The following is a 48663-nucleotide window of genomic DNA, read 5'->3' as shown; positions in this document are numbered from 1 at the left end:
GGACCAAGAGACATCAACCTGTTCCAGGTAGAGCCAACCGTCATCGACGAAAGACACTACACATCGGGAAGATCGGAAAGACATCAGAAGACGTCACCAACGTTGCCTGAAGGTTCACCAATTCCAGATAACCAATAAGAACGAATCAACAAACGAAAAGGGCAGTTCGCAAGAACTGCCCTTTTTTTGCTTTAGTTGGTTGTTCGTTCAAACTCTTGTTGAGGTTCAATCGCTTGTTGGGATTGGTTGCTCGTTCAATCTCGTTGTGATTGTTGCTCAAAGTGCTTCCAATCAACAATTGGAGTTGAACCCTAATCGATTTGTATTGCATGTCTCAGGCGTGCGTCACCAGTGCGAGCGAATGCATCAAGACATTCCCAGATCGCCTGGTACTATCTGTAACCAGATATGGTGGCATCAGTCAGCGCTTGCGCGATGGTTGCTTCTTGGCACGGTTGGCGTATTCATCGAGGAAGTGATTGGCTTCCTCTGGAAAATCTTTGATGAAGATATCCAGGACACGGGAGACTGCGTTTTGAAGAAACTCTTCTCTCGACTCCGCAGGCGCATAGCAATTAGCCAATCCTGCCTTGTCTACGATGCGCAGCATGCCCTTTTCAGCCAGCCGGACCATTGTTGTCATCACTGTCGTGTAGGCGATTTGGCGCTCGTGGCGCAAAACGTCGTAAATTTCGCGAACAGTTACAGTTGGCGCCGCTTTTTTCCAAACCAGTTCCATAATCTCGCACTCAAGGTCGCCGAGAAATTTACGAAGCCCAGCTTGATTGAAGCGGAACGAGGCATTATCGTCGTGTAGTCTCATTCACAGCTCACTACTAGATAGAAATTCGATAGCTCATCCTAACATAGGCGCGTTTCTAATACGACCATGTTTTCTGCCCGCTCTTCTCCTAAAGTCAGAGCCAGCAAGCGTTTCCATTATCTCCTATTGACTGTAGCAAATAGTAATAATTTCGCTGCCAGTGCTATAAATGTATCGATAGAACTGACGGCGCTGTCATTAGTATGACAAGCACCAGGGACAACGCAATGAACAAGCAGCCTGTTGTATTTCTAGATCGCGATGGCACTCTCAATGTTGAAGTTGGTTACATTCGCAATTTGGACGACCTTGTCCTCATTGATGGCGCCGCCGAGGCTGTTCGCAAGCTCAATCAAGCAGGCATTGCCGCTATTTTGGTTACCAATCAAACCGGCGCTGCGCGCGGATACTATGCTGAGTCTCATATTCATGCACTGAACGCGCGCCTCTTGAGATTGCTTGAAGAGAATAATGCCCATCTCGACCACGTTTATTACTGCCCGCATTTAGAAGAAGGTACGGTCGAACCGTTCAATCGTGCCTGTGACTGCAGAAAGCCCGCTGTCGGCATGGTCGAACAGGCTTACGCTGAACATCCGGAGCTGGATAAAACCAGATCTTTTGTGATCGGAGACAAGGCGACAGATGTTGAACTTGCTCAAAACTGCGGCGCCAGGGGCATCCTCGTTACAACAGGATATGGAGAAGCCGTACTGAAGGGCGAGTATCAGCATGTCGTCAAACCCGATTATCAGGCTCCATCAATTGTCGAGGCTGTTGACTGGATTTTGAACCAGGTAAAAGTTGTGCACTAGATATGGTGGCACATTTGGGTTGACTGAAATTACAGCGACTCTACCTGGCTCAGCTCAGCTTAGCTTGGCTCGACTCGGCTTAAGCGCTGATGCCCGAGCGCAGCAGGTAGCTCACTTCAGACAACAAAGCCGGCATATCGAAAGGTTTGGGCAAATAAAGGTCAGCTCCCGCTTCCAGCGCGGCTGACTGATCTGGGTGAGAGGTTGCCATTACTATCCATATATTGCACAGGTCGCGGTCTTCTTTGAGGACACGACATAGCTCCCAACCGTCCATCTGTCGGTCCGACAGATGTGATTCGAGCAGCACCAGGTCGGGATGCCGTTCTCTGGCGATTTCGAGAGCGTCGTCTGCGGAACTCGTTACCTCGACTGCGTAACCTTCCAGCGACAGGGTCTCCTGGAGTAAACAGGCCATGGCGCCGTCTGGTTCTACAACCAGAATGCTCGGCAGTTTGTCTGAGTCGGGATGGTGTTGGGAGCGCTTTACGTTCGGTGCCGGCTCTATAACTTCCTTATCACTCACCCAGGCTGAGCCTGTTTTTCGCTTGGCGGCATAACGATAGTCTCGTGAGGTCGTAAGCACGTCGACGTAGCTCTGGAATCTCCGCTTGGTACTGGATACGATACCAATAGCAATGGATATAAGGGGTACGCGTCTGCGAATACCGCCGCGCCCCGTCGAAATCAAATAGCCTCGCTCGATGTCGCCGCGAGGGTAGAAACGGCGGCTGATTTCGTCGAACTGGTCGCAAATTTTCTTTGCTTTGCGCTCCAGATGCTCCCCGTGACTGACCATGAGGAAATCATCCGCTTCAATGTGCCCAACAAAATCATTGTCATCGGCGACGTGAGAGAGAATGGCGCCCAGCGCCTTAATCAGCTGGTCACCAGCCAGGTCACCGTATGTTTCGTTATAAACACGAATCTTGTTCAAGTCGCAAGACATTGCCGACCACGGTCTGTCTGAGACCAGGCTCTGTTCCAGCATGCGTCTGATCAGGTTCTGTCCGGGCAGTTGCGTCAATGGATTGAGGAATTCTTCCTGGCGGCGGCGCAAGTGCGCCAGCACCCGGATCGCCAGTTCATTCTTGTCGATCGGATCACCGAGCACGTCGTCGGCACCGTAGCGGAAGGCGCTGATACGCTCGTTGACGTCAGTGGATTCATGCAGCAAAACAAGCACGGGTCTCGGGTGAACCAGCGTGGCACGAATTTGCTGACAGTAGAGTCGCCCGTCCCCTTCCGGCATGTGCGCCGCCAGGATAATCAAATCGGGGTGAAGAAATGACAGCAACTCGTTTGCTTCTTCAAACGAAGTGACGGCGCTGACGCGGGCGCCCGTCTTTTCCAGAACCGATGCGTAATCTGCAGCCTGGCGAGGCTGATGAATGACCAGAATCTGGGGCGTGGGCAACATCATCAGTCGCGCCCTCTGGCAGCCTGCTCTTCTAATGTCGCAGCTGGAAGTAGTACGGTGAAAACGGTGCCGGTGCCGGAACTGGCGACTTTGATTTGACCGCCCAGTGCGAGCACCAGTGAGCGAGTTATATAGAGTCCCAATCCCGTGCCTTCAGTTTGCCTTACCAGTGGATTGTCCAGGCGACTGAATTTCGTGAAGATCTGTCCCAGATGTTCCTGTGGTATGCCCACTCCCTGGTCGCTTACCGAAAATTCCACCATCTCTGAATTGTCCAGAGCCGTCACGGTTACAGTCGTTTTGGGAGGCGAGTACTTAATTGCGTTATCAATCAAATTTGTGAGAATCTGCTCCAGACGATCTGCATCGGCCCAAACCGGAGGCAGACCTGCCGGTACTTTGATGACGATGCGATGATCTTTTGCTTTGTCGGAGAGATTGCGATAGACGCGTTGAATGGCGCCGTTCAAGTCGATAGCTCTGATGGTGAGCTGCATTCTTTTTGATTCTAATCTTGAAACTGCCAGCAGGTCTTCCACTAATCTGGTCAGTCGATCGGCCTGATCTTTGATGATGCCCACATAGCGGCGTTGCTGGCTCAAGTCGAGCCTGTCGCCGGCACGCAAAATGGTATCTGCGAAGCCCTTGATACTTGTTAAAGGCGTACGCAATTCATGGCTTACAGTGCTCACGAATTCCGTTTGAGCTTGTTGGACGGTGTTAGCCTGGATGATGTAGACGATTGTCAGGGTACTTTCCGTCTTGCCGTCTTTGGGTTTGATTGGAATGTGGCTGACCGGCAGCGTCAAATTGCCGTTTTTGCACACGACTGTTTTGGTGTGTGGTGCGAAGGGATCGTTTTCACTGCTGTTCGCTTTGCCACCACCCGCGGTGTCGGACATGGGGTGGGCATGATCGTGTCGTTCGACATTTTCGTCGATGATAGATGTGAGCTTGCGCCCGACAATTTCCTTTTCGCCTCTACCGAGCAGCTTAACAAATGCCGGATTGCAGGCTGTAATAATGCCCGCTGCATCGCTCACGACCATGCCGTCTGCGGAATGTTCCACGAGGCAACTGTAGATGTCTTCCGACTTTGTGCCTAATGCTTGCAATGTTCTCTTTGTACTCGACGGTAAACGGCGGAGAGACCTCTCCTAAGCCTAAGTTAACACTAGAACCAGGCAAGAAAAGCCATCAGCAACTTATCCTTAAGGATCTGGCTGTCAAAGGCGTAATCCTAATTAAATTTGCGGTTCTGCAGTAATCTGCAATATTTCTTTGAGACGGGCGAAATCGGTCAGATAAAGGTAGCCGAGCAGCGCTTCGAAGGCGGTAGCGTGTCGATATGAATTCTGGTCGACTTTTCTGAAGCCGGTGGCTTTCAGATTTCTTGCCCGACGTACCAGGTCTGATTCAGTTTCGGTCAGAGAAGGCAGCAAGAGCTGAAGAAGTTCGGCTTGCTGAGTGGCTTTCACACGAGCGCGTTTATGCATCTGGCGGGCTGAACTCGTGCGAGTTACTTCTCGCTCCCGCTCATAAAGGTGAAAAACCGCATCTCCGAGGTGTGCAAGAGAACGCAGCGAAACATCTTTGATGTGAGATGGTTCGAGTGCCTGACCGGAAAGCCAGAGTAGCTGCTGCTCTATTTGTCCTTCGATCGTTCTTTCGACTTGTCGTGGGGTTTCGGTTGCCGCTCGGAGCGGACTTTCTCACCATGCTTCTTCTCAGTAAGCTTGTTTTGCGCCAGTTCTTGCAAGACTTGCATGGCAAATGACGGTAACGCCGCACTCATGCGCTTAAAGCGCCATGGTTCAGCCATCAAACGATAGAACCATTCCAGATGCATTTTTCGAAATGCTGCGGGAGCTCGTTTGACGTTCCCCGCCCAGACATCGAAACTGCCGCCCACACCAATCATGACGGTGTTTGGAAATGCATGGCTCCAGCGGTCGATGAAGTATTCCTGCTTGGGAACACCGAGTGCCACCAGCATCAAGTCAGGCTTCGCATCTGCGAATTGATCGACGAGCTGGTCTTCATCATCAAGCGAGAAGTAACCGTTGTGACTGGCGACTATGTTCAAACCAGGGTGCATTGTCGGCAGCGTCGCTTTGATTTTTTCCAGAACTTCTGTCTTGCCGCCCAGAAGCGCTACTCTAGAGCCTTTTCTTGCTGCCAGTCCAAGCGCTGCATTAGCCAGTTCGATGCCTGGAAGACGGTCAGCGCCATGACCTTGTAGTCTGAGAGCCCAGACCACGCCTGAACCGTCCGGCACAATCAAATGGGCATGTCTGATGATTCTGTCAAGGGCTTGATCTTGCTGCGAGGCGACCACCATCTCGGCATTGAGGGTGACGACGTGCAGCCCGCGCTTGTTATTCCAGGCTTCATCAATAATCTCGAGTGCCAGCGCCTCATCGACCGTGTCGACGGGGTAACCAAGGACTTTTTGACGTTGTTTATATGTGGCTGACAATATGGACATTATATGCGGTGCCGATGGGAATGTGAACTTCCATCCGGTCCGCACTGATCGCATCCAGAAGATCACTTTGCATGTAATAGAATTTTAGCTAAAAGCTCGAAGTTCTGGCAAGCCAATTTTTTCGCACTTTCGGCTTCCTCGCGTGCGTTCGCCGCCAGTTGCTGTCGAGTTGCCACTGCGGTCTGCATAGTGGGCAGCCACTCCTTAAATGTGCCGCTGCCATCACCGTCCTTGGTTAGATTTAAGATTGGCTGTTTGAACTGCGTCAGTACATGTCGCACTTTCGGGTCATAGGCGAGACCGACGACGGGTACGCCGCTCGACAGCGACATAATCAGTGCATGCAGTCTCATTCCGACAAGCAGGTCGAGTTGCGAAAGGATAGCGAGCCACTGACTGGGCCTTTCAATTTCGTCTGTATGCAGAAATTCAGCATACCGACCTTTAGCTTGCCACTGTTCACCAAACCTGTTGAGCGGACCGATATCCTGCTCCATTTGCAGAGGCAGGAGCAACAATTTAGTATCGAGTGCAAGTGACCGATCCATCACAGCCACCAGATCGTCCAATTGTTTGTCGCTGAAATTTGTTGCCTTGCGAAGAGAGAGCCCGACTGTTAATCCGGGTTTTGCTTTCAGCTGGGCAATCTGGTCGAGTGCTCTTCCGGGAATATCTGTTTGTTCCAGGCACCAGACGGGGTCGGCTGTGAGAAGACTGGCGATATTCCACTCTTCCAGGAGCTTTTGAGAGTCTCTGTCTCGGACAGTAATGAAGTTTGCTTGCTGCAAGCTCAGCTTTGCCAGGACCCTTGCTGCTTCACCTTTGAGCGGACCGATGCCCTGGGCGTAGACACAGACTTTTCTTCCCAGCGCCCGTACCATAAGAATTTGACAACCGTAGAAAATCGTTGATTTGATCCCTGTCGTATCTTGAAACAGCCCGCCGCCACCGCTTATGAAGAGAGCCGCACGAGAGAGCAAGGGCAGCAGATTGGCTGGTTTCCAGCGGTCTACGGCTTCTACACCGAAGGCGTCTTTAGTTTGTTGCGGATTGTTGGAAAGTACGACAATTTGCGAAGGCGATATGAGCTTTTTAAGCTCATTAGTCAACTCTTCCAGAATCGCTTCATCGCCCAGGTTGCCAAAGCCGTAGTATCCTGAAACGAGTACGAGCTTTTTATCTGAATTATCTGCCAAGTGTCGTCGATCTCAAGTGATGTGTGCCGATAGACAACCCAAGCTTACCTCAGGTAGCACCATGGTAATTATCATCAAGCGAAAAATACAATGCAATCAGGCTCGGTAGGTTTATCTCAAAAACTTTCAAAAGCCATTGATGGTGCTTCTGTGGTGGCAACTTCGGCTTCAGGTGAAGCCGGACGTTGGACTCAAATGTCCATCTCTCACGCCCGTGGACTGGCGGAGGTTCTTAAGGCATCGGCATCTACAGCTGCGGCGGTTTTAACTGGGCCAGCCCGAACCGTTCCGGCATCTCGCCTGGACGATCGAGAATTTGTCTTTGTTGATCTCAGCTCTATGAATCGCATTTTGCATCACGAGCCTCAGGATCAGGTTATTTCGGTCGAAACCGGCATCACGTTACATGAATTGAATGCGTATTTAACGCCGTTCGGTCAATGGTTTCCGGTCAGCGCGCAGCCCCAAACAAGCTTGCTCGACCTCATTAACCGCGGTGATGGTGGACCACTAGAACACGGTTTCGGTGCTGTGCGTGATCTGGTCTTAGGGCTTGATGCAATCACTGGCAGTGGCATCGAGATCAAAACCGGTGGTATCGTTGTGAAGAATGTTACCGGCTACGACACTACCAAATTGATTGTCGGGTCGCATGGAACCCTGGCGCTGCCTTATGCTGCGCACTTGCGGCTTTATGCGCGACCCGAGAAAACAGCAGCAGTTATCTTTCACGGTGCAAGCGCGCAAGATTTGCTCTTGCTGGCAGGAGATCTGATTGGCGCTGATCTTTCGCTCGTTTGCTGCGAACTGTTAGACCTTTCGATTGTCAGAGAACCAGCAGTGCTTTCGGATGGCACGGCTAAATTGGCGCAGCGATGGAACAAATTCGGACTGATTGTGCGGGTTGCCGGTCATGATGAGTTGATTAAGGAATTGATTCCTCAAATTCGCGCTTTTAAACGAGAAGGCACCACCAACTCGGAACTTTCGTTTGATGACGCGGAGGCTCTCTTGCAGATTTGTGCAGCACCAGCTTTTCCCCGACTGGAGCTTTCCGCCAGCGTCTCTGAGTTTTCTTTGCTCCTTGCCGACTGGCTGAGAGCCGCTCCCGACCAAACTTTTCAGTATCGTGTTTCAACCGGGCGAGTTCTCTTGTATGCGCGCGACCTGACCCGGCTTTACGAGTTGAACGATTCGCTCAGATCATTTCTTTTGCGAAAGTCTGCACCGCATACAGTGGCGATGGCGGCATCTGAACTCGAGTACGAAATTGAATATCTGGGGGCGGATATAAAGAAGATCTCGCAAATTAAAGCTTCACTAAAGGAGCGTTTCGACCCGAGTGGCTGTCTAAATCCACTGGCAGTTCTGTGACGATGCCGTTATGCTTTAGTCAGTATGTCCGAACCTTGCAGCCCGCAATCTCAGCCGCAGCAGCGGCTCATCGATAAAGAACTTTTGGATGCTTGCATCCATTGCGGACTGTGCTTGCCCGCTTGCCCCACATATCTGGCTACCGGTCGCGAGATGGAATCGCCGCGTGGGCGAATTTACCTGCTCAATCAGTGGAACGAGGGCACTCTGCCTTTGCAATCACGTCTTGCCGAGCATATCGATTCCTGCCTTGGTTGTCTCGGTTGCCAGACCGCTTGCCCTTCCGGAGTCAAGTACGAAAATATCCTGGATCAGGCTCGACCACATCTGGCGGCGCGAAAGCCCGGAATTCTGCGCTTCGGTATGCGTTTTGGCTTTTCCAACCTCTTGCCTGATTACCCCAGACTGCATTTTGTAGCCGGTGTAATGCGCCAGTGGCAGCGGCTCAAAGGCGGTGAGCTATTGAGAAGACTGGCCGGTGTAAAACCGAATCAGCCTATTGCCACTTCTGAACCGCTCCAGCAAAACCCCGTCCAGAAGCTTTTCTACAGGCTGTGGCAGTTGAATGCGTTGTTGCCTGAGATTCCGTCGTTCAAACCACTGCCAAAAAAGTCGTGGCAGGCAGGCGAGAAGAAAGGCACCGTTCAGTTGTTTGCCGGATGTGTGATGGATGTTTTCTATAATTCGGTCAACCATGCCTCTATAGACTTGTTGAAGGCGCAGGGTTGCATCGTGGAAGTGCCCGAACAAACCTGTTGTGGTGCGCTTGCTGCTCACGCCGGTGAGACTGATGTGATGCTTTCGCTGGCCAGGAGAAACATAAGATCTCTGGAGGTGACCGAAGGTCCAATTGTCGTGACCTCAGCCGGTTGCGGGGCGATGATGAAGCAATATGCAGAGTTTTTGCATGACGATGAAGAATATGCGGCTCGAGCCTCCGCTGTTTCGCAACGAATCGTCGATGTCACCGAGGAACTGGCGAAAAACGACTTTAAGCACAACGACCGTTGTGGAGCCGAACTGCCTGACTTGAAGATTGCTTACCATGCTGCTTGCCATCTCGCTCATGCTCAGGGCATTCGAGAAGCCCCCCAGAAACTGCTTCTGGATTTTGCCGCTGCGGTCAACTCGGTTACACCAAATAAGATTGAACTTATTCCATTGAGAGAAGCAGAACACTGCTGCGGTAGTGCCGGTATATACAATCTGCTCCACACTGAACTGAGCATGGAAGTTTTGAACCGCAAAATGGACTTAATCAAGGAGAGCGGTGCCGATACTGTGGTGACGACAAATCCCGGTTGCATGCTGCAAATCAAGGCGGGCGTCAATCAACGTCGAGTGCCTGTGCAGGTCACGCATCTGTGCGAGTTGCTGCGCGATGCCTATTGTGGTGAAGTTGAGTGATCTCGGGTTGCCAATTGCTATTCCTTGTTTAAGGTGGCTTTATAACTTGAAATGAGCCATCTGAGCGGCTTGGCAAAGCACTATAATGTGCCCTGGGTAAGCTATGCGGCTTGCTGCTAAAGCTAAACCTCGGATAAGTCCGCTCACATCTTATGTAAAGGAAATCAGGCCGGTCGGCGTTTCTTTCTGAGATTCAGAAGCGGCATCAACAAGGAGACTGACGTGTCTACAGAGGCTGTAGTGAAGCATCGAAAGCCCGAATTGTTCGAACATGATCTGCCTGAAGAGCGGCTCAATCACTATTTGAAGAAACAGTGCATTGCCGTCGATACGGAAACTCGCGGTTTGATTATTCCGCGCGATCGCTTGTGCCTGGTGCAAATTTGTGATGACGAAGGTCTGGTCACTTTTGTGAGATTCCAGCATCTGAGTGACTTGCCTCGCGATAATTCAAACTTGAAGAAGTTGATGGAAGCCGAAAATGTGATGAAGCTTTTCCACTTTGCTCGCTTCGATGTTGCCGTCATGAAGCACTACCTCAACGCTACAGTCAATCCGATCTGGTGCACGAAGATTGCTTCCAAGTTGGTGCGCACCTATACCGACAGGCACAGCTTGAAAGATTTGACTCGAGAATTGCTGGGTCTGGAGATGGATAAAACGGACCAATCGAGCGATTGGGCCAAACCTGATTTGACCGATTCGCAATTGGAATATGCAGCCAACGATGTGCGCAACTTGCATGCACTGCAATCCAAGCTGCGTTATTTGTTGGAGCGTGAAGATCGCATGCATCTGGCTGAACGCCTGTTTCAGGCTCTGCCAATCGTGTGTGAGATGGATTTGCGCGGCTGGAAAGATATATTCGAACACTAAGTAAGAGATGTCGATCAGCAGCGGATTGTTTGAAACCAAGTTCGGACTGAATGAAATTAGTTAGGCGCAATAACACTGGAGCATGAGATGGAAAAACTGATTTATGAAAAATCCCGAAAAGGAAGAAGCAGCACGATTCTTCCCCAGGTGAACGTTCCAGAGAAATCGTTGACTGACTTCTTGCCTGCCAAATACATTCGCAAAGTTCCGGCTGCCCTGCCCGAAGTCAGTGAATTGGATACGATGCGCCACTTCGTTCGACTTTCCAAACTTAACCACTGCATCGAGAGTGGCTTTTATCCGCTCGGCTCATGCACGATGAAGTACAACCCGAAAGTAAATGATGCCATGGCTGCCCTGGAAGGATTTCGCGAGTTGCATCCCTATCAGCCTGAAGATCAAATTCAAGGCGCGCTTGAATTGATCTGGAACTTGCAAGAGAAAATCGCGGCAATCGTCGGCTTGCCGGCTGTGACGCTGCAGCCTGCTGCCGGTGCTCACGGTGAGATGACCGGACTTCTGCTCATCAAAGCTTACTTCGAAGCTCAAGGTGAACATAAGCGCCGCAAGGTGATTGTTCCCGATACCGCCCATGGTACCAACCCGGCGACGGCGGCATTGTGTGGTTTTGAAGTCGTCGAGATCAAATCAAACGAGCGCGGACTGGTCGATATAGATGCTCTTAAAGCTGTGGTCGGACCTGATACAGCGGCCATCATGCTCACCAATCCGAACACGCTCGGCTTGTTTGAAGAAGAGATTCAAACCGTTCAAAAGCTGGTACACGAAGCGGGCGGACTTCTCTATTACGACGGCGCTAATCTGAACGCCATCATGGGTCTGGTCAGACCAGGCGACATGGGCTTCGACGTCTGCCACTTGAATTTGCACAAGACCTTTTCCACTCCGCACGGCGGCGGTGGTCCCGGAGGTTGCGCAGTAGCTGCTCGGGCCAAGCTGGAACCATTCTTGCCGAAGCCTGTCGTACGTCGCGAGCAGGAACGGTTCACGCTCGATTGGAACCGCCCTCAATCAATCGGTAAGGTGAAGGGCTTCTACGGTAACTTTGGCATCCTTGTGCGGGCTTACACATACATCATGGCGCACGGACGGGATGGACTCTGTCAGGTGTCGCGCGATGCGATTCTGAGCGCCAACTATCTCAAGGAAAAGTTGAAGAGAAACTTCGTCGTTGCTTACGGCCAACCTTGTATGCATGAGTTCGTGCTCTCCGGCAGTATGCAGAAGGAACGTGGCGTGGCTACCACCAACATTGCTAAACGCATGCTCGATTACGGTGTGCATGCACCGACCGTCTACTTCCCTCTGGTAGTGCCGGAAGCAATGATGATTGAGCCGACTGAGACCGAGTCGAAAGAGACTCTCGATGAGTTTGTTGAGATCATGCTCAAGATCGACGAAGAGACCAAGAATGAACCTGAACTCGTCAAATCGGCACCACATAAGACACCAGTGGGAAGATTGGACGAAGCTCTTGCTGCACGCAAACCTAACTTGAGCTGGCAGCCTGACAAAAACTGATATACGCTTGCAGCACTGTTCTGTGCTTGCACAGACCAGTGCGCAGACTGGCGCGGCTCGGTCCGGTCCATGACAGTGGCGGCGATTTGACGCAGGCCATTTCAGTAAACCGCACAGCTAGATAAGCACAGCTGGATCCCGCACAGCTAGTTACGCACAGCCGGATCCGCACAGCTAGTTATGCACAGCCGGATCTGCACAGCCGGATTACACATGAGAGATCACCACAGCTTCAGTTGTGGCAGCATCCAGATTCGTTTCAGCCGTGACTAATTGTGGCTAAAACACGTTCCGATATTCAATTTGAAACTTGACGTATGTGAGTTGTTCTTTCAACCGCGCAATCTCGCGCTTTGTGCCTTTGATAGGAGCCAGGCAGGCCAACGCAATAGCGTTTATAAAGAGAAGAGGTGTCATTGCCATCATCAGCTTGCTCATTTCATCGCCGATGAAGCCGTTGTAGCAGCGCATCGCCACATAGAATCCGAAAAGATTGGCCGTAAGAAAGATACCGCAGTGCATGTAGAGGAAAAGTCTTTCTCGGGCCAGGAGCACAATCAGCTTAGCAAGCTCGTCTTTGAGTTCCTGGGGCACATCGTTCTTCGGCTTGGCGAAATTCGGTGTTTTCTGCGGCGCTCTCTGCAATAACTGTGTCTTGACGCCGGTTGCGTGGTCCGCCGACTGCACCATCATGCCGGGGGTGCGGTGGGCTGCAAATGATTGAGCAAAGGTTCGGTGTTCGTTTTGACTGGTAGATTGGCGCTGTCTGCCGGGGGCTCCACATTCACCGCAAAATCTGGCAGTAATTTCCAGCGCTGTCGAGCAGTGAACGCAAGTTTCTGTCGCATGTCCGGTGTGGTTTGAGGTTAAGCTTAACGCCATATTTTCGTATCGTTACCTGGTCGTGCGAGATCTCTCAAGAGACCTCTTCAGTAACCTACCGAGCCCGCTGACGGCTCGAAACCTATGATATGCCTGATTCCGAAAAACTCCAGTCGATTTAATCGCTATCCGCCGCCCTTAGTGGTGATTTCACCATAGGTCGCCGATGTAGTGTCGTTTTTGACGCACTGGAATTATTACATCAGTATGAAGAGTGTGCAAGGGAATGCAACTATGTGAAACAAATTCTTGGATAAGTATTCGATCACCTAGACGATACTCGAGAGTTTCGCCGCTGCTTTGAAGAGCTTAATAGCCGCGTGGGGATTGAATTTCCCTTCAGTGAAGACTTCTTTGACGATGGCATTGCCAATGATGGCGTTATTCTTGAGCACCAGCCTCTGAGCATATGGCATAGCGGCGTCGATGAAGTTGAACTGTGGGTTGATCGACAGAGCAACGCCCTCGAGCGTCAGCAAGGCTCGCATTACATAGGTAAAGTCAGTCGGCAGGCGGAACGGATAGCGATAGCAGACTTCCGAAAAGTCGAAGAGCATCTTTCTGAACCGCACTTTGTTCATACCATCGGCAAAACGAGCTTCGACTATAGGTGACAGGTCGGCGAACAGAGCGTCTCTGTCTACATCATCGCTCAAGAAGCCCATGCCGACAAAGTCATCGATGAGACCGCGATAGTCACGTTGGATAACGTGGACCAGGGCGCTGACCAGATGCTGTTTCAGCTCTGGAGTCAGTCTGCCGACCATGCCGAAGTCGAAGATACCTATGCGACCGTCCGGCATCAGGCGCATGTTTCCAGGATGCGGATCGGCATGGAAGAACCCGTCTTCCAGCAACTGACGCAAATAGAAGTTGGCTCCGATCTTGGTGACTTCATCAGGTGTCATGCCGCTTTCACGAATCGCGTTTAGATCGGTTATGCGAGTGCCCGGGATGTATTCGATAGTGAGGACGCGTCGGCCTGTCAGTTTCCAGACGATACGTGGAATGCAGATGTGGTCGGCGTTTCGGAAGTTGTGCCTGAATCTGTCGGCGTTGCGACCCTCGCGAATGTAGTCTATTTCTTCAAAGGTGGTGCGGGCGAATTCGTCGACAACACCAGGCCAGTCCGTGTGCCGGCAGAGGCTTGGATAGTTCATGACCTCATCTGCAACGGCAGCCAAAACCTGCACGTCAGCAGCAATCAGATTGGGCAGTCCGGGTCTCTGGACTTTGACGACGACATCTCTTCCGTCTTTCAGAACGGCTTTATATGCTTGAGAAAGGCTGGCTGCCGCAATCGGGACCGAGTCAAACTCCGCGTACAGCTCTTCAGGCGCGCCGCCCAACTCGCGGGCGATAATTTCTCTGGCTTCCGCAGTCGGGAAAGACTCGACATTCTCTTGCAGTACCGCCAGTTCGAGCATAGCCGGCAGAGGCACCAGGTCGGCTCGTGTGGAGAGTGTCTGACCTATTTTTACGAAGGTCGGACCTAAATCGTTTAATTGCTTGCAAAGTTTGCGACCGAGAATACGAAGCTCGTCATATTGTTCGCTAGTCAGAGCGATCTCTTCAGGATCGCGATCGTCGGAGCGATCTTTCATGCGCTCGAACTCTTGTGTGTGATGCTTGGAAAAGCCACGCACGGCGTAGATAATCATCCACACGATTGGAAAGACTCTGAGAGCGGCTTTGTAGCCTTGAATTCTCTGGATTCGCCAGAAGACTCGCCACCAGGAGACAATGATCTTGCCCGCGGTGACGTCGCTAAACGCTTCGCTTATTGGATTGAATCCAGCACTGCCCATTTTGCTCCAGTGATTCCTGTTTCGGACCCGCTCTTGACCTCTAGTGTACGCGTACGGTAGCCGTTGTCAGAAGCGCTGAACATAAATTTTAGTTCGTAATGGATATGGGCCAAAAACACGCCAGCCGTAAGGCATGCGGCAGGCTAGTCTCAATGATGAATGAACAAAGATTGCGCGCCAAAATTAGCCGCAATTTTAAGTTACTGAAAATATCCGCTCGCTATCGTTGCCTATTTCACAGCCTGGCAGAGTTTGGAAAAACGACTCGATTCAGCGCTGTTTGAGAGCCGAATATTGCATGGCGATAATTTCTTTGACGCCCTTTTCGGCAACTGCCATCAGATCAGGCAACTTATTGTTGTCGAATGGTTTGGATTCGGCAGTGATTTGCAGTTCCAGAATCTTTCCGGATTCGGTAAGAACTATGTTGCTGTCCATTTCTGCCTGTGAGTCTTCCTGATAGTTGGGATCAAGGAGAATCTGGTTGTTGATCTGGCAGACGCTCACTGCTGCCATGTGTTCGAGCAGTGGCAAATCATCCCAGACACCTGATTTTCGCAGTTTCAGAAGGGCGTCATATAAAGCCAGAAAACCACCGCTGATTGCGGCAACTCTGGTGCCACCATCGGCTTGAAGAACATCACAATCGAGCGTAATCGTTCGTTCACCAAGGGCTCGCCGGTCGACCACGGCTCGCATACAGCGGCCGATTAGCCTTTGAATTTCGTTGGTGCGGCCTGAGGGCTGTCCGCGTGTCACTTCGCGCTGGGAGCGCTGCAAGGTGGAGCCTGGAAGAAGAGAGTACTCAGCTGTAATCCAGCCTTCGCCTTTGCCAAGCAAGAATGCGGGCACTCTTTCTTCGATCTTAGCGGTAGTGAAAACCTTGGTGTCGCCGAACTCGACGAGCACTGAGCCGTCGGCGTTTTTAGTAAAGTGCCTGGTGAATTTTATCGGTCTGAGCTGATCCCATTGCCGATTGTCGCGCCGCCGATGCATCCACACTCACTTTCTGCTGAAGTTGATTCCCATTTCAATTTCGTCAGTTTCCTGCCGAACCATCTTAGAATAACCCCCTAACATCCCTTAAGTATATGGGCCAGAATTATTCAGTCGCTGCCGGCCCTTGTTGACCGAAGCGCAAGCGACTGATCTTGGCTGTGCCTTTGAGGCTAAACTGCTTGCCTGGCACGACTTTCATGTCAGTGAAGCTGAACTGAATATCATCAGATTTGCTGCCCCATGCTGCCAGACCATTCACTTTTTTGACGAGCATTTCAGACAAAGTGGGTGAGATTTCGCTGCCGTTGGTGTTCAGGTGCGTATCGCTCACTGCGATCCAACCGTTTTCCAGACCCAATCTGGCATTCAGTTCAAGCGGCATGGGCATTGAACCTGTCCCCAGACCAATATTGGCATCGGTGGTGATTGAAACGCGATTCTGCTTTTGCAGTGTCACATTGGCGTTGCTCAAGGTGATACCAAAATTGGAGGCATTTGCGCCCAGCAAGCTGGCGATCATGCCGACCTTTTTATTGGCAGTAACTGAAAGTTTCTCCAGAGTCTGAGGGGCGCCAAGAAATGCATTCAGGCTTTGCTGACTGATTACGGCTGACACTTCCGCTTCTACTGGGGTTTTGAACTGCAAAACTTTGTCGTTCTTCATCGCCACGGGGTCAAAAGACATGTCGATAGCGGAGTTCAGGTTCAACTGGTCGAAAACGAACATTGGGAAATGCCCGCCCGTCACGGTTATGTTCAGCCCTTTCAGCGTGCCGGCCTTCATATCAAGGTCTGAGGCGATGATACGCATCTTGTCGATTGATGAATTTTGCAAACGAGCGTTGTCAATCTCCAGATCGACTTTACCGAATCCACCGTTGCTGATGTCCAGAAAGGAGAGAGGTGAAGCCGGAGTGGGCGGCACCGCAGGCTGTGCCAGGGGCGCGGGGCTCGGTACGATTGGCTGAGCTGAAGGCGCTGTCGGCATCACTTGCGTCTGAGGCATGAGACCCGGTAAAGCCTGCGCTTCCGTCTGAGCGAAACCGGGCAAGTTTACAGTTGCTCCGGTCGTCATTCCGATAATGAGAGCCAGTTTGGCTGCCAACCTGCCGTTATAGCCGGAGCGTGAGTTTTTGTCTGTTGCGTTCAAGACGAGCATCGGTACACCTGAAATTGCCATATGCTTGAAATTATAATGTGCAAAGCCACTCTCTGGTTAACCAAAGAGTGGCTAAGAAACCTGATTATTCAGATTACCAGTGCGACAAAACTACGGGGTAGTTGTTGTTGCTGTGCTGGTGCTTGTTGTTGTACCAGTTGTAGTTGCTGGTGCACCAGTGGTGGTGGTAGTTGAAGTGGAAGTCGCAGTTGCGTCAGGCGTAGCTGTCGTTGTGCTTGTCGTGGTTGTTGTAGAGGTTTCTGAAGAACCGCCACATGCCGCCAATGAAGCTACGAGTGCGAAGCTAGCCGCAGCAAGGGCGATGGTTTGGAATTTCGAAGTCATAAAGTCTGATCGTCTCCTTCTTTGCCTAATGAGATTGTTCGTTGTGTAATTCGAAAGGCAAACTAGTAACTTTTTGCCAACTCTGGAACGGCCGCAATTATACATTTAAATGAACCCGAGTCAAACCACTTGGAATGCATATCTGCTGCTAAAGTAACGTCTCCGCCTGGCATTCACGCGGCGGAACGATATCGACAAGATTGCTTACATATGTACTCATATCGATTGGCAAAATTGCCGCAAAGGCTGAATTCTCTTGACGCGCGGCGGATTGTAAAGAGAAATTCGCCGGCCGTCAATTTTTAGTGACGGCTAAGAGGCAATATTTTTAACGGTGATTATCTTTTAAAAAGAGAATTACCGGTCATTTGTCTGGGCTTTTCCATGCCCATGAGAGCAAGGACTGTCGGTGCTACGTCGGCTAAACTGCCGTCACCTAATTTGGTGCCGGTTTTCAAGCCGAGCGGGTCGGAGGCTTGAAAGTCTGCCACCACAAGTGGTACCGGGTTGGTGGTGTGAGCCGTATGCGGTTCCCCTGTGCGCAAATCGATCATTTGTTCGCAGTTGCCATGATCCGCTGTGATTACAAGTGACCCCTGAGCAGCGCTGGTCGCCTCGAGCAGCATGCCGAATGCTTCGTCGACTGATTCGATAGCGTTTACTGCGGCTTCGAGCATGCCTGTGTGACCGACCATATCAGGATTGGCGAAATTCAAAACTATAAAAGGATACTTGCCTGAGGCAATTGATTGACAAGCGACTTCGCAGACCTGAGGCGTTTGCATTTGTGGTGCCAGATCGTAGGTGGCGATTTTCAAAGAGGGAACCAACTGCCGTACTTCTTCATCGCATGCCGCCTCTTTGCCACCATTAAGGAAATAAGTGACATGGGCATATTTCTCGGTTTCTGCAGTGTGGAATTGTGCTTTGTGATGACACGACATCCACTCAGGCAGAGAGTTGTCTATATCCTGTGAAGGCAGTTGCGAAGGGTTGAAAGCCACCGGTATGTTGAGTGAACTGTCGTATTCGGTCATGCAGCCGTAGAAAACTGAGGGGACGACGGGCCGCAAAAATGGTTCGAAGTTCTCCTGAGTCAGGGCTCGGCTTATCTGCCTGACGCGATCTGGTCGGAAGTTGAAGCAAATCACTGCGTCTCCGTCCTGAATTGGTCTGGCTGTAACTATGCGAGGCAGCACAAATTCATCGTTGAGATTTTCGGCATAAGACTCTTCGACAGCTTTAGTCGCCGACTCTGCTGCCGGCGCATCACCAAGAACAAGGGCGCGCCAGTACTTTTCAATTCTCTCCCAGCGATTATCGCGGTCCATGGCATAGTATCTGCCGCAGACAACGCCGATTTTGCCTATGCCTGCAAGCTTTTCCTGCAGTTCTCTCATGAATCGCAGTGCCGAACGCGGCGGCGTGTCGCGTCCGTCCAGAATCGGATGCACCACCAGTTCATTGACGCCGTTGCGTTTCGCCAGTTCAATCAGGGCGTCGAGATGGTCCGGGCTTGAGTGAACGCATCCGTCACTGACCAATCCGATAATATGCAAAGCCTTACCCGGGGCTTTGGCAACTTCGGCTGCTTGAGCCAGAACAGGATTTCTGAAAAAAGTGCCATCTGCGATGGTGTTGCTTATTAAAGTCAGTTTTTGAATAACAACACGTCCGGAGCCTATCGTTAAATGACCGACTTCTGAGTTGCCCATCAGACCTGGAGGCAGACCGACGTGGATGCCCGATGCCTGCAATAAGCTGTTGGGAAATTTGGACAGCATATTGCTGTAGTTGGGGGTTTTCGCTGCTTTGATCGAGTTACCACGCTTTTCTTCGGTGTATCCCCAGCCGTCTAAAATCAATAAAGTTACAGGTGGCACAAGCAGTCTCCTCAATTGCAACGATTGACTGGCGATTGTATCTCTCTTTGAATCTCTTTAGATCCTGCCGTCAAGAAGTGTTGTTGGATATCTGAAAATACTCGACAGCTTTGGCTCGTACATCAGGTACTATTAGCACGCACGTCAGTCGTGGACTGGATATGCGTAATAAGCCGCCTAACGAAGCGTCCAAGAAAAACAAGCGAAGTGAGATTAAGGTTGCTGAACAGCCCAAACAAGCTCGCGTTGAAGTTTCGCTGAAAGACGACGGCGCCGTAAAACAACCGGCACAGAGCGAGCCTGTCCGAGATGCTGATTGGATTGCTGAAGCTTCTCACGAACTGCGATTACCAATAGCTAATTTGAAGTTGCTGATTGAGACTTTGCTTGATGGTGGTGCTCTGGAAGACGAGGCCACGGCAAGGCGCATGCTCTCGCGTGCCAAAACCGAAATCGATCGTCTGCAAAGTCTTGTTGTTAATTTGCTCTCTGTCGAACAAAGCGCTTCTCGGCGCGACGTTTCTAAGTTCTGGGTGCCGCTGGAAGCGCGGGCCAACTATGCCGTTGAGACGACCAGAAAGCAAGCGTCCGAAAAGAATATACGCGTTGATGTGCAGGTTGAGGGCGGATTCTATATCTATGCCAATCCTGAGCAGCTCGATCAAGTCGTTCTCAACCTGGTTGAAAATGCCATTAAATTCACGCCTGAAGGCGGTGTCGTCACCATCAAGTCAGGCGCCAAGCCAGGCATGTTTTCAGTGGAAGACACGGGTATTGGCATGCCGGCCCAGGAGATTCCCAAGATCTTTCAGCGCTTTTATAGAATCGATCGGGCTGCATCACGAGGCAGTACAGGACTGGGATTATCAATCGTGAAGCATATAGCTGATTTGCACGGTGCTAAAATTAGTGTGATCTCCGAAGAAGGGCGCGGCTCTGTCTTCCAGTTAGAATTTCCATCGCCTCGAAGCGTTGGTGCCAGTCGTTGAGAGAAAAGAAATGACCACCAGTGCACAAAAAGTGATGCTTGTTGATGATGATGAAACAATCATCGACACGCTTGAGTTCAATTTGAAGAGACACGGTTTTGCTGTCACGGCATTCAACCGGGGCGAAGTTGCGCTTGCCAAGTTTGATGAACTGTCCCCTTCGCTCGTCATTCTGGACTGGATGTTGCCCGACATGGTTGGTCCTGAAATCTGCAAATTGATTCGCTCAAGATCGTCTGATGTTCCGATTTTGATGTTGACTGGACGATCCAGCCCGGCTGATGTTGCCACCGGACTCAGTGCCGGGGCCGATGATTATCTGGCTAAACCGTTCAGCGCCATCGAACTGCTTGCCAGAGTGCAAGCGCTGTTGCGCAGGGCTGGAAAAGCAAGCGGCAAAAACGCGCGCATCCAACTTGGCGATCTTGTGCTCGATAACGAAGCCAAACTTTTACTCTGGCATAACAAGCAAATCGACTTGTCGCCTAAGGAATTTAGCCTGCTACGAACCCTCATGCAGAATGCCGGCAAGACTCTATCAACGGAAACCCTGCTCAATCAAGTCTGGGGAGCTGATTTTGCCGGCGATGTGAAAACAGTTGCCGTGCACGTTCGCTGGCTCAGGCAGAAGTTGGAAGCGGATCCTAAAAATCCGCAATTACTGGAAACTGTTCACCGCTCTGGATATAGATTGAATCCACCGGGTGAAAAATCAAAAGACCTCAGTCAATAGGAGTGGTGCTGTGAAAGTCGAAGCGATAATGCTCTTCAAAGAAGATGTACTGACTCTGGGTCGGTTGGTGGAACGCACCGTCGAACAGATGCTTCGTATGCTCAGAAAAGATCCAAGTGCGGATCTTGAGCAGATTGAGCAGCAGGAAGTGGCTATTAATCGCATGTTTACCGAGATTGAGGAAAAATGTCTGGATCTTTTGCTTGAGAAAGATATGCTGCAAGAGAAGGATATTCGCACTTTGTTTGTCAGTGCCACGATCGCCCAAAAGTTCGAGCGCATGGCAGATCATGCCAACAGAGTGGCAAGAATCGGCTCATGGGCACGCGAGGACAAATTGGACGTGCCTGCTGAACTGCCTGAGATGGCTGATGTAGTGCACAAGATGGTGCAGGAAGTGCTGCTGTGCTACATCACAGATTCAGCGCAAAAGGCACAAGAGATTTTAAAGCGAGACAGCCAGGTCGATTATCTCGATGACGTTCTGTCTAAGAAGCTGCTTTCTGACCTGGGATCGCAAGATTCCGCCAGAGCACAAATGCGCGCTCAGTTTCTGTTCGGCGGGCGCTTTCTCGAACGCATGGGAGATCTGGCTGCGTCTATCGCCAAACGCAGTTACTTCATTGCTACCGGTGAACGGTTGAAACCTGAAGCAAGCGGTATTGCATAACTTCGTGTAGGAAAGACATTTGCCAGTATTGATTGTTGCCGGTGATGAAGAGTTCGAACTTTCCAGGCGAGTTCAGGATTTGCGCGCCACTCTGGTTGATTCAAACTGGGCTTCGGTGAATTTTTTGCGCCTCGATAATCCGCCCCTGCAAGAGATTATCGAAGCAGCGGGGACCTTGCCCTTTGGTCCGGGCAATAAGCTTGTGCTCATCGATCGCTGCGAGTTGTTTACGAAAAAGCGCTCCAAAAGCGGCGATGAAGGCGGCAAATCCGAATCCGAAGGTAAGGGGAAAGAGAAAGACAGAGAACGCCTCTTAGATGATCTGGAAAAGTCACTGGCATCAGTGGCAGCGAACACGTATGTGATTTTTGCCTGCCCTTTCAATCTCGATCAGACGCTGAAAACCACTAAAGCAGCGCAGAAGCACGCCAAAATTGAAAAATTCGAGAAGGAAAAATTCTACGTTGGCAGTCCCAACGGCAAGTTGAGTTCGTGGTGTCGTACCGAAGCAAAACGGCACGGTGCGACCATTGAAGATCAAGCAATCACATACCTGCTTGACGGCACTGAAGCTAACTTGAGGCAGATCGCAGCCGAAATCGAGAAAGCGGCTATCCACGTTTTGCCTGGAAATCACATTACCTATCAGGCTGTCGTTCAACTCAGTCCATACCATTCACATGTTTTTGCCCTGGCTGATTACTGGTTGAGCGGCAAAGGCAAAGAAGCCCTTGCCAGCGCGGAAGAACTTTTGACCAGGCAGAGTGCTATGCCAATTATTGCCACCATGCAAACGATGATCTCAAAGTGGATACTGATGAAGTCGTTGTGCGAGAAGTTCAATCACGACTTGCCTACTCCTCCGGGGGTGCTGCGCCGCGAATTGCCGATGAATGAATTAGTACGTCGGGTGGCAGGCGAACTCAAGGCAAAGGAGTTTATGATAGAAAAAGATCTCAAGAGAATCTCCAAGATCCCGTTGGAAAGACTGATCGAAAAGCGCCTTGATTTGACGAGATTGGAAAATTCGATCAAAACGGGGATGATTCCTGAGAGTCATGCCTTGCAAGTTTTTCTTGCCGGTTAAACAATATCGAGTGATTCGAGGAAGTAAGTATGTCGGACACACAATTCGTCTTAGATGAAATGACTGCGCGCGATACGTGGCGCATTTTCAGAATCATGGCCGAGCTGGTCGAAGGCTTCGACGAATTGTCAAAGATAGGTCCGGCCGTATCGATGTTTGGCTCAGCTCGCTGCGGACCTGATTCTGAGGAGTATAAATTAGCGGAGGTGATCGCCCGCAAGCTGGCTGAAAGAGGTTTCGCTGTAATCACAGGCGGCGGACCGGGAATTATGGAAGCCGGTAACAAAGGTGCACTCGCCGCCGGCGGTACATCTATTGGGTTGAATATTCAACTGCCGCGCGAGCAGCAAGGCAACCGGCATCAGACTGTCTCTGTGGACTTCAAATATTTCTTTGTGCGTAAATTGATGTTTGTCAAATACGCCATGGCATTTGTGATCATGCCGGGTGGTTTTGGCTCGCTTGACGAATTATTCGAAGCCCTGACATTGATTCAAACCCGGCGTATCAAGCACTTTCCGCTCTTTCTGGTCGATTCCAAATTCTGGCAGCCGCTCCTGGATTGGCTGCGCACTGATGTTGTGCGCCGAGGCTTCCTTTCAGAAGTCGAGCTTGACCTAATAACCGTCGTTGACGACCCGGATGAGCTGGTCGAACAAATTGTCTGGTGTGACCAGGAAAAATGTTATCTGTCTGAGCACGGCATCCTTACTTATCCCAAGCGCAACGGTTCCGGTGCAATTGTAGAGTCTGGTTCGACGACCTCGGGCTCGTCGGCTGGCGTTGAAACGCCGCATAACAACAGTCTGGACGAGAAGCTCTAGAAAAGAGCGCTCCCTTTACTACCTGCTGCCAATTCCTAATTAAGGAATGTGGTAAAAATCCCGGTTTCCGCGCCGCGAAACTTATAATTTCTTTGCGTAAATTGGCAGGAGGAAAGTCCTTGAAGATTGCTGTGTGTGTGAAAGCCGTGCCTGACACGGAAGCTAAGATCGTCGTCAGCGCCGACAAGACGAATATCGACCTAAGCGGTGTGCGTTTTATCACTAGCCCATACGATGAGTTTGCGGTCGAAGAGGCTTTGAGAATCAAAGAGAAGCACGGCGGTGAGACGGTCGTGATCTCGATGGGTGGAGATGAGTGCACAGACGTGATTCGTGACTCGCTTGCCCGTGGCATCGATTCAGCGATTCACTTGAAAGATGACGATTTCAAGAATTTGGACCCTCTGAGCACCGGCAAGGTTCTCGCTGCTGCCATCAAAGATGGTGGCTATGATGTTGTTCTTTGCGGTCAGCAAGGCGTCGGCGGCGACAACAACCAGGTGCCCTCGATTCTGGCTGAATTGCTCGACTTGCCTCAAGCGACAGTGTTGATGAAGCTGGAAATCGAAGCCGGCAAATTTAAAGCCGAGCGCGAAGTCGAAGGTGCACATGACACAGTAGAAGGTTCACTGCCTGCTGTGTTCAGCGCCCAGAAAGGACTGAACGAGCCCCGCTACTCATCGATCAAAGGTGTAATGGCTGCTCGCAAAAAAGAAATTGCTGTCAAAGATGCAGCCGCTCTTGGAGTGAAAGGAAAAGTTGGTGGAGACCAGCGCAAAGTCAAATTGAAAGAGATGCTCATGCCTCCAGATCGCCCGTCGGGCAAGAAGATCGAAGGCGACCCCGATACTCAAGCAAAAACACTGGTTCAGCTGTTGCGCAGCGAAGCACGAGTTATCTAACCTTTATTCTAGGAGAAAGAAATGTCACAAGGTATTTTGGTTTTCATTGAACAGCGCAACGGTCAAATTCGCAAAGCCAGCGCTGAAGCACTGTCTGAAGCTGTGCGTCAGGCCTCCAAGATGAATGAGCCAGTCAGCGCAGTTGTTGTTGGTGAAGGTGCGAAAACCGCGGTTGCCGAGGTCAATAAGTACAAACCAGGCAAAATCTACACCGTTGAAGGCGCAGATTTCGCCAGTTATTCGACCGAAGGATATGCCGCTGCTATTGCAGATGCAGTAGCTAAAGCTGATCCTAAGTTTGTCTTTGCCGCTGTAACGGCGCTGTCTAAAGATTTGATGCCGCGAGCAGCGGCACGCCTGGATGCACCATGCGTTTCGGATGTGAGCGAATTGAGAGCAAACGGCTCAGGTCTGGAAGCAATCAAGCCGATGTACTCCGGCAAAACACTGGGTGTATTTGAATTCAACGCACCGCTCGCTTTTGTTACTTTGCGACCGAATGTGTTTCCGGCTAATGAGCAGGATGCCGCTCACCAGGCGACTGTTGAAGAGCTTTCTGTAAAGCCGGCTCAGGTGCGAGCCAAAGTGACCGCCACGCATTCTGCAGAAGGTCAGAAGGTTGAACTGAGCGAAGCCGCTATCATCGTATCTGGTGGCAGAGGCATCAAGGGACCGGAGAACTGGCCTATCTTGCAAAATCTCTGCGACGTTCTGGGAGCTGCACTTGGAGCCAGCCGCGCCGTTGTGGACGCAGGTTGGATCGATCATGGACACCAGGTCGGTCAAACAGGAAAAACTGTAAGCCCTCAGCTCTACATTGCAGTCGGCATCTCTGGCGCGATTCAGCATCTTGCCGGAATGTCTTCTTCTAAAGTGATCGTGGCGATAAACAAGGACCCTGAAGCACCAATATTCAAATACGCAAACTATGGCGTTGTTGGTGACGTTATGGAAGTTGTACCGAAAATTACTGAAGAAGTACGCAAGCTTCACGAAAACAACTAACACGGTAAGTTTGGCTGAGCCGATTGCTGGTCTCACCAGATTTGTCTTGAATAAGCTGAATCGAATGCCGCGCTTTCAAAGCGCGGCATTCTACTGTGGTGATCTTATTTCACGGGTGCGGTCAGCCCGAATTTATTTTGCACATATGAGTCGAGCATCTTAATAAATTCAGGCACGATTGTCGCGCCACTAAGTGTGGTGACATGTTGACCATCGACGAAAACAGGTGCTTTGGGATCTTCGCCTGTGCCCGGCAGTGAAATGCCGATGTTAGCGTGTTTAGACTCACCAGGTCCGTTAACAATACAACCCATTACAGCCACTTTGAGCTCTTCTGAACCGGGGTAGAGTTTTTGCCAGGTGGGTCTTTTCTCAACGAGATACTTCTGAATGTCTTGTGCCATTTCCTGAAAGAGGGTGCTTGTTGTTCGCCCACAACCAGGACAGGCTGTCACTTGCGCCGTGAAAGAGCGAAGCCCGATTGATTGCAAAATCTGCTGGCAAATTTCTACTTCTTCGGTGCGGCTTGCCCCCGGGCGCGGCGTGAGGCTGACGCGGATAGTGTCGCCGATTCCATCCATCAGAAGTACTGCCAGTGCTGCAGTCGACGCTACAGTGCCCTTCATGCCCATACCCGCTTCCGTCAGACCCAGGTGCAGAGCATGGTCGCATCTCGCTGCCAGTCGCCTGTAGACTTCTATCATGTCTGGGACTTCAGAAACTTTGGCGCTCAAGATAATTTTGTCTCGGCTCAGTCCCAGTTTTTCTGCCATTTTTGCTGACTGAATGGCACTTTCTACAATGGCTCGAATCAGCACTTCGTGCGAATCGACCGGCTCAGGAGCCTGAGCATTTTCGTCCATCATTTTGGCGAGCAAGTCTTGATCTAGCGAGCCCCAGTTGACTCCGATACGCACGGGCTTATTCCACTTTAAGGCGGCATCGATCATGCGTTGGAAGTTCTCGTCGTGCTTTTCGCCCCAGCCGACGTTGCCCGGATTGATTCGGTATTTTGCCAGCAGTCTGGCGCAATCGGGAAAGTCAGTTAGAAGCAGATGACCGTTGTAATGAAAGTCGCCGACGATAGGTATATCTAGCGATTGTTTCTCCAGTTCAGAAACAATTTTTGGCACAGCTGCCGCCGCATCGCGAGTGTTGACGGTGATGCGCACAATTTCTGAACCGGCCTGAGCAAGTTCTTTGATCTGTTGTGCTGTTGCCTTGTAGTCTTCGGTCGGTGTATTCGTCATTGATTGCACAAGCACTGGCGCGCCTCCGCCAATGACGGCATTGCCTACTTTGACCGGCACCGATTCGCGTCTCTTGACCATTGTCAAACCCCTTGGATAGCCACTAAATTTTAAATGAAAGTGCTGTTGCAATTTCGCTTTGTAATGAAGGTTTCCCTCCAATCTGACCGGCTCTTAACGATCAGCCTGTCTGCAGTTAACTTTGTCACTCGAAATCTTCAGTCTGTAACAGTTTTATTTTTGCCAGAGATGCGGCATGTTTTCGCGCAAGCTGTAAACATCATCTGATTGGAGAGGGCTGACAATCAAATGATCGATGACTGCAATGCCCATCAATTTGCCGGCATTGAGAAGTTGTTTTGTTGTGTCAATGTCTTCTTTGCTGGGAGTAATCGTCGAGCCACTGGGATGATTGTGGCAAACGATGATTGCGTAGCTGTTAGCCATCAGTGCGGCTTTGAAGACTTCTCGTGGATGCACAAGGCTGGATGAAAGTGTACCGTGAGATACCTCATGAATGCCTATCACCTCGTTTCTTGCGTTTAGATGCAGGCTGAGGAAGTATTCTTCACTTGCCTGTCTGAGCGGCTTCAAGAGCCTGCTGGCGTCCAGTGGCGATTGGATCGGATAGGGCTCGCGCGCAATTTTGTGTTCGTTGACCAGGCACAGCCGAATTTTCGGCACACCATAGTCGAACTTTTCCAGCAGGCTCTGTTTTCTTGCCATGATTCACCTCTGTAAGCGTTAATAGCTAAAGCCGCAAAGGCTGAAACGTTGTCTCTTCCGCCCTTGCTCTGACATTAGTTACTACGAAGAAATCATCGAAAAAGTTCAAAGCTCGAACAAATTTGTCCGAGCTTTGATCGGTGATCAGACCTTCTGGTTCTTCCAGATGCCTGTTTTGAAGCGCCAGATAGCGATCAAACCAATCACCATGGCTGTGGATGACATCGCTGTCCACGTACCGCTTGGTCCCCACTGCAGTGTCACCGTCAGGTAATACGCCAGCGGCAGTCTTACGGCGGTCAGGAAGAAGCAGCTCACCCACATCGGCCAGTTCGTGTAACCGGCTCCTTGCATTGCACCGAACAAGGTAATCCATGCTGCCACGAATGGTTCGCAGATGCCGATGATACGCAGGTATGACGCTGTGTGCTGTACGACAGTTTCGTCTGCACTCATTACCCGGGCGATCTGCTCTGCAAAGCAGAACATCAACACTCCGCATAACAAGTTGAAGGCGCTGCCCACAGCTGCCACCTGCCATCCTGCTTTCTCAGCTCTGTCTGGCTGTTTTGCTCCGAGATTCTGTCCGACAATGGTGGCGATGGCCATGCTCAATGCATGTATGGGCAGACCCGCTACCATCTCTTCCAGTCTCAGACCGATAGCCCATGCCGCCTGGCACGAGGTCGGGTCTTTGGTCTGGGCAAAGATGAGGAAGAGAACGAAGTTTCCTCCGACCCATGCGATGTCCTGGATACAGGCTGGGATGCCTATCTTCATCAGTCGCACAATCCACTCTTTGTTGAAACCAGTGTGCAAGATGAGCTTTGGATTCAAACAATCTCCGATGTCGGATTTGCTCAGAATGTACAGCGCCACTGCCGTTCCGATTGTTCCAGCCAGAAGCCAGGCCATTCCGAACCCGGCGATGCCGAAGTGGAACGGTCCAAGGCAGAACGTGAAGTCGAGCGCGATGACGAGCGATACCATCAAAATCCATATAGCCATAGGCGTCTTCGCGTTGCCTTTAGCTCTGAATATGGAGTTTGTGATCCACAACATCGTGAACGGAATCTGTGACCAGATATCCCACTTCATGTATTGCCAGCCCAGATCCTCCACCTTGGGTGAAGAGCCAAGCAGGTGAAAGAACGGCTTGGCGAGCAGGAAGCCGACCGTTGCGGAGCTTATGCCGAAAAGCAGTCCGAATACGAGTGACTGTCTGGCTGCCTCGATGGCGCCTTCCATGTCTTTCGCACCCCAGTAACGGCTGACGATCGCAGTTGCGCCTGCGCACAGTGCCACGGCCAGCATGATCATGAAGAACCAGACCTGCCCACCGACACCGATAGCGGCTTGCACGTCGCTGCCTAACTTGCCGGCTACCCAGACATCGACGAAGCTGGCTGCAGCAATTGTGATCATCTGCACGAGCGAAGGCCAGGACATGTGCCAGATGGCTGCCCACGTCGAGCCGGATGTGATCACGGAATCCTGACCATCCTGCACGCAAATATCTTCAAGCTCTTGAAGTGCAACCATACCTAAAGCCCGCACGAAAAATTTATGGACGAATCTCTAGCGTAACTAAAGAGATGACAATAGGAAAGGGGATATCACGAAAAATTGTCATTAAGGATGTGATGCTAGGATCTAGTGGGCACAGAACTAAAGCGTGCGCTTGCTTTTACGGATTTGGTCGAGAGTACACATTTGAAAATTGTTGGTGACAAATACAACTCGGACCTGAGTGCGTTTCCTCCGCTCTCGGCAGAAGACTTCTGGTCGATGTTGCAGAAGTATCTTTTATTCGACGAACCATCAAGTCGCTGCACTCGCTTGAAGAAGTTTATGGCCAGGCAGCTGAAGTATTCAGTTGCCAGAGAGAGAGACCTGAATAATGCCAAACAGGATAAGCAAGACGAGCTTTTTGACGCTATTTACGGGGGGCGTCCAACTCCAGATTCTTCCAGGCTTCTCAGCGTTCTGTTGGCTCTCGAGGAGATTGGTTGTTTCGAAGAGATTGCTTTTGCCAGTTGGGCTATCGAAAGCGGTGCTTCCGAGCCGAGTCAGGGACATTCCTCGCAATTCCGGCGGGGGCTTGAGACTTGGTTTCAAGATGCAAATTTATCACCAGGTCAAATTCACTGGCTTAATCATTGCTTCGTGGCGACGCCTGATTGGTCTTATCTGAAAGGTGATGGACCATGGAGCGGCAGTATGCTGGCAGCCTTTCTGCTTGCGGCGCTGAAGCAGATTGACGAGAAATTCATCGCTGAAGCCAAATTCGATGCTAAGTTTTTCGCTTCAGTGCATGCTGGATTCCTCAGACTTCTGCAAGTCTTCAGGTCTGATTTGCCTGGTGGCTTTATGCCGCGAACGATTGTCATAGTGGAAGGACCAACTGAGGAGGTACTATTGCCTCGTTTCGCAAAGGTCATGGGAGTTGATTTCCAGAGCCAGGCATTTATGATTGTCTCCGCTGGCGGTGCCAAACAAGTGGCGAAACGGTATCTATTTTTGCGTGATCTCGTCGCTTTGCCGATTGTCTGTATTCTGGACAGAGATGCAGAAGAGCAGGCGTCTCTTATCAGTGATGCAGTTCGAGATTGCGACAGGCTTTTCGTTCTCAGGTCAGGTGAGATCGAAGATACTTTTGACACGGCCACCTTCGCTCGTCACTTGAATAAATATCTGGAATCATTTCATGGTTTAGTTCGCCCGGTTGCGCCTGATGAGATTACCGGTAGAGGCAGTCGCAAAGCCGTTTTAAACAAGTTATGGAAAGAACGAAAACTTGGTGACTTCGATAAAATAGCTTTCGCTAAATCTATCGCCGATAGTCTTGATACCGCCCGTGATGTGCCCGAAGAATTTGTGCAGATAGTGAAGTTCCTGGCTGAGGTGGCGGCGGAGAATGGCTGAAACTACTGTAAAAGAGAAGAAGAAAACCGGCGGCGCCAAAATTGCAGCAATTGCCTCTACCGTATTATGGATTTTAGGTTTTGCTCTTGCGTTTGTAATACCAGCACGTTCTCCACTTGGTTGGGTACCTGATGGGATGCTTCTGGTCGGATTTTTCCCCTTGCTGTATGCCTGGAAACCAGGATGGCCCTGGGTTGTCTTCGGCGTTCTCAACACTATCATCGGATTTCTTCTACTGGTTGCCTTTTACATTCCAGATACGAATTTCACTAACGACATGATTATCGTGCGGAAGCACCTGGCCGAGCAGCATTCGCCTTTCACCTGGATGACTGTGGGCATCCTGTCTATAATTTTCGGCAGCATCCGCATGGTTCTGCACTTGTTTCAGTGGATCAAAGCGAAAACGGCAAGACCTTCGTCTGTTGAAGCAGAGAGCAAATAAGAGAAACTCGATTTCGTTGCTTAGTAGTTCTCGGCGCCCGGCGCTGTCTTGCCGTTTGCCACTTGTTGATTCTCTTCAGGCATTAGAACACGCGCCAGGAAACGATCTTCTGTCTCCAGCATGCGCGGTTTAGTACCGCAGATATTGCTCAGGTGCTTCATGCCCTGTACTTTCTGGTCCATATACTGGCCTTTCTTGGCTATATACAGCCACTGGCGCACTGCAAGATTGTGCAATTGAGGGTCTTTAGGCGTCTGGTGCGCTAACTTCTTTTCCATCGCTTCGGCGTACAAGATGCGACCGTCCATGTCTTCGGGCGACATCTCGACCGACCTGGCGAGAACCGAGATCGCTTTGTCCAGTTTATTGACGCGAATCAATTGTTCGCCTTCCATGCGCAGGGCGCTTGAACTGGATGTGCTGATATCCAGGATCTGATCTGACGAAACAGGAGCCTGTTCTGCGTGAACGATGGGGGTGGTGTCTTGCGCAAAGTCGATATCTCTTGCAAGCGCGGGCTGCAAAAGTGATCCCGCTGCAGCAAGTGCAACTATGGTGAGAGTCTGGATCTTCAGGATGTCGCTTCGCATTTGTAGCTCCCTTTCCTTACGTCTGCTCGAATTATTTCACACTGCCGGCTGGTGTCGGCGTTATATGCAAATCGGCGACCGCCTTATTGATATCGCTGGCGCCGTAAATTGCATTGCCGGCTACTAGCACGTCTGCACCAGCATCTACGACTACGCGCCCCGTGGTCGGATTGATGCCACCATCGACGGAGATACGCACTTCAGGATGACCGGCGTTCTCGAGCATCGATTTTACTGTTTTGATTTTAGGCACCACTGCTTCGATGAATTTCTGCCCTCCGAAACCAGGATTTACAGACATTATCAGAACCAGATCGAGGTCATCCAGAACATATCTTATCGTCTCAGGCGACGTGCCGGGGTTTAAGGAAACACCAGCTTTTTTGCCGAGCTTGCGTATGTGAGAGAGCGTTCTTTGCAAATGTACGCATGCTTCGACGTGCACTGTAATGTAGTCGGAGCCTGCTTCGGCGAAATCTTCCAGATATCGATCGGGCTCGACTATCATCAGATGAACATCGAGCGGCAAACTGGTCTGCTTGCGAATTGCTCGCACCACAGGTGGTCCTATTGTCAGGTTCGGTACAAATTGCCCGTCCATGACGTCAACGTGTATCCAGTCGGCGCCTGCGCTCTCTACTCGCTTGATCTCTTCGCCAAGCCTGGCGAAGTCTGCGGACAATATGGAAGGAGCTACCAGAACAGCCATGTTTTTGTGCCTGAAAATCGAACGTCGCGATGCCACTGCTCGTCAATTGAGCGGGTTGTGCATATCATGACTACCCTGCAACCTCCGGTCAAGTGGAACCTGACTGGTTTTGCGCTTTTGAGATGAACTTCTTTTTAGACGGTTCGGACCGTCTGGAGTTGGCTTGTTCTGCGTGGATCTCAAATAAACTGTTGTATGGAATATATGCAGAATGTAACGCGCCCAGGCGCGGAGGAAAGATTATGCCGGACTTAGCATTGACTGAAGAGCAGCAAGAATTTCAGAAGCTGGCGCGCGAGTTTGCTGAAAACGAACTGGCGCCAAAAGCATATGAATGCGATCAGCAGGCAAAGGCTCCCGAAGCACTGTTGAAGCAGTTGTGGGAACTGGGACTGGCGACAACGTTGATTCCGGATCAATTTGGTGGGCTTGGTTTATCTCTTTTGGAATCTTGTGTCATCGCAGAGGAGCTGGCTGCCGGATGCAGTGGCATTTATGGGGTTGTCGAGGCTAACACTCTGGCGCAGATGATTGTGCTTGCGTTGGGTACAGATGCTCACAAGAAAAAGCTTTTGCAACCTCTGACCGAGTCACCAATCTTCGCCGGTGTTGATGTTAATTTGTTTGCCTCGACCGAGAAGAAAAACGACTCTCTCAAACTCAAAGACGGAAAAGTCCTGAGCGGTGAAGCGGTCGTGGCAAATGGTGTCAATGCAGACTGGTTCGTGGTTTCCCCAGGCGGATCTCCTCGCCAATTCTTCGTTGTTTCAAAAAAAAGCGCTGGTGTTGAATGTGGTGCCACTGCTTTCTCGGTCGGCAGAAAAGCTTTGCCGCTCACGTCGATAAGGCTGAACAATGTTCAAATCGCTTCTGACGATATTTTTCAAGCCGATCAACAGATGCTCAAGCTCTTGCAAGATCAAGCCGCTTGTTTGCTTGCTTCCGGTTCGCTTGGTATCGCCTGTAGTGCAATGAAAAATGCCATTCAATATTCAAAGGAGCGAAAGACATTCGGCGTGCCGATCGCCCAGCATCAGGCTGTAGGTTTCATGATTGCCGATATGGCCAAAGATATTGAAGCGGCCAGACTTCTGATTTATCAGGCTTGCGCTATTGCCGGTGCCGAGCAAACCGGCCTGGTGTCGGCTGCAGTGGCGCGGTCGTTTGCTCTGGACATGGCGATGAGAATCACTACTGACGCGGTCCAGGTCTATGGCGGCTATGGATATTCGAAAGAGTATCCGGTCGAGAAGTTGATGCGTGATGCGAAGTCTTATCAAGTCTATCAAGGCAGTAGCGTCGATTCTAAAGTGGAAATCGGTCGTCAGCTTGTTCATCAGTAGCTTCGCAAGCCGTGTTAGATGATTTGAAAAAAGGCCAACTGCTGCTCGTTAAGGCACCACCTTATTACGAGAAGGAATACTTCTACGAAGTGACTGGTGCCGGAGGCAAGCAAATTCGCGCCAGCCTCTATCACTCGCCGAAAGTAAAAAAGTCCTGGAGTGCAGAGGAATTCAAACTGTTGGTAGAGATGGGTATGGTTCGCCTGGCTCGCGACGACGAGCGTCCCACTACATAAGGTGGATGCGTCTGGATAGCCAGGAAAAGGCTAACGAGCTAGTGCCTGTGTCTCTTCCGATGTTTCTTTGAAGCGGCTTTTGCGTTCGCGGCTTTCGCTTTGGCTTTGGCGTCGGCTTCTGCCTTGGCTTTTGCTGCAGCTGCGTCCTTATCTTCGTCAGTAGGCGCGTCAGGATCTTCCAACTCATCAGCCGGGCTGCCTGTAAGAGTCTGTTCTACTACATTTGCATTTTTGCCGAGAATGGGCGCCAGGACCGTGTGAATCTTATGGGGAAACCATGTCTGAACGGTGAATCGAACGGCACAGAAAAAGAGCGCCACTCCGATGAAAATATAAATCGCATGTTCCGACATGCTTTTAACGTGCTTGCGGAAGCGCGTCGGTTTGCGCGAGCTGTTGAAGTTGTTTGCGGAAAGATTATCGTCCAGCCGGCGAGTCATGTCCGCCTGCTTGATGCCGCTCTTTAAACCGCCGCCCATTTTGCTCATTTCGTTAGCCGAAGTGTGTCTGCCGCACACTACGCAAAATTTGAGTCCGAAATTAAGAGTGGCACCACAATACGGGCAAGAGGCTGGCATCTTTTACTTGATCATTCCCCGACTTCGTTGAAAGCGCGAGTAGTTGTATCGTCAGGTTCCACTATAGCACCTTGTTATGCCGAGTTACGCGGGTTCCGTAACTTAGACAAACCGGTCAATAAGCGGCATTCTTCTGAGAAGGGGTGGTAAAAATCTGGAGGCTCAAAAATCGGACGGCGTAGCACCGGCATCAGTGGCACAGTATCGATTAAACATCTCTGATATCGATTCTTTGTCGTGCGATAGAGTTTGCTGCTTACTATTGAGTTGGACGATGCGCTCTTTTAATTCCTGAATTTGCTGCTGAATCACATTGACTTCTTCTGTGATTTCAGATTCGGTCAGAGTAAGCGCTTCGGCAAGCGTAGCAAATGCCTTTTCTAGCTCGCTTTCAGCCATTGAGTTTCCTTTCTCCGAAAAATAGGTGGGCTACATCCAGATGTTTTTGCACTGAGTTAATCTGCGCCAACACCGTCAGGAATATATTACCCAGATTCGCAACCTGATTTGTCACTTGATTTCAAGTTCGGAGCCTCTAAATTCCAGCGCCGTGCAAGAAAACGTCGACTGGATCGGTAGAAGTGGGCGAAGTGGGGCTTTCTTCTTCTTCGTTTACAGGTGGGACCGGTGACGAAAGTTGCAAAGATTCCATGCAGGTCATGACTGATTGCAGTTGCTTCTCCAGTTTGCGAATTCGGTCTTTCAGGCTTTTGATGGCTTCAGCTTCGATATCGGGCACTTCATCTTTGACTTTTTGTCCGTCCCGATAAATTACCCGCCCTGGCACGCCGACAACGACCGAGTTGTCCGGAACGTCCTTAAGCAAAATGGAGCCCGAGGCGATGCGAACGTTGTCGCCGACCATGATGTCTCCTTGAATCTCGGCGCCACTGCCCACCACTACACCGTTTCCCAGTGTCGGGTGGCGCTTTGTGCCCCGCGTGGTTGAGCCCATGCGGGCTGCGGCACCAGCTCCCAGGGTGACGCCCTGGTAGATGGTGCAGTCGTCGCCAATGATTGTGGTCTCTCCAATCACAACTCCCATGCCGTGGTCGATAAAAACGCGACGGCCTAAAGTTGCCCCCGGATGGATTTCGATGCCTGTTGTGACGCGGCTGAAGTGTGAAACGCAACGAGCCAGAGTGTAGAACTCATGAGTCCACAGCATATGCGAGAGCTGGTGAAGGGTGACGGCGTGAAACCCTGGATAGCAGAGAACCACTTCCAGCCTGGATCTTGCTGCCGGATCCTGGTCGAAAATGGCGTCGATATTCTCTTTTATGCGTCTGAGGATCATGCGGAAATGCTCCAAATTCAGATTAGTATTGCCTCTTGACAAGTTTGAAAAGGTTTAAAAAAGCCCCTGAAAAGGGAATCTATGTAATTGAACGAAATTTTTCACATTAATAATGTTCGGAAACAGGGTGTCACGTCCGTTTAACTGCGTAGTTTCCCCATGTCTACGGGGGTTTTAAGGATTATTCTGGGTTAAAAGTTACCACTTGAGTGTCAAAAGTGTCAGGTATTCGGATACAGACGAGATGTCAGGAAGGTGGAAAACTAACCGACAAACCCCGGATGAAAGTTCATAGACTGCGAGCCCTATTGGTTTTCACGTTTTTTGTATGACAAGTAGCTGGAACAATTTCTCACTAGGCAAGCTGGATCCGAAAGAATCCACGCCCGCTCCTGCCAATCCAGCCCTGGGAAGCAACCTTAATTTAGCCAGTCTGGCGCCCAACGAGCATGCAACGGCTCCTGCCAAGCCAGCCACAACTCCAGATAACAGTCTCCTCGGAATGGGAACTGGTTTCGTTCAAGGTGTCGGCAAACAAGCCTACGGCATGGCCGATTCGATCTTCGGCGTCGATAACGTACTGCTCAAGAAAAATATTGCTGCCGGTGGCAGTGGCACGACCGCAGAGGGAATGGGCTGGGTGCCGGCAGCGGGCAAGCTGATTCATGGCGTCAGTCAGACAGTCTCTCTTGCTTATAACAATCCTGATGCTTTGCTTGCTATTCCCGGTCAGCTTTCACAGCAGTGGAACTCGGGCGATTTAAAAACCAGGGCCGATATGGCCGGACAGGCTACATTCATTATCGGTTCGCTTTTTGTCGGCGGCAGTGGCGCTGCTAAAGCCGGAAATATCGCTGGCGACTTGCGCGAAGCTTCGGTCGTCACGAAGGGGCTTAACACTCTCGGCGAGACCGGAACCACCATGCGTGCCCTGGAGACGACGGTGACCGGTTTACGCGGTTCAACTGTTTTGGGCGATGCGACCGCTTTAGGCAGAACTTCGTCCCTGATGGGCGATGCGACCGCTCTAGGCAGAACTTCGTCCCTGATGGGTGATGCTACTGCCTTGACCAGAGGCACAGCATTGGCTGGAGATGGCGCTGCTCTGACAACAGAAGCCGGATTGCTGACTCGCTCCGGTACGGTTATGGACCAGGCTGCGGCAGGACTCGTCAAAACGGGAAGCTTTGGCGAGAAGGTACTGCCCGCTACAGAGGGCGCTACCAAGTTCCTCGTTCGTGGCGGAGAGACTGCCTCGAGTTTAGGTCTTGGCGAAATGTCCATGCCAAATCGGTTCCTCGGGCTGCAGAGCACCGAACAGGGTGCCGGTGTGGTCAGTAAGTTCCTCGAGCGCTTTAGACCATCGGGCGCGACTGAACTTGAAACGACATTGAGTGGCACTGTTCAGAGCATTCCGACCTTTGGCAGAGGCGCAGTTGCAGGTGATCTGACTACGGCTCGAGTCGCTGCTGATTTGACGGGTGATGCGGGGCGCGTCGCAAATCTGACTGGCGATGCTGGAAAATTGACGACCGTCGCTGGTGACGCTGGAAAATTCACGACCGCCGCAGGCGATGCCGGAAAGTTGACGACTGCCGCAGGCGATGCTGGAAAGTTGACGACTGCCGCAGGCGATGCTGGAAAGTTGACGACCGTAACAAACGATGCCGGCAAGCTCGCCAATTTGACGGGCGACGCCACGGCGGCAGGCAGCCGACTCACAGGAGTAGAGGCTAATGCCGGACGGGTGGCTGACTCGGTTGTGCCTCAAGTGGCTCGAACTGAGCATTCTGTGCAGGCCATTGAACAGTTGACCCCGCACGTCAATCAGTTCGCTGAGCAGACAAGTGTGTTGCGCACAACCGGTAATCTAGGTTCACGTTCTGAAGCGGCCTTGACCGATCTCGAAACTGGACTGACAAAGTTCAAAGCCGCCGGCACCGGCGCCGAGCGTGTTGAAAGTCTCGGTCAGTTGAACAAAACTTTGAGCGTGCTCGAGCAGCAGGGTGTCGAAACATCTGCCTTGCGCAACACACTGACTAATTTGCAAACCCAGACGGCCGCAGTTGAGCGCGTCTCGCAGTTGCGCACCGCGACGGCGCAAATCGCTGAGCATTCCTCCACTCTCACTTCTCAGACTGCAGAATTGACCGCCAAGTTTGGTGAACGGGCTTCGGTGCGAGAGCTGGATCTGGCTACCAAACAGTTGACCCAAGCTGGAACTGCTGCTGAAAAGGCACAGGCTCTCGGTGCTGTAGAACGCGCCACCGCCAGGGTTGTCGCCGACTTACCTGCCGAATCAAGCGCTGCTTTGCGCACCACTGTTGAAGCACTTAAGGCACCGGTGCAGCTCGTTGCTAAGTCTGAAACGATGGAAGTGGTGGCAACCCAGATTGCAGATCGTTCAGCTGCTTTGACAAAACAGGTAGCCGAGCTGACTTCGTCTTCGGCCTCACCGGCAGTGCGAGAGCTTGATCTTGCCAGCAAGCAACTGGCGCAGGCCGGAAGTGCAACTGAAAGAGCACAAGCGCTGGCTGCAGTCGAGAAAGCTTCTGCGAAAGTAATGAGCGAAGTGCCGGCTGAAACAGCTGCATCGCTGCGTACTACAGTCGAATCACTGAGAGCCCCTGTACAGGCTGCGGCAAGAAGCGAAGTGGCTGAAGTCGCGGCTGCTCAAATTACTGAACGGTCATCTGCTTTAACTGAACAAGCCACAGAACTGGCTGCAAAATATGGCGCGAAGAGTTCTGTGCAGGAGCTAACCTCCGCAACAAGACAATTCAATGAAGCGGCGACCGCGACAGAAAGAGCTCAGGCTCTTGGTGCTGTCGAGAGAGCTTCAGCGAGAGTGGCCAATGAAATTCCAGAGGCCGGTGCAAGTTTACGGACCACCGTTGAGGGGCTGCGCGCTCCGGTTCAGACGGCAGCGAAAGTCGAACAAACTGAACTGGTGGCAACTCAGATAGCCGAACGCTCCAGCCAGCTCACCCAGGAGACGGCTCGGCTCTCGACGAAGTTTGCCGAAAACCCTGCTGTTCGCGAGCTCAGTACGGCAACTAGAGAATTCAATCAAGCTACAAATGCAGTTGAGCGGGCAGAAGCCTACGCCAAAATGGAGAAGGCTGCCGGCGCGGTTAAAGAACTTTCTCCTGAAGGTGCACAGGTTGCACGAACAGTCGAATCTCTCGGCGCCCCGGTCGAGACCGCTGCTCGTGCGCAGAGAATCGAAAGTGCTGTCGCGCAGGTGGACGAAAGAATCAGCTCGCTCAGTGCTCAAACCAGAACACTGGCTCAGGATGTGGCTGTCGAAGGACGAGTGCCGGCATCAGTTCGCGAATTGGAGTCGGCGACGGCTCGCATGAAGCAAGCAACAACCGCCACTGAGAAGGCGGAAGCATATGCGGCTGTGCAGAAATCGGCCACTGAGGTGGCAACCGAATTCCCAGCCCGGTCGACTCAGATCAGTAAGACTGTCGAGTCTATGGCTCCGCATGTTGAGGCAGCTGAGCGCCTCACTCAATTCGAAAATGTCTCTTCCAGAGTCGCTTATCATGCCGATGATGTCGCTAGAGAAGCGACGTTGCTCAAGGCTACATCGACTGCTCCGCTCAAATCAGAAGCTGCTCTGTCTGAATTGCAGACCAGTGCCAGCACGTTCAAAGCTGCCACCGCCAGCGAACGAACCGAGCAACTGGCCCAGATGAATAAGAATCTGCGTCTGGTCGAAGCCGAAGTCGGTGAGGCTAGAGTGGCTGGGTTGCGCACCAGCGTGGCTCGTTTGGAGAACGAAGCAGGTACGTTCGAACGTATGGCGACAGTCGACAGATCTGTCGCTCACGTGAGCGAACAGTCACAGTCTGTTGTGCGCCAGGTCTCCGCACTCGAGGCCAAAGCTACTACAGATGCAGCGCGTATCTCTCTGGAGAACATTCGTGTCGCTGCCACTGAATCTGGTGCGGCTAACGTTTTGAATCGCACCGAGCAACTTTCTCTGCGTGCTAAAGATATTGCCACCGTAGAGCGCGAGATGGGCACGTCTGCCGGTGCTCAAGTGCGTCAGGCTCTTGCTGATCTCGATCGCTCGACTGTAGCCGCCAGAACCAGCTCAATTGATTTAGTCGAGTACCAGGGCGCAAAAATTCAACAGCAACTTGGTTCACTGCAAGAAGGCAGTCTGGGTTCGCGTGTTCAAGCTCTTCGTCTGGAACAGCTTCAACACGATGTAGCTGTTATGAAGGCTATAGTCCCTGGCGACTCGGTGGTGGCACCGCACCTTCTCAAACTGGAGCAGCAAATCAGCGGTGTTGACGCTATCGCCAACATTCTCGCTCATCCGGAAGTGGCAAGAGCGCCTGGTCGCGAGCTGCTCAAGCTGGCACAGAGTGCCGATGCAGCCACTGCTACCGCGGCTGCGGATCGCATTATCTTGAGTGGCAAGTCGATCGAGAAGCTGGGTGACGGACCTGTAAGTGGCTTGATCAGCGAGCGTGCACAGTTCTGGAGCAACCAGCGTAAGCTTACCGATCTGGAAGACACTGTTAAAACAAAACTGTTCGAGTCTGGCAAACTCTTTGGATTGCCTGTCAACGAGCCGATCTTCAAGAAGACCCTGGCTGACATCGCTATGGCTACCGGTGGCATTTTGACACTCGATGGCGTGGCCGCATACAACTTGAACAAAATCGCTGCTATGGCTCGCGACAATGTGCTCAGTGCGCAAGCCGAGGCTCAAGCACGAAAAGCTGAACAAGCAGGTAAGGATGAACAAACCCGCAATAATGAGCAGTCGAAGAAAGAAGCTGAAGTCAAACCAACTGAAGTGAAAGGTGCTTCTGGAGCGGCTCAAACACAAGGAACGAATCAGACGGCAGCAGCAAGCAGCAGTACTAATGCCGCGAACCCTGCTAATGCAAATAACGCTTCTGCCGCACCGAAGGCCGCAGATTCAGCTACTGGAGATAATTATGTACGCGCTTCGCAGCAAGTCGTCTTCAAGAATGATGCTCAAGACGTGAAGATGTCTCCGGCAATGCAGGTCTACGGAACTCCCAAGTTCTTGCATGCTGACGAGACAAACAATATTCCTGCCGGAAGTTTCCCAACTGCAGGCGCCAGCTGGTGGTGGAAGCAGCAGCACGGCGGCAATCCGTGGGGCTTCAACCGTGGTCCCGGTGCACCACCGGTAGTAGCTGAAGAAGCCAGACCTTCGGTTCAGATTACTCCGCGTGCCCGTGGCATTGCCGCAACTCCTGAGCAAGATTTGACTAAGATTGCTCAAGTGCGCTTTCCGATTCCGCGCGTTATGGAAATTTCCAATCAGGCAATGCTTCTGAACAGCCCCAATCAATTCACATCTAAGGCTGGCAGACCGGGTGTTGTTGGTGGCGCAGCTGGTGCGTCTAAATCGTGGACTACGGTTGACTGGAGTCAAATCGGTAGTCATCGCGTCGCAGCAAGTGAAGGCGGCAAGGGCAATCAAGATTTGAGCAAGCTCGAAAAGGACGAAGAGCTTGGAATTGACGGATCCGGCAGCGCCGCAGCTCCAACCAATCAGGCGGGGGCGATCAATCTGGCACAAAATCTCAGCCAGAATGCAAATGATCCAAATGCAGTAGATCCCAACGATCCAAATGCAGTTGTTGCACTGAATACTCAACCAACGAAAGGTGACGACAACCTCGCCAAAGTCTAGCGACTGGTCGTCAATCTACTGCGAAAGTGGAGCCGGTTCAATCGTCGTCGATCAAGCGACGAAACGTTTCATCGCCAGCACTGTGTTGTGTCCGCCAAAGCCCAGCGCTTCGGTTAGCGCGTAATCAACCTTGGCTTCACGACAGACGTTGGGAATGAAATCCAGGTCGCATTTCGGGTCGGGATTGTGCAGGTTAATGGTCGGATGCAATTGCTGGTGATGCAACGAGAGGGCTGTGGCAGCCGCGCCGATTGCACCGGCTCCGCCGAGCAGGTGACCGACCATTGATTTCGTGCTCGAGATTGCCAGTTTGTAAGCATGTTCTTTGAACACTGATTTGATTGCCATCGTTTCGCGCTCATCGTTGAGCAAGGTCGATGTGCCGTGAGCATTGATGTAATCGATGTCTGTCGGTGACAGCTGTGCATCACGCAGGGCCTCGCGTATGGCACGTGCGGCTCCGTCTCCTGTCTCTTCTGGTGCTACTATGTGTGACGCATCACAGGTTGCACCCCCACCCACTATCTCGGCGTAGATTGTGGCGTTGCGACGCAGCGCGTGTTCCAGTTCTTCGAGAATCAAAATCACTGAACCTTCGCCGATTACGAAACCGTCCCGGTCGACTGAAAATGGGCGGCTTGCTTCTTTTGGCGCGTCATTGCGGCGGGACAAAGCCATCATGTTGTTGAAGGAGGCGACAGTGAAGGAGTTCAAGCAGGCCTCGCTGCCACCTGAAATCATTACATCGGCGCGATTGTCTCTGATATACATGAAGGCGTCGAACAGTGAGTCTAAGCCACTTGCGCAAGCAGTAGCGTCGCTCTTGGCTCGACCTTTGGCACCGTGGGCGATGGCAACCTGGCCGGAAGGAGCATTGGGCATCAATTTGATGATTGAACGAATGCCAATCTTCTTTGGCCCGCCTTGCATCAGTTTGATATGGTCTTCAGTGGTCGTAATGATGCCACCGACTCCTGTTCCAATGAATGTACCGACCCGTTCTGCATCCGTCTCACGGATATTCAAGTTTGCATCGGCAAGGGCGAGCTTGGCAGCTGCCATGCTGAACAGCGTTACTCTGTCCATCTCTTTCAACATCGAGCCGACCTGGCGAGCATCGGTGTAGAAATCCTGGATGTTGAAACCTTTGACTTCCGCGGCGATCTTGACCGTCAGGCCGACTGCTTCTGCGTCGAACTGGGTGATGTAACCGACGCCGCTGTCTCCTCGCAGCATCGCTTTCCACAGGTCTTCTCGTCCAGTACCAATCGGCGTAACAGCGCCAATTCCGGTTACGACAACTCTTCGGCTCATAGTCTAATCACACTCGGGCGCTTGGTACCACTTGGCTGGAAAGCCGCCCACTTTCCATCAGGGGGCTGTCCCCTCGAGCAGTGGACATTCTAACAAGTTATTACTATCCATGATAAGAAAAAAACAGATTCCCCTAACAATTGTTCGCGCATAAACTTCAAAGAACGAGTCTTCATATGCTTTTCCATGATTCAAAGGGTGACATTATGTTTATTGCAATCGTTTGTTTACAATAGTCGAGTTGGCTATAAACACCTCTTGAGTATTCGAGCCAGTTGCTAATCTGATCTCAATGCTTCGTGTGCCTGTGCTCCACGCCGTCTTCAGCGATCACTCCTGATCATCGTCTGAGCCACCATTTATGGTGCCGTGGTGGCTGTCGTCCCACAGGCTGAATTCGTCTTCCATACATTCGTAACTCTCGCCCGCTTCTTCTTCGCCCAAATATTCCTCAGATCGAGAGGTAAGGAGGAGCGATTCGATGGTTCTGTTGTTCATCAATCGGGCGCCGAGAATCTTCGCTGATGTCTCGAGCTGTCCGTCGACTGGATTTTTAAGGAGTTCGAGAACCCTCTTTTGTTGCTCTTCTCTGACATTCTTTGAAAAAGCCGACTGCAATGCCTTACCCACTTTTCTGTATTCAGGCTCAAAGCGTTCTACGTGTGCCCAGAATTTCGAATTGTGATTGAATTCCTTGACGTGTGCGAGTTCGTGAAGCACAAGATAGCGTCTGCCTCTTTCGGGAACATTTTCGACGGCGAAGCGTGAGAATGTGATCACTCGGCTGCGTAAATTTATTTGTGCCAATCGCGTATATTTTGCTGATCCGATCCTGACTCCACCTATGGTGACTCCGAAGGTAGCATCATTTATCCTTTTGACATAGCCGGCCATGAATGCCTGGTACATCTCCAACACGGCACGGTCGCCGATTGCTGCATACTCATTGCTGTCGGTAGCGACTTGTTTGATGGTCTTTTTTGGCATATTCTGTTTGAATTCCCCAGACTCGACTTATAGAATAGGCTTTTCATGCAGCTTAGGCAAGGTTTTGGAGTGATCAGAAAGTGGAAACTGTGAGTCCGTTGCTTGATGTCAAGAATTTGACGCTCATCACGGGCGGTGCGCGTTCCGGCAAGTCTGCATTCGCCGAGTCGCTGGCAAACGCTGATGGCGGCCCGGTTCTATACGTCGCCACTATGGAGGAAATTGCCGAAGATACTGAGGCAGTCGAGAGAATAAAACGACATCGTGCCCGTCGTCCGCAGTCCTGGAAGACAATTGAAGTGCCGTTGGCGGTTCATCGCGCTGTTTCCGAGATTCCCGAAATTACCTCGGTGTGCCTTGTCGATTGCCTGTCTCTATATGTCTCGAATATGCTTCTTTCGCTGGATGAGAAGTCAGTTGCTCTGCCCGAGTTGGAAGCGGCAATTTTTACTGCAGCCGCCGATTTGTTGGAGTCGATGAAGTCCAAACCGACGACGCATTTTATAGTTGTCACCAATGAGGTGGGTTGGGGTATAGTGCCTCAACATAAATTGGCTCGCACATATCGCGATCTTCTCGGTCTGGTAAATCAGCAGTTTGCCGCTTGTGCCGGGCAAGTATGGCTCAGTTGTGTGGGTTTGCAGATCAAGTTGAAATAATTTCGCCGCCAGTTGAGTCCAGCCCCGAGATGGTTTGGTTGAGATTGCGCTTTGCCAGAATTTGATAAAAAAACTGATAGCGAGCGAACTGTTAGTGAATCAGCGCCAGGGTCCATTGGCGAAAATTGCCGTCACTAACGGATCTTTGATATCGCTGGCGGGTGGCTTGCCCATGGCAATTTGTTCGTACAGCTGCTTGCGATCGCTTTCATTAGCGGCCAACCACATCACTTTGAACTTGGCCCAACTCAACGAAAAATTGGACATGGCCCGCTTATCTTTCTCAGTTGGTGCCTCGGAATACTTGCGGGCAATTACCGAGGCAAAAACTGTTCTGTTGTCGATAGCGTCAACTGATTTGCCAGGGTGCGACTGTTCATACATGAAGCAAGCCATGTCGCCGTATGCATCAACTGAATCTTCCGTGAGAGGTGGATCTCCGGGGACCGAAATTCTTTCGGGACCCAGTAGTTCGCTCAGGATGGTTGAATCATCTTCCGTCACATTTTTAGATTTCAGTACAAAGCGCAACAGGGCTCTGAAGAGGGAGGCAAAGGCGGTTTTCTCGTCTTCATTGTTTTTGATTCTGCCGCGCACTTCCGGCCAGAAGGTGGTTATTTGTGATACTTCCGCGCCGCGCTCGGTTGTCAGTTTGTGTGCAAGAGCTTCTCTGTATCTGGCTTTTTGCTCCGCTGTAACTTGCTCTTTCGAGACAAGCTCAAACAGTTCAATCCAATCTTCAATTGCGCCATTACTTTTCCCCGGTGAAACTGCCGCCCGGGACTTTGCTGTCGGTGTGGGCGTGCTGCCCCTGGCTGTGGACTTAGTTGAGGATGGCTTCGCTGGCGGGTGCGCGGTCGGCTTAGCTGGGGCGGTCAAAGCTGCTGGCGATGCTTTCAGTGGTACGAGTGCTTGTGCACTGCCTGCAGAAGCTCCTTCGAGAGTTTCTGGCGAGGCGCTCTCCGCCTTTGGCACCGCTTTTGGTGCGGCTGTACGAGCGAACGGGTTGCCGGAACGCGGCTGAAGTGACTTGGCGGGCGATGCTTTAAGCTCTGTCGGTTGTTTGCTTTCGTCATAGCCCCAATCGGCTGCTATTGCACAGCCGTTCGAGGAACTAAATATTAGTGCGGCAATCGCCGCCGATAAACGTCTGTTTTGCATTATTTAGACATCGCTTTGTGCAGCCATGTTGCGATTTGTTTGGCTAGTTCAGGATGGGCTGCGAACATTTGAGAGCCGTGCCCGCCCTGTGGAAGAATGTCCAGGCTCGATTTTTTGTTCATCTTACTCAACTGGGTGGCAGATTCGGCCGAATAAGTATCGTCTTTGGCGGCGACCAACAAGACTGGTTTGTGATAGCCCGCCATCGACTCGGCTGGCTTCAGCCCGTGGAAATCCACTCCCGGAGAGAGCATCACTACCGCCTCAACATTGGAGGCCAATCGGGCTTGAATAATCGAGGCATTAGCTCCGATTGAGGCGCCCACCAGAGCAAATTTTTGTACGTCGATGTTTGGTACCGTGACCATGTTTTTCAATACGACTCGCAAGTCGAACGGCAGTTGTTGCCAGTCTGCGTTAGTGAATTTGGTGTATGGAAAATTGCCGCCTGTAAGCCGGCTCTGCGATGCACCGTGCCCTCGCATGTCAAGGTTAACTACTGTGAAGCCCTCCGCTACAAGCGGTGCAACCAGTGGTTTCATGTCAGCGTTTGTTCGTCCTAGCTGGTGAACGAGGATAACGCATGGATGCGCCTTGTCGCCGGGAGCGGAGTAGATTTCCGCCATCAGGCGGGTTCTGTCGGATGCGACGAAGGCGTGTCTGCGAGGTGCCGGTAGCGAATCTGCCAGAGCAGCTGCGGACCAGGTCGTGCTCGCTGACAATCCCAGAAGCAGGCCCCAGACGAGTCTTTGAACGGTCTTGTATTTCAACATCGTTTCCTCTACTGCTTATTTCGCACAATTGCGCAACATTCCCGATCCTGTTTACCAGGTACCGGCCATAATTCTACCCGGCAGACGCTTGCCGCGCTCGAGCATTAGAGAGTGGGCAGTGTAATCTTGGCAAGTCTATGGTAATATCGGCGAAGAAGCCCATGAGATCTAGGTTCTGGGCACGAAAGGAGGAATTTCGAAATGTCCAAACTGCAGCTGAGATACTTTCCTGATGAGGTTCTCAAAACCCCGGCCAAGAAAATTAGCAGTTTTGATGCTTCGACCCGCAAGTTGGCTCAAGACATGTTGGACACGATGTACGAAAACGATGGCGTCGGACTGGCTGCTCCGCAAGTCGGCGTTTCCAAGCGGCTCATGGTTATCGACGTAGCCGGAGAAGATGAAAAGCGAAAACCAATCGTATTCATTAACCCGGTGATCGTGCACAAAGAAGGCGAGCTGGTCGGTTTGGAAGGTTGTCTGAGTTTTCCCGGTGTCTATTTTGAAGTAAAGAGAGCCAACAAGATTGTTGTTCGCTATCAAAACGTGCAGGGACGCGACCAGAAATTGGAGGCGGAGGGCGATTTGCTCTGCCGCGCTATACAACATGAGATCGACCATCTCGATGGCGAGCTGTTCATCAACAAGGCTGTGAATAACCTTGTCCGAGATCTCGAGATGACCAAACATGGATTCGCTGATGGTGACATTGAAAAGCTGCAAGACAAAATTGCCGCATCGAGCGGGCACATCATCTCAACGAAACAATCACAACAACAGCCTGTAGTCGGTTAGTCGTGTGTGCTGATAAAAGTCGAAAAGCTTTTGTGCCATTCCCATTCAATGGAAGTGACACACTCTCAGGCTTGACCCATATCATGCTGGGTTGGAAACGCAAGCTGCAGAAGCTCGAGCCGGATTTGTACGTTAATCGCTACTTCAATCAAGATTTGAAGGGGCTTTCACAAGCCCGCATCCCAGACCGCGTCTGCCATATCTGTGGTTTCTCTTTGATCAGTTTGACCGCACCAAACGGTTGGGTGATTGAAGCTTGTTCCGCGCATGACATTGAAAAATCCATCAAAGGCGGCGGCTTACTGGAATTTTTAAACGATATTGGCGCACAACATTCGTATAATTTAAGTGATGAACACTCTAAAGTCTGAATTTGCAATAGCCTGTAAGTGAGCCTATACTGCGACCATGTCATCAAAATCAACTAAAGAACTGGAAAATCGAAAAACGTCTTCCAGCAAAAGTAAGGAAGATGGTTTGCAAATCATCATTACGTCCTTCGGGTATAAGCAGGGACCACCTCCGCTCGCCAATATCGTCTTCGATGTGCGCTTCTTGAAGAATCCCTATTGGGTAGAAGAGTTGCGACCGCTGACCGGCCGAGATAATGCCGTTCAGCAGTATGTGCTCGAGCAGGAGCTGGCGCAGGACTTTCTCGAGTCGATGAAGGGTCTGCTGGCAAAAGTGCTGCCGAAAATGGCAGAGCTGAAGGTTGGCCAGTTTGTCATTGCATTTGGTTGCACAGGTGGACAGCATCGCTCCGCCACGCTTGTAGAAAAGCTTGCCGATGAGCTGGCTGCATCATATCCTGACTATAAGGTTGTAAAACAGCATCGAGAGTTGGATAAGACTGTTGATGCCGGCACTGCTGATGGTGCAAAGTAATTATGGCTAAGAAGACCCCTCTGGAACGTCGCATCAAGGCTCTCTTGCTTCCTGGCTTGAAACGATGGATTGTCTTCATCGTCTTCGGCATCGGCATCATTATTTTTGGTGTTGCTCTGCTGCTTGGGTATCACCCGATTTTCAATTCAGTCAACTTTGTCGAAGACGTCTTCAAATATGTGACAAAGGTTTTGCCGTACCGTATTTCAGGTGTGATCGCGATTGTCGCAGGCGGACTCTTCTTGTTCTGGGCGATCACTAAGATGACGCAGTCTGTGCTCGGTGCTTACTTGCCGGACGACAGAGAATCGATACCAGACGTTCTGTTCAGAAGGCGGCATCTGGCCAGCGGACCTCGTGTGGTTGTGATCGGCGGCGGCACCGGGTTGGCTAACCTGCTTAAAGGTTTGAAAGCCTTCACCAACAACATCACCGCCATAGTCACCGTCGGTGATGACGGGGGCAGTTCGGGCAGACTGCGTGAAGAACTTGGTGTTCTGCCTCCGGGCGATATTCGTAACTGTATTACTGCGCTGGCAGACGAAGAAAAATTAGTTACAGAACTGTTTCGATACAGGTTTGAAGCGGGGGAAGGTCTGGAAGGGCATAGCTTCGGAAATCTCTTTCTGACTGCATTGAGTCAGATCACTAAGGGCGATATGTTGGAGGCAGTCAGGGTTGCAAGCCGCGTTTTGAACAGTTGCGGCCAGGTATTGCCCTCGACATTGAGCAACATGACGCTTGTCGCCGACATGGCAGACGGTCAGCAAATTCGTGGTGAGTCTCGCATTCCGGCTGCAAATGGAAAGATTCTGCGCGTCAGATGCGAGCCGGAGAGCCCGGAAGCGACGCCTGAGGCGATTGAGGCAATTCTCGGAGCGGAGTTGATTGTCCTCGGTCCGGGCAGTCTCTACACATCGGTCATCCCAAATTTTTTGATTCGGGGTATTCCGGAAGCTGTGCGTGATTCGCAAGCGAGAAAAATCTACGTCTGCAACGTTATGACGCAACAGGGTGAGACCACAAACTACTCTGTCGCCGATCATGTCGAAGCCCTGCTCAAGCATGCCG

Annotated in this window: 46 protein-coding genes (1 of these 46 cut by a window edge); 22 read left to right on the top strand and 24 right to left on the bottom strand. The window is 51.3% G+C overall.

The window, feature by feature from the left end; all coding sequences use genetic code 11:
* Positions 1 to 421: 421 nt before the first annotated feature.
* Complete coding sequence (locus EKK48_07715; protein ID RTL44162.1) at positions 422 to 823, bottom strand: BlaI/MecI/CopY family transcriptional regulator; 402 nt, start codon at positions 821 to 823, stop codon at positions 422 to 424.
* Between the two features lie 227 nt (positions 824 to 1050).
* On the opposite strand from EKK48_07715, the gene EKK48_07710 reads away from it, so the two are divergent.
* Positions 1051 to 1638 (top strand): HAD family hydrolase, encoded by a 588-nt coding sequence (locus tag EKK48_07710; protein RTL44161.1) that lies wholly within the window; start codon positions 1051 to 1053, stop codon positions 1636 to 1638.
* Positions 1639 to 1717: 79 nt separating this feature from the next.
* Here the strand turns inward: EKK48_07710 and EKK48_07705 are convergent, their stop codons facing one another.
* From EKK48_07705 to csaB, 5 genes are all read right to left on the bottom strand, one after another.
* Positions 1718 to 3061 (bottom strand): response regulator, encoded by a 1344-nt coding sequence (locus EKK48_07705; GenBank protein ID RTL44160.1) that lies wholly within the window; start codon positions 3059 to 3061, stop codon positions 1718 to 1720.
* A complete protein-coding gene (locus EKK48_07700; GenBank protein ID RTL44159.1) occupies positions 3061 to 4173 on the bottom strand; it encodes a PAS domain S-box protein in 1113 nt (370 codons plus the stop codon). The genes EKK48_07705 and EKK48_07700 overlap by 1 nt, the downstream gene beginning before the upstream one ends.
* Positions 4174 to 4302: 129 nt before the next feature.
* Positions 4303 to 4719 carry a Mini-ribonuclease 3 gene (locus tag EKK48_07695; GenBank protein ID RTL44158.1) on the bottom strand — a complete coding sequence of 139 codons (417 nt, stop codon included), beginning with the start codon at positions 4717 to 4719 and terminating at the stop codon, positions 4303 to 4305.
* Positions 4704 to 5600 (bottom strand): glycosyltransferase, encoded by an 897-nt coding sequence (locus EKK48_07690; protein ID RTL44157.1) that lies wholly within the window; start codon positions 5598 to 5600, stop codon positions 4704 to 4706. The genes EKK48_07695 and EKK48_07690 overlap by 16 nt, the downstream gene beginning before the upstream one ends.
* 8 nt (positions 5601 to 5608) lie before the next feature.
* Positions 5609 to 6742 (bottom strand): polysaccharide pyruvyl transferase CsaB, encoded by a 1134-nt coding sequence (gene csaB, locus EKK48_07685; protein RTL44156.1) that lies wholly within the window; start codon positions 6740 to 6742, stop codon positions 5609 to 5611.
* Positions 6743 to 6832: 90 nt separating this feature from the next.
* Between csaB and EKK48_07680 the strand changes: the two genes are divergently transcribed.
* The 4 genes from EKK48_07680 (at position 6833) to EKK48_07665 (ending at position 11941) form a co-directional block, all read left to right on the top strand.
* The gene (locus EKK48_07680) at positions 6833 to 8116 is read left to right on the top strand and encodes an FAD-binding oxidoreductase (GenBank protein ID RTL44155.1); all 1284 of its coding nucleotides are present in this window, start codon (positions 6833 to 6835) and stop codon (positions 8114 to 8116) included.
* A gap of 24 nt (positions 8117 to 8140) precedes the next feature.
* Positions 8141 to 9523, top strand: a complete 1383-nt coding sequence (locus EKK48_07675) for a (Fe-S)-binding protein (GenBank protein ID RTL44154.1) — start codon at positions 8141 to 8143, stop codon at positions 9521 to 9523.
* 240 nt (positions 9524 to 9763) lie between these two features.
* The gene (locus EKK48_07670; GenBank protein ID RTL44171.1) at positions 9764 to 10399 is read left to right on the top strand and encodes a ribonuclease D; all 636 of its coding nucleotides are present in this window, start codon (positions 9764 to 9766) and stop codon (positions 10397 to 10399) included.
* 75 nt (positions 10400 to 10474) lie between these two features.
* On the top strand, positions 10475 to 11941 hold the full coding sequence (locus tag EKK48_07665) for a glycine dehydrogenase subunit 2 (GenBank protein ID RTL44153.1): 1467 nt from the start codon (positions 10475 to 10477) through the stop codon (positions 11939 to 11941).
* 279 nt (positions 11942 to 12220) lie between these two features.
* On the opposite strand, the gene EKK48_07660 is transcribed toward EKK48_07665, so the two are convergent.
* From EKK48_07660 to EKK48_07635, 6 genes are all read right to left on the bottom strand, one after another.
* Positions 12221 to 12823 carry a hypothetical protein gene (locus tag EKK48_07660; GenBank protein RTL44152.1) on the bottom strand — a complete coding sequence of 201 codons (603 nt, stop codon included), beginning with the start codon at positions 12821 to 12823 and terminating at the stop codon, positions 12221 to 12223.
* Between the two features lie 269 nt (positions 12824 to 13092).
* A complete protein-coding gene (locus EKK48_07655) occupies positions 13093 to 14631 on the bottom strand; it encodes an AarF/ABC1/UbiB kinase family protein (protein ID RTL44151.1) in 1539 nt (512 codons plus the stop codon).
* Positions 14632 to 14901: 270 nt separating this feature from the next.
* Positions 14902 to 15627 carry a ribonuclease PH gene (locus EKK48_07650; GenBank protein RTL44150.1) on the bottom strand — a complete coding sequence of 242 codons (726 nt, stop codon included), beginning with the start codon at positions 15625 to 15627 and terminating at the stop codon, positions 14902 to 14904.
* 106 nt (positions 15628 to 15733) lie between these two features.
* Positions 15734 to 16789: a hypothetical protein gene (locus EKK48_07645; GenBank protein RTL44149.1), complete on the bottom strand. Its 1056-nt coding sequence runs from the start codon at positions 16787 to 16789 to the stop codon at positions 15734 to 15736.
* A 111-nt stretch (positions 16790 to 16900) separates the two neighbouring features.
* Positions 16901 to 17134, bottom strand: coding sequence for a hypothetical protein (locus EKK48_07640; protein ID RTL44148.1), 234 nt, complete (start codon positions 17132 to 17134; stop codon positions 16901 to 16903).
* A gap of 338 nt (positions 17135 to 17472) precedes the next feature.
* Complete coding sequence (locus EKK48_07635) at positions 17473 to 19023, bottom strand: 2,3-bisphosphoglycerate-independent phosphoglycerate mutase (GenBank protein RTL44170.1); 1551 nt, start codon at positions 19021 to 19023, stop codon at positions 17473 to 17475.
* A gap of 155 nt (positions 19024 to 19178) precedes the next feature.
* On the opposite strand from EKK48_07635, the gene EKK48_07630 reads away from it, so the two are divergent.
* From EKK48_07630 to EKK48_07600, 7 genes are all read left to right on the top strand, one after another.
* Entirely contained in the window at positions 19179 to 20006 is an 828-nt protein-coding gene (locus tag EKK48_07630; GenBank protein RTL44147.1) for a hypothetical protein, read from the top strand.
* 10 nt (positions 20007 to 20016) lie between these two features.
* Positions 20017 to 20739 carry a response regulator transcription factor gene (locus tag EKK48_07625; protein RTL44146.1) on the top strand — a complete coding sequence of 241 codons (723 nt, stop codon included), beginning with the start codon at positions 20017 to 20019 and terminating at the stop codon, positions 20737 to 20739.
* Positions 20740 to 20749: 10 nt separating this feature from the next.
* Positions 20750 to 21409 (top strand): hypothetical protein, encoded by a 660-nt coding sequence (locus tag EKK48_07620; GenBank protein ID RTL44145.1) that lies wholly within the window; start codon positions 20750 to 20752, stop codon positions 21407 to 21409.
* 19 nt (positions 21410 to 21428) lie between these two features.
* The gene (holA, locus tag EKK48_07615; GenBank protein RTL44144.1) at positions 21429 to 22496 is read left to right on the top strand and encodes a DNA polymerase III subunit delta; all 1068 of its coding nucleotides are present in this window, start codon (positions 21429 to 21431) and stop codon (positions 22494 to 22496) included.
* Positions 22497 to 22525: 29 nt separating this feature from the next.
* Positions 22526 to 23320: a TIGR00730 family Rossman fold protein gene (locus EKK48_07610; GenBank protein RTL44143.1), complete on the top strand. Its 795-nt coding sequence runs from the start codon at positions 22526 to 22528 to the stop codon at positions 23318 to 23320.
* 119 nt (positions 23321 to 23439) lie between these two features.
* Positions 23440 to 24222 carry an electron transfer flavoprotein beta subunit/FixA family protein gene (locus EKK48_07605; protein ID RTL44142.1) on the top strand — a complete coding sequence of 261 codons (783 nt, stop codon included), beginning with the start codon at positions 23440 to 23442 and terminating at the stop codon, positions 24220 to 24222.
* Positions 24223 to 24243: 21 nt separating this feature from the next.
* The gene (locus EKK48_07600; GenBank protein ID RTL44141.1) at positions 24244 to 25227 is read left to right on the top strand and encodes an electron transfer flavoprotein subunit alpha/FixB family protein; all 984 of its coding nucleotides are present in this window, start codon (positions 24244 to 24246) and stop codon (positions 25225 to 25227) included.
* A gap of 104 nt (positions 25228 to 25331) precedes the next feature.
* Here EKK48_07600 and EKK48_07595 read toward each other — a convergent pair whose 3' ends face one another.
* The 3 genes from EKK48_07595 to EKK48_07585 all read right to left on the bottom strand — a co-directional run bounded on the left by EKK48_07595 (position 25332) and on the right by EKK48_07585 (position 28745).
* Positions 25332 to 26558, bottom strand: coding sequence for a flavodoxin-dependent (E)-4-hydroxy-3-methylbut-2-enyl-diphosphate synthase (locus EKK48_07595; protein ID RTL44140.1), 1227 nt, complete (start codon positions 26556 to 26558; stop codon positions 25332 to 25334).
* A gap of 153 nt (positions 26559 to 26711) precedes the next feature.
* On the bottom strand, positions 26712 to 27203 hold the full coding sequence (locus EKK48_07590) for a DNA repair protein RadC (GenBank protein RTL44139.1): 492 nt from the start codon (positions 27201 to 27203) through the stop codon (positions 26712 to 26714).
* Between the two features lie 144 nt (positions 27204 to 27347).
* Positions 27348 to 28745: an MATE family efflux transporter gene (locus EKK48_07585; GenBank protein ID RTL44138.1), complete on the bottom strand. Its 1398-nt coding sequence runs from the start codon at positions 28743 to 28745 to the stop codon at positions 27348 to 27350.
* A gap of 114 nt (positions 28746 to 28859) precedes the next feature.
* Here EKK48_07585 and EKK48_07580 point away from each other — a divergent pair, with 114 nt between their 5' ends.
* Positions 28860 to 30128 (top strand): hypothetical protein, encoded by a 1269-nt coding sequence (locus EKK48_07580; GenBank protein RTL44137.1) that lies wholly within the window; start codon positions 28860 to 28862, stop codon positions 30126 to 30128.
* Complete coding sequence (locus EKK48_07575) at positions 30121 to 30573, top strand: hypothetical protein (GenBank protein RTL44136.1); 453 nt, start codon at positions 30121 to 30123, stop codon at positions 30571 to 30573. Before EKK48_07580 ends, EKK48_07575 begins: the two co-directional genes overlap by 8 nt.
* A gap of 20 nt (positions 30574 to 30593) precedes the next feature.
* Here EKK48_07575 and EKK48_07570 read toward each other — a convergent pair whose 3' ends face one another.
* Both EKK48_07570 and EKK48_07565 read right to left on the bottom strand, forming a co-directional pair.
* A complete protein-coding gene (locus EKK48_07570) occupies positions 30594 to 31163 on the bottom strand; it encodes a hypothetical protein (protein RTL44135.1) in 570 nt (189 codons plus the stop codon).
* A 31-nt stretch (positions 31164 to 31194) separates the two neighbouring features.
* Complete coding sequence (locus tag EKK48_07565) at positions 31195 to 31872, bottom strand: ribulose-phosphate 3-epimerase (protein ID RTL44134.1); 678 nt, start codon at positions 31870 to 31872, stop codon at positions 31195 to 31197.
* A 122-nt stretch (positions 31873 to 31994) separates the two neighbouring features.
* Between EKK48_07565 and EKK48_07560 the strand changes: the two genes are divergently transcribed.
* A complete protein-coding gene (locus EKK48_07560; GenBank protein RTL44133.1) occupies positions 31995 to 33215 on the top strand; it encodes an acyl-CoA dehydrogenase in 1221 nt (406 codons plus the stop codon).
* Positions 33216 to 33238: 23 nt separating this feature from the next.
* Entirely contained in the window at positions 33239 to 33451 is a 213-nt protein-coding gene (locus EKK48_07555) for a hypothetical protein (GenBank protein ID RTL44132.1), read from the top strand.
* Positions 33452 to 33489: 38 nt separating this feature from the next.
* On the opposite strand, the gene EKK48_07550 is transcribed toward EKK48_07555, so the two are convergent.
* The 3 genes from EKK48_07550 to cysE all read right to left on the bottom strand — a co-directional run bounded on the left by EKK48_07550 (position 33490) and on the right by cysE (position 35326).
* The gene (locus EKK48_07550) at positions 33490 to 33939 is read right to left on the bottom strand and encodes a hypothetical protein (protein RTL44131.1); all 450 of its coding nucleotides are present in this window, start codon (positions 33937 to 33939) and stop codon (positions 33490 to 33492) included.
* Positions 33940 to 34191: 252 nt separating this feature from the next.
* Entirely contained in the window at positions 34192 to 34428 is a 237-nt protein-coding gene (locus EKK48_07545; GenBank protein RTL44130.1) for a hypothetical protein, read from the bottom strand.
* A 136-nt stretch (positions 34429 to 34564) separates the two neighbouring features.
* The gene (gene cysE, locus EKK48_07540) at positions 34565 to 35326 is read right to left on the bottom strand and encodes a serine O-acetyltransferase (GenBank protein ID RTL44129.1); all 762 of its coding nucleotides are present in this window, start codon (positions 35324 to 35326) and stop codon (positions 34565 to 34567) included.
* 328 nt (positions 35327 to 35654) lie between these two features.
* Here cysE and EKK48_07535 point away from each other — a divergent pair, with 328 nt between their 5' ends.
* Positions 35655 to 41018, top strand: coding sequence for a hypothetical protein (locus EKK48_07535; protein ID RTL44128.1), 5364 nt, complete (start codon positions 35655 to 35657; stop codon positions 41016 to 41018).
* A 51-nt stretch (positions 41019 to 41069) separates the two neighbouring features.
* Here the strand turns inward: EKK48_07535 and fabF are convergent, their stop codons facing one another.
* A complete protein-coding gene (gene fabF / locus EKK48_07530; GenBank protein RTL44127.1) occupies positions 41070 to 42332 on the bottom strand; it encodes a beta-ketoacyl-[acyl-carrier-protein] synthase II in 1263 nt (420 codons plus the stop codon).
* Between the two features lie 330 nt (positions 42333 to 42662).
* A complete protein-coding gene (locus EKK48_07525) occupies positions 42663 to 43319 on the bottom strand; it encodes a DUF45 domain-containing protein (GenBank protein ID RTL44126.1) in 657 nt (218 codons plus the stop codon).
* 98 nt (positions 43320 to 43417) lie between these two features.
* Here EKK48_07525 and EKK48_07520 point away from each other — a divergent pair, with 98 nt between their 5' ends.
* Positions 43418 to 43978 (top strand): bifunctional adenosylcobinamide kinase/adenosylcobinamide-phosphate guanylyltransferase, encoded by a 561-nt coding sequence (locus EKK48_07520; GenBank protein ID RTL44169.1) that lies wholly within the window; start codon positions 43418 to 43420, stop codon positions 43976 to 43978.
* A 99-nt stretch (positions 43979 to 44077) separates the two neighbouring features.
* Here EKK48_07520 and EKK48_07515 read toward each other — a convergent pair whose 3' ends face one another.
* Together EKK48_07515 and EKK48_07510 are read right to left on the bottom strand one after the other, a co-directional pair.
* A complete protein-coding gene (locus tag EKK48_07515) occupies positions 44078 to 45139 on the bottom strand; it encodes a hypothetical protein (GenBank protein RTL44125.1) in 1062 nt (353 codons plus the stop codon).
* Positions 45139 to 45912: an alpha/beta fold hydrolase gene (locus EKK48_07510; protein RTL44124.1), complete on the bottom strand. Its 774-nt coding sequence runs from the start codon at positions 45910 to 45912 to the stop codon at positions 45139 to 45141. The genes EKK48_07515 and EKK48_07510 overlap by 1 nt, the downstream gene beginning before the upstream one ends.
* Before the next feature lie 201 nt (positions 45913 to 46113).
* Between EKK48_07510 and def the strand changes: the two genes are divergently transcribed.
* The 4 genes in view from def to EKK48_07490 are tightly spaced (at most 37 nt apart) and all read left to right on the top strand, a layout consistent with a single transcriptional unit that may run on beyond the window.
* Entirely contained in the window at positions 46114 to 46707 is a 594-nt protein-coding gene (gene def / locus EKK48_07505) for a peptide deformylase (protein ID RTL44123.1), read from the top strand.
* A 32-nt stretch (positions 46708 to 46739) separates the two neighbouring features.
* Positions 46740 to 47078 carry a hypothetical protein gene (locus EKK48_07500; protein RTL44122.1) on the top strand — a complete coding sequence of 113 codons (339 nt, stop codon included), beginning with the start codon at positions 46740 to 46742 and terminating at the stop codon, positions 47076 to 47078.
* Positions 47079 to 47115: 37 nt separating this feature from the next.
* Positions 47116 to 47592 (top strand): hypothetical protein, encoded by a 477-nt coding sequence (locus EKK48_07495; GenBank protein RTL44121.1) that lies wholly within the window; start codon positions 47116 to 47118, stop codon positions 47590 to 47592.
* 2 nt (positions 47593 to 47594) lie between these two features.
* On the top strand, positions 47595 to 48663 hold the 5' portion of the coding sequence (locus EKK48_07490; protein ID RTL44120.1) for a YvcK family protein. It continues 419 nt past the right edge of the window; only the first 1069 of its 1488 coding nucleotides appear in the window; the start codon lies at positions 47595 to 47597; the stop codon falls past the right edge of the window.

The sequence above is a fragment of the Candidatus Melainabacteria bacterium genome, from assembly GCA_003963305.1.
Lineage (GTDB): Bacteria > Cyanobacteriota > Vampirovibrionia > Obscuribacterales > Obscuribacteraceae > PALSA-1081.
Note: the sequence above shows the minus strand (reverse complement) of the source record. Positions and strands in the feature narration are given on the sequence as shown.

Bases quoted from the DNA above. Each gene is read 5' to 3' on its own strand.
- EKK48_07715 (RTL44162.1), bottom strand. From the start codon at position 823: ATGAGACTACACGACGATAATGCCTCGTTCCGCTTCAATCAAGCTGGG.
- EKK48_07545 (RTL44130.1), bottom strand. From the start codon at position 34,428: ATGGCTGAAAGCGAGCTAGAAAAGGCATTTGCTACGCTTGCCGAAGCG.
- EKK48_07585 (RTL44138.1), bottom strand. From the start codon at position 28,745: ATGGTTGCACTTCAAGAGCTTGAAGATATTTGCGTGCAGGATGGTCAG.
- EKK48_07630 (RTL44147.1), top strand. From the start codon at position 19,179: ATGCGTAATAAGCCGCCTAACGAAGCGTCCAAGAAAAACAAGCGAAGT.
- EKK48_07570 (RTL44135.1), bottom strand. From the start codon at position 31,163: ATGCGAAGCGACATCCTGAAGATCCAGACTCTCACCATAGTTGCACTT.
- EKK48_07600 (RTL44141.1), top strand. From the start codon at position 24,244: ATGTCACAAGGTATTTTGGTTTTCATTGAACAGCGCAACGGTCAAATT.
- EKK48_07525 (RTL44126.1), bottom strand. From the start codon at position 43,319: ATGCCAAAAAAGACCATCAAACAAGTCGCTACCGACAGCAATGAGTAT.
- EKK48_07575 (RTL44136.1), top strand. From the start codon at position 30,121: ATGGCTGAAACTACTGTAAAAGAGAAGAAGAAAACCGGCGGCGCCAAA.
- EKK48_07610 (RTL44143.1), top strand. From the start codon at position 22,526: ATGTCGGACACACAATTCGTCTTAGATGAAATGACTGCGCGCGATACG.
- EKK48_07535 (RTL44128.1), top strand. From the start codon at position 35,655: ATGACAAGTAGCTGGAACAATTTCTCACTAGGCAAGCTGGATCCGAAA.
- EKK48_07650 (RTL44150.1), bottom strand. From the start codon at position 15,627: ATGCATCGGCGGCGCGACAATCGGCAATGGGATCAGCTCAGACCGATA.
- EKK48_07655 (RTL44151.1), bottom strand. From the start codon at position 14,631: ATGGGCAGTGCTGGATTCAATCCAATAAGCGAAGCGTTTAGCGACGTC.
- cysE (RTL44129.1), bottom strand. From the start codon at position 35,326: ATGATCCTCAGACGCATAAAAGAGAATATCGACGCCATTTTCGACCAG.
- EKK48_07510 (RTL44124.1), bottom strand. From the start codon at position 45,912: ATGTTGAAATACAAGACCGTTCAAAGACTCGTCTGGGGCCTGCTTCTG.
- EKK48_07495 (RTL44121.1), top strand. From the start codon at position 47,116: ATGTCATCAAAATCAACTAAAGAACTGGAAAATCGAAAAACGTCTTCC.
- def (RTL44123.1), top strand. From the start codon at position 46,114: ATGTCCAAACTGCAGCTGAGATACTTTCCTGATGAGGTTCTCAAAACC.
- EKK48_07690 (RTL44157.1), bottom strand. From the start codon at position 5,600: ATGCGATCAGTGCGGACCGGATGGAAGTTCACATTCCCATCGGCACCG.
- EKK48_07710 (RTL44161.1), top strand. From the start codon at position 1,051: ATGAACAAGCAGCCTGTTGTATTTCTAGATCGCGATGGCACTCTCAAT.
- EKK48_07645 (RTL44149.1), bottom strand. From the start codon at position 16,789: ATGCTCGTCTTGAACGCAACAGACAAAAACTCACGCTCCGGCTATAAC.
- EKK48_07515 (RTL44125.1), bottom strand. From the start codon at position 45,139: ATGCAAAACAGACGTTTATCGGCGGCGATTGCCGCACTAATATTTAGT.
- EKK48_07680 (RTL44155.1), top strand. From the start codon at position 6,833: ATGCAATCAGGCTCGGTAGGTTTATCTCAAAAACTTTCAAAAGCCATT.
- EKK48_07565 (RTL44134.1), bottom strand. From the start codon at position 31,872: ATGGCTGTTCTGGTAGCTCCTTCCATATTGTCCGCAGACTTCGCCAGG.
- EKK48_07625 (RTL44146.1), top strand. From the start codon at position 20,017: ATGACCACCAGTGCACAAAAAGTGATGCTTGTTGATGATGATGAAACA.
- EKK48_07560 (RTL44133.1), top strand. From the start codon at position 31,995: ATGAACTTCTTTTTAGACGGTTCGGACCGTCTGGAGTTGGCTTGTTCT.
- EKK48_07660 (RTL44152.1), bottom strand. From the start codon at position 12,823: ATGGCGTTAAGCTTAACCTCAAACCACACCGGACATGCGACAGAAACT.
- EKK48_07705 (RTL44160.1), bottom strand. From the start codon at position 3,061: ATGATGTTGCCCACGCCCCAGATTCTGGTCATTCATCAGCCTCGCCAG.
- fabF (RTL44127.1), bottom strand. From the start codon at position 42,332: ATGAGCCGAAGAGTTGTCGTAACCGGAATTGGCGCTGTTACGCCGATT.
- EKK48_07590 (RTL44139.1), bottom strand. From the start codon at position 27,203: ATGGCAAGAAAACAGAGCCTGCTGGAAAAGTTCGACTATGGTGTGCCG.
- EKK48_07640 (RTL44148.1), bottom strand. From the start codon at position 17,134: ATGACTTCGAAATTCCAAACCATCGCCCTTGCTGCGGCTAGCTTCGCA.
- EKK48_07595 (RTL44140.1), bottom strand. From the start codon at position 26,558: ATGGTCAAGAGACGCGAATCGGTGCCGGTCAAAGTAGGCAATGCCGTC.
- EKK48_07675 (RTL44154.1), top strand. From the start codon at position 8,141: ATGTCCGAACCTTGCAGCCCGCAATCTCAGCCGCAGCAGCGGCTCATC.
- EKK48_07550 (RTL44131.1), bottom strand. From the start codon at position 33,939: ATGAGCAAAATGGGCGGCGGTTTAAAGAGCGGCATCAAGCAGGCGGAC.